Below are 57,075 nucleotides of genomic sequence, written 5' to 3'. Positions count from 1 at the left end.
GTCGGGGTGCGCGGTGTGGGAGGTCGACGCGGACTCCCCGACGTACGCCACCCGCGAGCAGCTCGCCGGGTTCGCCTGCCGCCGCCTCGACCTGGGCACCACGCGGCGCCGCGGCAGCGCGGGCAAGCGGGCCCTGGACATCACGGTGTCCGGGGCGCTGCTGCTGCTGGTCAGCCCGATGCTGCTGCTCTGCGCGGTGGTGCTGCGGCTGACCGACGGGCCCGGGGTGGTCTTCCGGCAGGAGCGCATCGGCAAGGACGGGCGCCCCTTCACCCTGCTGAAGTTCCGCACCCACCGTCCGGTCGACGAGCACGAGGCGGCCACCCGCTGGAGCGTCGCCGGCGAGGCGCGCATGTCGTGGTTCTGCCGCTTCCTGCGCCGCACCTCGCTGGACGAGCTGCTCCAGCTGTGGAACGTGCTGCGGGGCGACATGAGCCTGGTCGGACCGCGGCCCGAACGCCCGTATTTTGTAGGCAAGTTCAGCCAGACCTACCCCGGCTACGCGGCCCGCCACCGGATGCAGACCGGCATCACCGGGCTCGCCCAGATCCACGGGCTGCGCGGCGACACCTCCATCGAGGACCGGGCCCGCTTCGACAACGCCTACATCGACAACTGGTCGCTGTGGCAGGACATCTGCATCCTGCTGCGCACGGCGGCCGCCCTCGTCCGCCCGACGGGAAGCTGACCCGGTGGCCGGCCTCGCCCTCACCCCACCCCGGGCCCACCCCGTCCTCACCCCGGCCCTGCCCCTGGTGGCGGTCGTCGCCCTGCTCGCCCTGCCCCTTCGCGCCGACGGCGAGGGCGGCGCCGGCCCGGCCGACGCGCTGTCCGCACTGGTGGTGCTGTACTGCGCGATCCGGGTCGTACGGGACCGGCGGCGGCCCCTGTCCCGTACGGCCGCCGTGGTCCTCGGCCTGCCCGTGCTGGGGCTCGCGGTCGCGGCCATGGGCGCGGCCTCGCCGGGTGCGGGGCTCACCGGCATGGGCCGCTATCTCCAGGTCTTCGTCCTGGTCCCGGCGGCCGTCCTGCTGCTGCTCCGCGACCGGTCCGACTTCCGGCTGCTGGCCTGGTCGTTCGTCGCCCTCGCCGGGTGGCAGGGAGCCCTGGGAGTGCACCAGTACGTGACCGGCACCGGCGCCTCCTACCAGGGCGAGCCGGTCCGGGCAGTCGGCACCTTCGGGGCGCAGGACGTGATGGGGATGGCGACCGTGGTCTCCCTGGGCCTGGTGTGCGCGCTGGGTCTGGCGCTCGGCCGCACGCCGGTACGGCAGCGGATGATCGCCGCCGGCTGCGCCCTCGCCCTGCTCCTGCCGCTCGCCCTCTCCTTCAGCCGGGGCGCCTGGATCGCGACCGCGGTGGCCTGCGCGCTGCAGCTGGCGCTCGCCGGGCCGCGCCGGGCGCTGACGGTGGCCGCGGCGGTGACGGCGGTGGCCGTGATCCTGGTGGGCGGGTTCGGCCTCGGCTCGGCGATGCTGCAGCAGCGGATCAGCAGTATCACCCAGGTCACCGACGCCCCCGACCAGTCCGTCACCGACCGGTACACGATGTGGGCGGCCGCCGCCGGCATGTGGCGCGAACAGCCGCTGACCGGCGTCGGACTGAAGGGTTTCCCCGAGCACCGGGACGCGCACGCCTCCCTGGCGCTGTCCGCCGCGAGCGACACCGAGGGCGCGGGCACCGGGTTCCGCAAGCAGCCGCTGCTGTCCCCGCACAACATGTACCTCCTCGTCCTCGCCGAACAGGGCCTGATCGGCCTGCTCGCGCTCGCGGGCGGCTGGCTGGCGCTGCTGGTGTGCGCCCTGCGCAGGATCCGCGGGACGACCGCCCCAGACTGCGGGCTCGTCGCCTGCGGGCTGCTGGTATGGCTGCTGACCGACTTCGCGTACGCCGACATCGGCGGCCCCTCGACCGTGCTGACCGCGGTCTGCCTGGGCCTGGTGGCGTGGTGGGCACTGGCCCCGAGGACCGGGGAGGGCCCGGCACGATGACGGTGACGCCTCCACGGACCGGAGCCGACGGCCCGGCGACCCTGCCCCCGGCGCGCTCCGGGGAACCGGGGCCGGTGCGGGACGGCACCGGACTCGCCCCCGTCTCCGGGAAGTTCCTGGCCCGGGCCACCCTGCTCACCGCCGTGCTGTCCATCGCCGGCGCCCTGCTGGGGCTGGCCCGCGACCAGGCGCTGGCCCGGCTGTTCGGGGCGGGCACCGAGACGGACGCCTTCCTCGTCGCCTGGACGGTGCCGGAGTTCGCCTCGACCCTGCTGATCGAGGACGGCCTGGCCTTCGCCCTGGTCCCCGCGTTCAGCCTGGCGCTCGCCCGCCGCGCGCAGGGCGCCCCCGGCGACCCGGTCCGCTCGCTGGTCGCCGGCACGCTGCCGAAGCTGACGCTCACCCTGGTCGCCGCGGCGGGCCTGGTCGTCGCGACCGCCCCCTACCTGGTCGAGGCCCTCGCCCCCGGCCTGCCCGACGCCTCGCTCGCCGTCGACTGCACCCGCCTGACCGCGACCTGCGTGCTGAGCTTCGGGCTCGCCGGGTACTGCAGCGCGGCCCTGCGGGCGCACCGCCGCTTCCTGGCGCCGGCCGCGATCTACGTGGCGTACAACACCGGCATCATCACGGCGATGTTCGTCCTCGGCGGCCACTGGGGGGTGCGTTCGGCGGCCGTCGGGGTCGCGGTGGGCGGCGCCTTGATGGTCGTCATCCAACTGCCGTTCGTGCTGCGGCAGCTGCGGCGCAAGCCGGTCGCTCCGGAGGCGGCGCCCGCCGACGCGCAGGCGGTGTCGCTCGGGCTGGTCGCGTCGGTGCTGCTGTTCGCGCTGTGCCGTCAGTCCCAGGTGCTCATCGAGCGTTTCCTCGCCTCCACGCTGCCCGCCGGGTCCATCTCGCATCTGAACTACGCGCAGAAGGTGGCCCAGATCCCGATGACGCTCTCGCTGATGCTGTGCACGGTCACCTTCCCGGTGGTGGCGCGGGCGGTGGCCGAGGGCGACTTCGCGCGGGCCCGCGTCCGGGTGGAGCGCGATCTGGCGCTGGCCGCCTGCGTGGTGCTGCTCGGTGCCGCCACGGTCATCGCCTGCGCCCCGCAGATCGTCGAACTCCTCTTCCAGCGCGGCGCGTTCACCGCCCGGGACACGGCGGCGACGGCGGACGTCATGCGCGTGTACGCCCTCGGGCTGCTCGGCCAGACTTTGACCGGCGCCCTGATCCGCTCCTACTTCTCGGCGGGCCGCCCCAGTTGGTACCCGCTCGCGACGATGACCGTCGGCATCGCCGTCACCTGCTGCCTCGGCGCCTGGTCCGTGGACCCCTGGGGCGTGGCCGGGATCGCCGCCGCCAACGCCGCCGGCATCACCGTCACCGCCCTGCTGCTGCTCGCCGGAATGCGCCGGCGGGCCGTCCCGATCGGCACCCGGCGGGTGCTGGGCGAACTGAGCAGGCCGACAGCGGCCGCGGTGCTCGCCACCGCCGCCGGCGCCCTGGCCGCCGCCCGCTTCGACGCCGCCCTGCCCGCCCTGACCGCCGGGGCCACGACCGTGACCGGCGTGTTCCTCCTGACCGGCTGGGCCCTCGGCGCCCAAGGCCTCGCCCCTGTCCGCACCGTCACGCAAAGGCTCCGCCATGTCCGTCTCCGTTGACACCGGCCCCCGCCTCGGGCCCCGCCCAGGACCGGCCCCGTGGGTGGCCATGTACCACTCGGTGGGCGACTGCTCCGACGACCCCTACCGGATCACCGTCACCCCCGAGCGCCTCGGCGAACAGCTCGGCCGGCTGCGCCGCCGGGGCCTGCGGGGCGTGTCCGTGGCCGCCCTGCTCGCCGCCCGCGCCCGGGGCGAGGGGCACGGCCTGGTCGGGCTCACCTTCGACGACGGGTACGCCGACTTCGTCGACCACGCCCTGCCCGTGCTGCGCCGGCACGACTGCGGCGCCACCCTGTTCGTCCTGCCCGGCAGGCTCGGCGGCGACAACGCCTGGGACCCGCTCGGCCCGCGCAAGCCGCTGCTGACCGCCGACGGCATCCGGCACGCCGCCGAGGCCGGAGTGGAGATCGGCTCGCACGGCCTGACCCATGTCGACCTGACGCAGGCCGACGACGACCTGCTGCGCGCCGAGACCGCCGAGAGCAGAGCGGTGCTCTCGGAGCTGACCGGCGCTCCGGTCGACGGCTTCTGCTACCCGTACGGCACGGTCGACGCCCGCGCCGTCGAGGCGGTCCGGGCGGCCGGCTACACCTACGCCTGCGCCATCGATCCCGGCCCGCTCACCTCCCCGCACGCCCTCCCCCGCGTCCACGTCGGCCAGAACGACACCGCCGTACGCCTCTATCTCAAGCACCGTCTGCACCGGCTGCGCCGACGCCCCGTGGCGGGCCTGCGGTGAAGGCCCTGCACATCATCACCGGCCTCGGGGTGGGCGGCGCCGAGCAGCAACTGCGGTTGCTGCTGAGGCACTTGCCGGTCACGTGCGATGTCGTCACGCTCACCAACCCGGGCCCGGTCGCCGACGGCCTGGTCGCCGACGGCGTGCGCGTCGTCCACCTCGGCATGGCCGGCAACCGCGATCTCGCCGCCCTGCCCCGGCTGACCCGCCTGATCCGCACCGGCGGCTACGACCTGGTCCACACCCACCTCTACCGCGCCTGCCTCTACGGCCGGTTCGCCGCCCGCACGGCCGGCGTCAGGGCGGTCGTGGCCACCGAACACTCCCTCGGCGACTCGCAGATGGAGGGGCGGCGGCTCAGCCCGGGGGTGCGCGCCCTGTACCTGGCGGGCGAACGCCTCGGCCGCAAGACCGTCGCCGTGTCGCCGACCGTCGCCGACCGCCTCGAGCGCTGGGGCGTGCCCGCGCCCCGGATCGAGGTCGTCCCGAACGGCATCGACCTGGACCGCTTCCGCTTCGACCCGGCGCGGCGCGAGCGCACCCGCCGCCGTCTCGGGCTGCCCGAGGACGCGTACGTCATCGGCGGCATCGGCCGGCTCACCGCGGGCAAGCACTTCGGCACCCTGGTGCGAGCCCTCGCCCATCTCCCCGCGGATTGCTGGCTGCTGCTGGTCGGCGGCGGCCCCGAGGAGAGCGTCCTGCGCCGTACCGCGCACGAGGCCCGGGTCGCCGACCGGGTCCTGTTCACCGGCGAACGCCCCTACGTCCCCGACGGCTCCCCCGGCCCGGACCTGCCCTCCCTGACGGCCGCGATGGACGTCTTCGCCTCCCCCTCCCCGGAGGAGGCGTTCGGCCTGGCCGCCGTGGAGGCGCTGGCGAGCGGACTGCCCGTGCTCTACACCTCCTGCCCGGCGATCGAGGACCTCCCCGCCGAGGCCGCGCCGGCCGCCCGCCGGGTCCGGGGCGGTCCCGAGGAGTTCGCCCGGGCCCTCGTCGCGACGCGCGCCGAGGGCCCCCGGCCGCGCACCCCCGCCGAGGCCGCCCTGCACTACGGCATCACCCGCAGCGCCACCCGGCTGATGGACGTGTACCGCGCCGTCACCGCCCCGGCGCCCCCGTCACCCCAGGAGGTCAGTCCCGCATGACCGATACCCTCACCGGGCACCGCCGCCCGATCGCTCCCCTGGTCCGCGCCAAGGCCCTGCCGCCGTGGTCCCTGATCGTGGCCGGCGCCCTCGCCGGCGGCCTGCTCGGCGGCGCGTACGGCCTGGTCAGGACGCCGACCTACACGGCCACCAGCTATGTCGTCGCCGTCCCCGGCGAGAAGTCCGACCCGGTCTCCGCGCTCGGCTTCGCCCAGGCGTACGGCCGGGTCGCCACCCAGCTCGCGGTGCTCGGGGACGCCCAGGTGTGGGCGGGCGTCCCGGTGTCGACGCTGAAGGAGAGCGTGCGGACCGCGACCTCCCCGGACGCCCCGATGGTCGCCGTAACCGCCACCTCCGAGCGCGCCGACCTCGCCGCCGACATGGCCAACGCCGTCTCCCGCGCCCTGACCCGGCACGCGAACGACGTCGAGAAGTCCACCCACGTCGAGCTCCAGCAGTTCGCCCGCGCCACCGAGCCCACCGAGCCCTCCTCGGTGTCCGCCGGGGTGACCGGGCTGGTCGGCGCGAGCGGGGGCGGACTCCTCGGCGGCCTGGCGCTGCTGGTGCGGCCCCGGCGCGGCGGCGCGGACCCCGGGCGCCCCGCCGTACCGGGCCCGGCCCCCGCCGCCGACGTCCGCGGACAGCTGTGACGTACACGACCGAACTCGTCACCGACGAGGACACCTTCGCCGCCCTGTCCGCCGACTGGTCGCGGCTGTACGGCAGGTGCGCCACCGCGACCCCGTTCCAGAGCCACCCCTGGCTGCACTCCTGGTGGCTGTCCTACGGCTGTCCCGGCCGGCTCCGGGTGGTGCTGGTCCGCGACCGGGACGAGCTCGTCGCCGCCGCCCCGCTGATGCGGGTGCGCCGCCCGCTGCCCGCGCTGGTACCGCTCGGCGGCGCGATCTCCGACTACGGGGACGTGCTGCTGGACGACGAACGCGGCGAACCGGCGGTCGCCGCGCTCACCGACGGCCTGGCGGCAGCCGCCCGCACGGCCCTGATCGATCTGCGCGAGGTCCGCCCGGGCGCCGCGGCCGAGCGGCTCTACGACCACTGGCCGGGCCCGCGCAGCCGGGTGCCCGACTCCCTGTGCCTGGAACTGCCCGCAGCTCCGATGCCCGAGCTGATCACCCGGCTGCCCCTGGCGAAGACCCAGCAGCGCGCCCGCGCCAAGCTGCGCAGACTGGCCGCGCTCGGCATCCAGCGGCACGTCGTGGAACCGGCCGAGGTCGACAAGGCGCTGCGGCGGCTGCTGGAGCTGCACGAACTCCAGTGGCAGGGCCGCAAGGTGACGCCCGAGCACCTGCGCCCCCGCTTCCGGGACCATCTGGTGCGCGCGGTCGGCCCGATGGTGGCCGGCGGGGACGCGGTCGTCACCGAGTTCCGGCTGGACGACGACGTGGTCGCCGTCGATCTGACGCTGCTGTCGCCCAATCTGGCGGGCGGCTACCTGTACGGCGCCCATCCGTGTCTGCGGGAGCGCAAGGCGGACGTGGCGGTGATGTTGCTGGAGGCGTCCACCGAGTACGCGCGCGGCACGCTGAGCCTGCTGCGCGGCAATGAGCCGTACAAGCACCACTGGCGGCCCGAACCGGTCGAGAACCGGCGGCTGCTGCTGGCCCGGCGGCGCACCGCCCCGCTGCTGGCGGCGGCGCTGAGCTCGGTCGCCGCCCGGCGTCGGGGCAAGGAACTGGTGCGCCGCTGGAAGGAGCGCGACGGTGGCGGCAGGTCCTGACGGGCCCGCCGCCACCGGGGGCTCACCGGTTGCGCGAGAACCAGTCGAAGCGCAGGCACAGTTTCCCGCCGAGCCAGTACTCCACCCAGTCGCCCAACTCCAGCGGCGAGCAGTTCGGCGGGGTGACGGGCGGAGCGGTGGGCTCGCCCGGGGTCGGCTCCGGCGTGGGCTCGGGCGTGGGCTGCGGCACGTCCGTACGGCCGGACAGGACCGAGCGGTAGATCTCCGCCGACTCGGGGTTGGCCCGGCACTGCCACACACCGTGCGGGCAGTAGTCGGTCAGCGTGTTGTACAGCGGCTTGTGCTCGTCCATCCAGGCGAGCATCCGCCGCATGTACTCGGGATTGTCACCGTTGCGGAAGAGTCCCCATTCCGGATAGGAAATGGGCTTGCCGTGGGCTTTGGCGAAGTCCACGTGCGCCTGGAGACCGTAGGGCTCCTTCACCTGTTCGTCGAACGACATTCCGCGCGGCTGGTCGTACGCGTCCATTCCGATGATGTCGACCGTGTCGTCGCCCGGATAGCACTCCGTCCAGGGAACGGCGTCCCGGCCCCGGGTCGGGGTGAAATCGAACAGGAACTTCTGCCCCGGCACCGCACGCATGGTGGTGACGATCCTGTTCCAGTACTTCTTCCACGCCTCCGGGTCGGGGCCGCAGCGATGGGTGTACGTGATGCCGTTCATCTCCCAGCCGAGCACGATCACCGTGTCCGGGACCTTCAGCTCCACCAGCCGCTCGGCGAGGCGGCGGTAGTGGCGGTCGAAGGCGCCGGCCGCGCCCTCCCGCAGCAACTGCCGGACCTCGGTGTCGGAGACGCCCTCCTCGTTGCGCTCCTGCATGGGGACGTTGAGGACGAACATCCGGTCGTCCCGTTCCCGTCGCCAGTCGGCCCAGGCCTCCAGGAAGTTGGGGGCGCCCTCGATGTTGCTCCACCGGTCGCCGGGCAGGTACGTGTGACCGACCCGCAGGTCGGCCCCGTCCAGCCAGCGGCTGAGCTCGGCGATCCGGTCGACGCCCCGGGCGCTGTAGTCGAGGTAGGCGCCGAAGGCGGGGGTGTGCTGGGCCAGCGCCGCGGGTGCCGGGGTCGCCTGTGCGGTGGCCGTCGGTGCCGGAGCGGGAGGATCGGCGACCCGGCCCACCCCCGTGCCCGCGGCGAATCCCGTACCGGACGCCAGGGCTGCGGACGCGGCGACGACCACCGCGACACACGCCAGCCGCCGACGGGACCGGGCCGGTCGCTGCTGTGGGGCCATGCCTGCTCCTTTCTCCACACTCGCGGTATTTCCCATTACTGACACCCAGTCATATGAGCAGGCATTACGCCACCGTTGTTACGGCTTTCGAGTGCCCCGCTCGCCCGACCGAAGGAATTGAGTCCGTGTCGCTGTTCGACACCCGGATCCCCGCAGTACTGCTGCGGATCGACCGGAATCCCTTTCACCACGGAACGCTGGGCGCCATGCGCTCGCTGGGCCGGGCGGGCGTGGAGGTGCATGTGGTCGCCGACTGCGTGGCGTCCCCCGTACGCCGCTCCCGTTTCGTGACCCGCGTGCACCCGGCGCCTGCGCCCGGTGCGGCCCCGGCCGACATCGCGGGGGCGCTGCGCAGGGTGGCCGCCGGGATCGCGAGGCCGGCCGTGCTGATCCCGATGGACGACGCGGGCGCGGTGGCGGTGAGCCGGCTCGGCGCGGAGCTCTCCCCCGCGTATCTGCTGCCGCAGCAGCCCCGTTCACTGCCCGAGCGGGTCGCCGACAAGGCCGAGCTGGCCGGGATCTGCGCCGCGGCGGGCATCCCGCACCCCCGCACGCTCGTCCCGGCCAGCGCCTCGGAGGCCGCGGCGGACGCCTGGCGGCTGGGCCTGCCGGTGGTCGCGAAGTGGAGCCGCCCCTGGCTGCTGCCGCCCGGCAGCGGGCTGCGCAGCACGGCGGTCATCCGCTCGGCACAGCAGGCACGGGAGCTGTACGCGCGCACGGCGGAAGCGGGCAGCGAGCTGCTGCTCCAGGCGTTCCTGCCGCCGGGTCCGGACCTGGACTGGTTCTTCCACGGGTACGTCGACCGCGCGGGCGCCCTCCGGGCGGGCGGCACCGGGGCGAAGCACCTGTCCTGGCCGCGCGGCGCGGGGCTGACCGCGGTGGGCCGCTGGACTCCCGACCCCCAGGTGCGGGCGCTGGCGGCGGACTTGGTGGCGCACCTCGGCTACCGCGGCATCCTCGACCTCGACTTCCGCCGCTGCGCCACGACGGGCCAGTACCACCTGCTCGACTTCAACCCGCGCCCGGGCGCCCAGTTCCGTCTCTTCACGGACACCGCGGAACTGGACGTCGTACGAGCCCTGCATTTGGACCTGACCCACCGCCCGCTGCCGGAGGGGTCACCGCGTCCGGGGCGGATGTTCGTCGTGGAGAACTATGCGCCGTTGACGGCCCTGCGTCCGACGCGGCACGGCCGCGAGACGGCCTGGTACGCCCCGGACGACCGGGCGCCGGGCCGGGCGATGTGGACCCTGTGGACCAGGCACGTGTCGCGCCGCGTGCTGGACCGGCTGCGCCACCTGTGCCGGCGGTCAGGGCCGCCGGCCGAGGCGCGCGTGGTCCGGCAGGGGAAGGCGCCGGTCGTCGACGACGAGAAGGCGGGCAGTCACTGAGGTGCGGGGGGGGGGCACACACCACGGGTGCCGGACGTACTGGACGTCCGGCACCCGTGGTTCGTCTCACCGATGGGACGCGGCCCGTCCTCGACGGTACAGAACGGCCCCGCCCGCGATCAGAGCGGCACTGGCACCGGACGCGGCCAGCATGCCCTCACCGCTACCGGTCTCGGGCAGCATGGGCACCGGCCCGTCGTGACCCCCGCCGGGAGGTGGCGGCGGCGTGTGCTCACCGACCGGAGGCGGAGGGGTGTGCTCACCGCCAGGGGGCGGCGGGGGCGTGTGGTCACCACCGGGCGGCGGAGGGGTCTGTTCCCCACCGGGCGGCGGTGGCGTGTGACCACCATCCGGAGGCGTGTGCTCACCGCCCGGAGGCGTGTGTCCGCCGCCCGGGGGTGTCGTGGGCGGCTTCGGCGAGGGCGTGTCGCCGTACCCCCCCTCCCCGTCCCCGTGGTCCCCGTCCCCGTGGTCGCGGTCGTCGTGGTCGCGGTCGTCGTCGCCGTGGCCGTATCCGGAATCGTCGTACGGCTCCCCGTACGCACCGCGCTTCGTCGCGTCGTCCGCCGTGGCGCAGTCGTTGCCGAAGGACGGGTTGAGCGCGGCGACCACGTCGACGGTGTTGCCGCAGGCGTTGACCGGGAGCTCGACCGGCGCCGACACATCGTTGCCGGACGCCACGCCGGGCGAATCCTTGGCACCCCCGTCCGCGCTCGTGTCGGCGAGGGCGGGAGCACCGCACAGGGACAGAATGCTTGTCGCGGCGGCGGCCGCGACCATTCCCCTGCTCAGGGTCTGTCGCAATCTCGTTGTCTTCCTGCTTGAAGAAGTGAAGGAAAAAAAACCGGCCTCGGAACGGGGAGAAGGCGTCCGAGGCCGGCCGTGCCACAAGCGGAGTGGCTGGTGCGCTGCGTCGTCAGTCGTTGACGCAGGTGTTGCCGAACGTCGGGTTCAACAGGGCGATGACGTTCACGGAGTTGCCGCACACGTTGATCGGAACGTGCACGGGAATCTGGACCACATTGCCCGAGAGGACGCCGGGGGAGCCGATGGCCGCACCCTTGGCCTCCGCGTCGGCGAACGCCGGGGTGGCCATACCCATGGCCATGATGGCGCCCGCGACAACAGCAACGCTCTTCTTCATGAACTATCCCTTCTCAGCGGTCATGCCTCTTTGTCGGCCGAAGCCGAAGCGAGCGCAGCTGGAACGGCTCGCACCATGACCTGCAGCCTGCTAACGAGCAATTCACGGATGAGGAAGCCATGGAACGTGCGACACCGCGAAGTTCACTCGCATGCCTCGTTCCACGCCGCCGCCGCTCCGCCGGGAGAGTGACGAGCACACCGTCGCGTCGCCCGGAGGGTCCGTTCCCTGACGCGACCGGGCGGCCCGCAGAGAATTCAGCGGACCGCCCGGGCTGCGTGGGGCCACGGCTCAGTTCGACTCGCCGTTCGCCGACAGGACCGACAGGTCCTCCAGGATGTGCGAGAGCGCGCCATCGCGCTTGGCCTGCGTGGAGTTGTCGGTGCACTGCTGCGCCAGGTCGTCCGACAGGATCGGGACGTCCTGGATCGGCACGATGTTGATGACGGCGACGTTGATGTCCTCCAGCGCGGCGCACGGCTTGTTCAGCGTCCCGTCGACCAGCGAGAGCTGCGGGCTCATGTCGCCCTTGGTCGCCGAGTTGCCGAAGGACGAACTGGCACCGTTGCCGTTGGCCACGGCCGGGCCGGAGTCGTCACCGATGGCAAGCGCCTGGGGAGCCGCCGCCACCGACATACCAATGACAGAAGCGGCAGCCGCCGCGGCGACCATTGCCTTCTTGAGCACTTCGCGTTCCTTTCCTCGTAGCGACGCATGTCGTACGGCTTCATCAACCGAGCGCGTCGGGATTGGTTGCGGGGGTTCACCCGGTTGGCCCGCACGGAGTCGAAACGCGGTCCCCGCGGAGCGGCCCGGCAAACGTCCGCGGTGTGGGCCGACGGAGTGAACGGGAGAAACCAAGTCGCGCCAGATCAGTTGGATCAGAGCGCTCCGGTGCACACGTTTTCTCTGAAAGGACTGGCCAGTGATCAAGAAGGTTATTGCCACCGCGGCTCTCGCCGCTTCCGTCGTGGGTGTCTCCGCTGCCACGGCTCCGCAGGCGCTGGCGATCGGTGACGACAGCGGTCCGGTCACCTCGAACGGCAACGGGGCGATGCAGAGCTTCGGCAACTCGAGCACGTACGGCAACATGAGCCCGCAGATGGCGCTCATCCAGGGCTCCTTCAACAAGCCCTGCATCGCCCTGGAGGACATCAACGTCCCCATCGTCAACATCGTCTCGATCCAGGACCTCCCGATCCTGTCGGACGACATGAACCAGCAGTGTGCCGAGAACTCGACGCAGACCAAGCGGGACGGCGCGCTGGCGCACCTCCTGGAGGACGTGTCGATCCTGTCGGAGAACAGCGAGCGCTGACGCCGGTACGAGGGCGGGGCCACCGGTTGTCCGGTGGCCCCGCCCTTCAGTGTGTCCGGCGCTGCCGGCGGTGGGCGGTCGGTCAGTCCTCGGTTTCCAGGGGCAGGGCCCGGCGGATGGTCGCGGCGAGGTCCCGCACCGCCCGGTCCCCGGTGGTGTCCGCCAGCGTGCCGGCGTGCACGGCCAGTTCGCGCAGGGGCGGCGCGCCGGGCAGTGCGGGCCGGGGGTCGTCGCCGCGGCGGAGGGCGTCGGCGAAGTAGGCCGCGACGGCCGTGACCTGGAAGCGGGGGCTCGCGCTCCAGAGGTCGTCGTGGAGCGAGGCCCGCTCCAGCCGGCCGGACTCCTCGTGCGGGGCGCGGGTGTCGGGGTCTTGCCAGCGGACGGTGGCGGTGGCGAGGTGGCCGTCGGCGCCGGGCACGGTGCGGACCGCGTACACGGCGGTCACGGTGTGGCCGGGGCCGACCTCGCCGCCGTCCACCCGGTCGTCGCGGAAGTCGTCGTCGGCGACGCGGCGGTTGTCGTAGCCGACGAGGCGGAACTCGGCGACCGTCTGAGGGTCGAAGGCGACCTGGGCCTTGGCGTCGCGGGCGGTGAGGTCGATGTTCCTCGGCAGTTGTTCGCAGAACACCGTTCGGGCCTCGTCGGAGTCGGAGACGTACGCCGTGTGGCCGTCGCCCCGGTCGGCGAGGCGTTCCATCAGGGCGTCGCCGTAGTCGCTGCCGACGCCGACGCCGAAGAGGGTGATGCCGTGTTCGCGGCGGGCGCCCTCGATGCGTTCGAGGATGGTGTCGGGGTCGGTGTCGCCGTCGTTGGCGAGGGCGTCGGAGACGAGGACGACACGGTTGGTGGCGCCCTCGCGCAGGCCCTCGACGGCGGTCGCGTAACCGGTCTCGACGCCCGCGCCCAGGTCGGTGGAGTACATGGGCTCGAGATCGTCGATCGCGTCGTGGATCGCGTCCCGGTTGCCGCCGAGGCGGGTCATCGGCAGGACGGTCTCGGCCCGGTCGCTGAAGGTGACCAGGGCGACCGAGTCGTCGTCGCGGAGCCGGTCGGTCAGCACGCCGAGGGACTCCTGGGCCAGGTCCAGCCGGCCCGGTTCGGCCATCGAGCCGGAGATGTCCAGGACGAAGGTGAGGGCGGCGGGCGGTCGTTCACCCCGCTGTTCCGAGGGGCGGGTGGCCAGGCCGACCCGGACCAGCGACCAGTCCTCCCGGTCGGTGCGGGCTCCGTCGACGGTCACCGAGAAGCCGTTGCCGTCGGGGCGCGGGTAGTCCTGGCGGAAGCTGTTGACGAACTCCTCGGGGCGGATCGACGACGGGTCCGGCCGCCGGCCCTCGGCGAGGGTGCGGCGGGCGTAGCCGTAGGAGGCGGTGTCGACGTCGAGGGCGAAGGTGGAGAGGTGGTCGGGGGACGGGGCGATGTCCCGGGACGTGCCGTCGTCGTCCCGCTCGTCGTGCCCGCCGCTGTCGGGGGCCGGGGCCGGGTGGTAGTCGCCGTTCTTGTCCGTGCTGTCCGTCGCGTGGTCGCCGCTGCCCTGGCCGCAGCCCGTGAGCAGCAGGCCCGCCGTCGTGAGCGCCAGCACCGCGCCCCGCCACCGTCGTCGTGTGCCGTACCGTGCCATCGTCCGTGCCCCCTGGGTCCGTTGACGCCGACTTCTGTGACTGTGACGGGGCCCGGGGGCGGAACGTGCGGTACGGGGTGTTGCGGGTGGGTCTCGAAGTGGGCACGACAGGGGGGCTTCGAGACCGGTGGGTGATCCTCCGGTGACCTAGGACACCACGTCCTTGCGCGCGAAACCGCGGAAGGCCAGCGCGAACAGGACGACGGCGTACGTTACCGAGACGGCGGCGCCCTGGATCATGCCGGACCACTCCGGGGTGGGCTGGACGGCGTCCGCCCAGGCGAACTGCCAGTGCGCGGGCAGGAAGTGGCGCCAGTCGCCGAGGGCGGTCACCGCGTCCAGGACGTTGCCGACGATGGTTAGGCCCACCGCGCCGCCGACCGCGCCGAGCGGGGCGTCGGTCTTCGTGGACAGCCAGAACGCCAGCCCGGCGGTGACCAGTTGGGAGACGAAGAGGTACGCCACGACGACCACCAGGCGCTGGGCCGCGGTGCCCGCGTCGAGCGAGCCGCCGGTGGGGATGGCCAGCGGGCCCCAGCCGTAGGCGGCGGTGCCGACAGCCAGCGCGACCACCGGCAGCAGCACCATCGCGGCCAGGCTCAGGCCGAGCCCGACGACGAGCTTGGACCACAGCAGCCGGGCCCGCGGCACGGGCGCCGCGAGCAGATAGCGCAGGGAGGACCAGCCGGCCTCCGAGGCCACCGTGTCGCCGCAGAACAGGGCGACCGGGATGACCAGCAGGAAGCCGGCGGAGACGAAGAGGTTCACCGCGGCGAAGTTGGCGCCGGAGGCGGTGGCGGTGTCCATCAGGGTGATGCGGTCGCCGCCGCGGTCCGGTTCGCCGCCGATCGCGAAGGCGACCAGCAGCACGAACGGCAGCGCGGCCAGGATGGCGCCCATCACCAGGGTGCGGCGGCGCTTGAGCTGACGGGCCAGCTCCACGCGCAGCGGCAGGGTGCGGCGCGCCCGGTAACCGGAGGCGACCTCGGTGAGCGTGCTCATGCGGAACCTCCGATCAGGGTGAGGAAGGCGTCCTCCAGGCGGCGGTGCGGGCCCACCGACGCCACGGGCACGTCGAGGCGGACGAGTTCGGCGACCAGGCGGGAGGCGCTGCCGTCGGCGCCGAGGCGGACCAGGAGCCCGTCGTCGGTCCGTACGGCCGAGGCGACCCCTTCGAGCGCGGTCACCTTCTCCATGACCGGCTCCTCCACCGGCGTGGCGGTGCCCACCAGCAGGGTGTCGCCGGAGCCGACGATCTCGCCGACCGGGCCCGCCTGGACGAGCCGGCCGAGGTCCATGACCACGAGGTGGGTGCAGGTCTGCTCGACCTCCGCCAGCAGATGGCTGGAGACGATCACCGTGCGTCCGGCGGCCGCGTACCGGATCATCACCTCGCGCATCTCGCGGATCTGCGGCGGGTCGAGGCCGTTGGTCGGCTCGTCCAGGATCAGCAGGTCCGGCAGGCCGAGCATGGCCTGGGCGATGGCCAGGCGCTGGCGCATGCCCTGGGAGTAGGTGCGCACCGCGCGGGCCAGGGCGTCGCCGAGGCCGGCGATCTCCAGGGCCTCGTCCAGGTGGGCGTCCCCGGCGGGGCGGCCGGTGGCGGCCCAGTACAGCTCCAGGTTCTCCCGGCCCGACAGGTGCGGCAGGAAGCCCGCGCCCTCGACGAAGGCGCCGACCCTGGACAAAACCGGGGAGCCGGGGCGGATGGCGTGGCCGAAGACGCGGATCTCGCCGCCGTCCGGCCGGATCAGGCCCATCAGCATGCGCAGGGTCGTCGTCTTGCCGGCGCCGTTCGGGCCGAGCAGGCCGAGGACCTGGCCCTTGTCGACGCGGAAGGTGAGGTCGCGGACGCTGTAGCGGTCGCCGCCCGCGTACTTCTTGCTCAGGTCCGTGATCTGGAGCGGGACGTCGGCCAGTTCCGGGTCGGGGGCGGGTGCCGCGGTGCGGCGGCGGGCGGTCAGCAGCAGGGCCGCGGCGACCAGCGCACCGGCGAGCGGCAGCCACCACACCCACGTGGGCAGCGGGGCGGCGGCGGTGGTCACTGCGGGGGCCGTGGGCACGCTCAGGTCGCTCTTCAGGGCGACCCGGTAGGTCGCGGGGGCGGCCGGGGAGGCGTAGCCGAGGTCGGTGGAGGCGAGGACCAGGCGCAGCCGGTGGCCCCGGTCGATCTCGTGGTCGACGGCGGGGAGCGTGATCGTCACGTCCTTGCCGGACTTCGCGCCCTTCACGCGCACCGGTGCGACCAGCTGGGACGGCAGCACCTGCTGGGTGCCGTCGGCGCCGACGTCGTAGACCTTGGCGAAGAGGACGGCGTCCTCGCTGGTCGACTCGACGTGCACGGTGACCGTCGGGGAGCCGGTGATGCGCAGGTCGTCCCGGAGGGGGGCGGAGTCGAAGCGGGCGTACTGGCCGGGGAAGTCGAGGGAGACGCCGACGCCGAGGGAGGAGAGCTGGGCGAGGCCGCCGCCGCCCAGGCCCGGGAGGGCGGAGACGGCGGGCGGGTTGGCGCCGGCCGGGTTGGCGAAGCTCTGTTCGCGGCCGGTCAGGGCGACCTCCTCGCGGCCGCTGTCCAGACCGGGGTAGCGGTCCCCGCTCGCGCCACGCAACTGGGCCTGGCCGTCGGTGGAGTCGACGCCTCCGGTGCGGGTGACGCGGAAGGCGGGGCCGGTGTCGACGGCCTTGTCGTCCTTCAGGTACCGGTCGAACCAGACCCGGATGCGTGCCCGGAGCCGGTCGACCTCCTGGTCGCCGCCGTCATGGCCGCCCGCGATCCAGTCGACGTCGACGGGGGCGCCGTTGGCGCGGATCGCCCGGGCGGCGGCGTCGGCCTGGCCGAGCGGGAACAGGGAGTCCCTCTGGCCCTGCACCAGGAGCGTGGGGACGTCGATGCGGTCGGCGACGGCGGACGGGGAGCGCTGCTCCAGCAGTGCGCGCGCCCCGGCGTCCGGGGTGCCGGACTCGGCGACCCGCTCGTACATCCGGCACAGCCGGTCCTCGAACCGGTGACAGCCGCCGCCGGTGTTGACGAAGAGGCCGGCCCAGAGCTTCTTGAAGACGCCGTTCGGGAAGAGGGCGTCGGCGAGGTTCCAGTACGTCACCGCCGGCGCGATGGCGTCGACGCGGTCGTCGTACCCGGCGCCGAGGAGGCTGATCGCGCCGCCGTAGGAGGCGCCCGCCATGCCCACGCGCGGGTCGCCGGTCCGGTCGAGCCTGACCTGGGGCTGCTGCGCCAGCCAGTCGATCAGCCTGCTGACGTCGGCGACCTCGCCCTTCGGGTCGTTGAGCCCGATGGCGCCGGTGGACCTGCCGAAGCCGCGGGCCGACCAGGTCAGCACCGCGTACCCGTCGGCGGCCAGCTCCTCGGCCTGCTCGCGCATGTCGTCCTTGCTGCCGCCGAAGCCGTGGCCGAGCAGGACGGCGGGGCGCCGCTCGCCGCCGGGGGCGGTGAAGTACGAGGTGTCCAGGCGTACGTCGCCCGCGGACAGGAGCCGGTCGGCGCGGTGCACCGCGGGCCCCTCGTCCGAGGCGACGGCGGTCCAGGTGCCGGCGCCGGCGAGCACGACGACGGCGGCCCCGGCGGCCAGCAGACGCCGGGGCCGCCGGGACGGCCCTCGCAGTCGAAGATCCATGCGTCAACGGTACGGGGTCAACCTGTCGGGGAGTTGTCGACCGCAGGGTGAACCGGCCCACCTCCCACGGGCGTACGGCGGCCTCCCGCATACCGCGCCCGTGGTACGAGGACCGCTGTTCGAGGCGCCACCCGATCCACTGAAGCGGGGCGAAACGGTACGCCCTGGCGCCGGGCGCGGCAGACCCTAGAAGGTCCGCCCCCATGCGAACGGAGACGCCCTGTGCGCATCACCGACATCCAGCGCTGCGAGGTCCGGCCCGGCCGGCTCGTCGAGTGGACGCTCAGTCCGGCGACCGTCGAGAGAGCCTCGCGGCTGCCGGACGACACGCGCCCGCCGGCGTACATCCAGGAGTCGCACATCAGGACCGCCCGGACCGTGCGCGAGGACGGGCTGTTCGTCCCGACCTGGCTCGGCACGGCGTTCGACGTCCCGGGCCGGATCGATCTCGACGCCCTCCAGGACGCCCTGCGGACCTGGACGCTGCGCCACGAGACGCTGCGCAGCGGCTTCCGGCTGGCCGGTGACGAGCTGCGCCGGTTCACGCTCGGCTCCGAGGAGGTGGCGCTGCACCGCGAGGTGGTCGGTGACTTCACCGACGCGGCGGACCTGGTCCAGCACCTGCAGGACCGGTTCGACGCGGTGGCGGACGCGCTGCGCTGGCCGAACCTGATCTACGCGGCGGTGGTGCGGGACGACGCCACCAGTGTGTACCTGGCCTTCGACCACAGCAATGTCGACGCCTACTCCCTGCACCGCATCCCCGCCGAGCTGTACGAGCTGTACGCGGCGGCCCTCGCGGGCCGGGCCGAGGAGCAGCCGCCGGTGAGCAGTTACATCGACTTCTGCGAGCTCGAACGGGCGGACGCGGACCGGATCGACGAGAACCACGAGATCGTCGGCCGTTGGCGGGAGTTCATCAGGCGGTGCGACGGGCGGCTGCCGGGCTTCCCGGTCGATCTCGGGGTGGAGCCCGGGGGGCCGCTGCCCGGGCAGAAGCTGATGCGGGAGATGCTCGTCGGCCCGGAGGACGCCGCCGCGTTCGAGGCGTACTGCCGGCCCTGCGGCGGGAGCCTGGTGGGTCTGCTGGCGGCCACGGCGCTCATCGTCCGGGAGATCGGGGGGCAGTCCGTCTACCGCACGGTCGTGCCCTTCCACACGCGGGCGAAGTCGCGGTGGTCGGATTCCCTGGGGTGGTACGTCGGGGGTGCGCCGATCGAGGTGCCGCTGGTGCCGGAGCCGGACTTCGCGCAGGCCCTGCGGAGCGTGCGCGCGCAGTTGCAGGCGGCCCGGCCGCTGGCGCGGATGCCGCTCGCCCGGGTGCTGACCCTGCTGGGGGCCGACTTCCGGCCCACCTCGCCGGACCTGTACTCGATCGTGTCGTACCTCGACGCCCGGGGGATTCCGGGCGCCGGGGACTGGGCCGGGCGGTCGGCGTACGCGCTGATCAGGGTGTCGTACGGGGATCAGGTCTGTGTGTGGGTGAACCGGCTGCACGAGGGGCTCTGGCTCGCCAGCCGGTACCCGGACACGGACGTCGCGCACAAGAACATGCGGCTGTACGTGGAGCGGTTGCGGGACGTCGTGGTGTCAGTGGCCCGCGGGTGAGGGCTGGTCCCGCTCGTCGTGCGGGAGGGTCACCAGCCATCGTGTGGTCCGCCTCGGGCGCAGGTACAGCGCCCAGTACAGGGTGGCCACGGCCGTGATGCCGCCCGTCCACAGCAGGTACTCCGTCTCCTGCTGGGTGAGGATGTAGGCCAGGACGACGATCAGCAGGACCGGCATGGCGGGCCACAGGGGCATGCGCCAGGCGGGGCGGTGCCGGTGGGCGCCGCGGCGGGCCAGCAGAGCGGCCACCGCGACCAGCAGGTACATGCCGGTCACCGACACGCCGGTCACGCCGTACAGGGTGTCCAGGTCGACGAAGCACATGGCGGCGCCGGGGACGCCGACCGCCAGCGTGGCGACCCAGGGGGAGCCGAAGCGGCCGAGCTTGGCGAAGACGGCGTTGACCGGCTCGGGCCAGGCCTTGTCGCGGGCCGAGGCGAACAGGACGCGGGAGTTCTGGATGACCATGACGATGCCCGCGTTGATGATCGCGAGGGCCACGCAGAGGCTGACGAAGGTGCCGACCGCGGAGTTGGACCAGGCCTCGACCATGCCGCCGATGTCACCGCCGGTCAGCGTGGAGAGGTCGGAGGCGCCAAGGGTGATGCCGATGACCGGGACCAGGATGATCACGGCGGAGATGCCGAGGGTGGCCAGGACGGTACGGGCGACGTTGCGGCGCGGGTTCTCCAGTTCCTCGGAGAGGTAGACCGCGGTGGAGAAGCCCTGGGTGACGAAGAGGGCGATGGCGAGCCCGGAGACGATCAGCATTGCCGTCACGGTGTCGACGCCGCCGTCGGCGCCGGCCACCTGGAGCGAGACCAGGCTGTCCGGGCCGCGCTCGGCGTGCGCGAAGCCCAGCACGGCGACCACGGCCGCGGCCACCACCTCCAGGACCAGGAAGACGCCGGTGATCCAGGCGTTCGCGCGCAGGTCCAGCAGACCGGCGAGGGTGGCGAGCAGCATCACGCCGGCGCCCGCCATCGAGGGATCGAGGTCGACGATCGGGGCGAGATAGTCGGCCGTGCCCATCGCGATCACCGGGGGCACGATCATCACGACCAGCAGGGAGAGCACGAAGACCAGCCAGCCCGCGAGGCGTCCGGCCATCGTGGTGACCATCGCGTACTCGCCGCCGGCGCTGGGGATGAGGGTGCCCAGCTCGGAGTAGCAGAACGCGACGGCGATGCAGAGCAGGGAGCCGATCGCGATGGTGAGCGCGGTGGCGGTGCCGAGCGAGCCGAAGAGGTCGGGGACGACCACGAAGAGGGTGGAGGCGGGCGTCACACAGGAGATCGTGAGCAGAGTGCCGCCGACGACTCCGATCGAACGCTTCAGCTCCGGTGCGCGGGCCGGTACGTCATCGGGGACGAGGGACTTCTCCAGCGTGTCGGTCATGCGGCGGTTCCGATCGGCTCGTGCGGGGTGGTTTCGGGCGGGAGCGCTATCGCCTCCGGCGGCTTCGGTCGTACGTGGTTTTCCGTCCGCTCCCGGCGCTGCATGGAACACCGACGAAAACCAACACGTCAATGGTTGTTTACCTACGAAATCCGCAGCCGAAGGGCCCTCTAGATCGCGTATACAGCAGAAGAGGCAAGCCGTTCCGCTTATTGCGGCCGTACGGGAACCGCAACGTGAAGCTCGAAAAAACTGCCGACGTCCGGCATACGGACGTGTCGGTGAGGGCCGCTAGAGTCGTTTTGTCACACAGCGAAGACACAGCGATGGGGTGGGGACGGATGAAGCTGAGGCACACCACGGCCTGGGTGGGAGTCACGGCGGCGGCCCTGGTGGCGGTCACCGGGTGCGGGTCCGAGGCGGCGAAGGAGACCACGAAGAAGGCGGCCGAGACGGTCACCGGCGCGGACAAGATCATGGCGGCGCTGGCCCGCGCCACCGACCGCACCGAGCAGCTCGGTTCGGCGGAGGTGAGCATGTCGACCGACCTCGGCACGGGCAAGCCGATAGCCATGGAGGGCACCTACTCGTGGGGTGACGGCATGGCCTACGACGTCCAGATGGACACCGCGGCCGCCCAGATGCAGGAGCTCCAGGACGACCCGACGATCCAGGTCCTGCTCGTCGACGGCGTCTACTACTACGACGTCGACCCGCAGGCCTCCGGCCCGATCGCGGGCAAGGAGTGGATCAAGGTCGACTCCTCCGCGGTGTTCGGCGACAGCGGCAGCCAGGCCTACAAGGGCGGCGGCGACGCGGGCAACCCGACGGCGTCCATGAAGAGCCTGAAGTACGCGGGCGATGTCGAGGACCTCGGCGCCGAGACCGTGAACGGCCAGAGCACGACCCATTACCGGGCCGTGCTCGACGAGAACGACATGGGCAAGTTCAAGGACGCCTACAGCGGCGAGGACAGCATGCTGGGCGCCATGACCGGCGGCGCCACCACCATGGAGATGGACATCTGGGTCAACGACAAGGACCTGCCCGTCCGCATGGAGCAGGTGATGGGCTCCATGTCGATCTCCATGGACTTCGCCAAGTTCGGCGCCACCAAGGACATCGCCGCCCCGCCGGCCGCGCAGACCGCCGACCTGACCGAGGCGGTCAAGGAGCAGAACGGCCAGTGACACGACCGGGCCCGGGCACGTGAAGTGCCCGGGCCCGGCTGGTGCCGCTCAGTGGGTGCGCGGATCAGTGGTTGCGCGGGAAGCCCAGGTCGACGCCCGCCGGGGCCTCGGACGGGTCCGGCCAGCGGGTGGTGACGACCTTGCCGCGGGTGTAGAAGTGCGTGCCGTCGTTGCCGTAGATGTGGTGGTCCCCGAAGAGGGAGTCCTTCCAGCCGCCGAAGCTGTGGTAGCCGACGGGGACCGGGATCGGGACGTTCACGCCGACCATGCCGGCCTCGATCTCCAGCTGGAAGCGGCGGGCGGCGCCGCCGTCGCGGGTGAAGATCGCGGTGCCGTTGCCGAACGGCGAGCCGTTGATGAGGGCCACGCCCTCCTCGTAGGTGTCCACGCGCAGCACGCACAGCACCGGGCCGAAGATCTCGTCCTGGTACGCCTTCGCAGTGGTCGGCACCTTGTCGAGGAGCGAGATGCCGATCCAGTGGCCGTCCTCGTGGCCCTCGACCGTGTAGCCGGTGCCGTCCAGGACGACCTCGCAGCCCTCCGCCGCCGCGCCCTCGACGTAGGACGCCACCTTGTCGCGGTGGACCTTGGTGATCAGCGGGCCCATCTCGGAGGAGGGGTCGTTGCCGGGGCCGATCTTGATCTTCTCGGCGCGCTCGCGGATCTTCTCCACCAGTTCGTCGCCGATCGCGCCGACGGCCACGACCGCGGAGATCGCCATGCAGCGCTCGCCCGCCGAGCCGTAGGCCGCGGAGACGGCCGCGTCGGCCGCCGCGTCCAGGTCCGCGTCGGGGAGGACCAGCATGTGGTTCTTGGCGCCGCCGAGCGCCTGCACGCGCTTGCCGTTGGCCGAGGCGGTGGTGTGGATGTAGCGGGCGATCGGGGTCGAGCCGACGAAGGAGACGGCCTTGACGTCCGGGTGCTCCAGCAGGCGGTCCACGGCCACCTTGTCGCCGTGGACGACGTTGAAGACGCCGTCCGGCAGACCGGCCTCGGCGAGCAGCTCGGCGATCTTCATCGCGGCCGAGGGGTCCTTCTCCGACGGCTTCAGCACGAAGGTGTTGCCGCACGCGATGGCCAGCGGGAACATCCACATCGGGACCATCGCCGGGAAGTTGAACGGCGTGATGCCCGCGACCACGCCGAGCGGCTGGCGGATCGAAGCCACGTCCACGCGGCTGGCGACCTGCGTCGACAGCTCGCCCTTGAGCTGCACGTTGATCCCGCACGCCAGGTCGACGATCTCCAGGCCGCGCGCGACCTCGCCGAGGGCGTCGGAGTGCACCTTGCCGTGCTCGGCGGTGATCAGCTCGGCGATGGCGTCCCGGTTGGCGTCCAGCAGCGCCCGGAACTTGAACAGGATCGTGGTGCGCTGGGCCAGCGAGGACTGGCCCCAGGTCACGAAGGCCTCCTTCGCGGCCTGTACGGCGGCGTCGACCTCGTCGACCGAGGCGAACGCGACCTTCGTGGTGACCGCGCCGGTGGCCGGGTCGGTGACCGGCCCGTAGGTACCCGACGCGCCGTCGACGGACTTGCCGCCGATCCAGTGGTTGACGATCTTCGTCATGACCAAGAACTCCTTCACAGATGGCGGCGTCGGGTTGAGACGTGCCGGTCGTACTCGTCGCGGGCCTTGACCGCCGACGGTCGGGTCGCGGTCTCGGCCACAGGAACATCCCACCAGGCCTGCGCCTCGGGCGCGCCCGACACTGTGTCTGCCGTTTCGGTCTCCACGTAGACACATGTGGGCGTGTCGGCGGCCCGTGCCTCGGCGAGGGCCGCGCGCAGGTCCCGGACGGTCCGCGCGCGCAGGACGCGCATGCCGAGGCTGGCGGCGTTGGCGGCCAGGTCGACCGGGAGCGGGGCGCCGGTGTAGGTGCCGTCGTCCGCCCGGAAGCGGTAGGCGGTGCCGAACCGCTCGCCGCCCACCGACTCCGACAGGCCGCCGATGGACGCGTACCCGTGGTTCTGCACCAGCAGCACCTTGATGGCGATGCCCTCCTGCACGGCGGTGACGATCTCCGTCGGCATCATCAGGTAGGTGCCGTCGCCGACCAGCGCCCAGACGGTGCGCTCGGGGGCGGCGAGCTTCACGCCGATCGCGGCCGGGATCTCGTAGCCCATGCAGGAGTAGCCGTACTCCAGGTGGTACTGGTCGGCCGACCGGGACCGCCACAGTTTGTGCAGGTCACCGGGGAGCGAACCGGCCGCGTTGATGATCACGTCCGACTCGTCGACCACGGCGTCCAGCGCGCCGATGACCTGCGGCTGGCTCGGTCGTACGTCCGGCTCCGGGGCCGCGAAGCAGGCGTCCACGCGCTGCTCCCAGCGGGCCTTGCCCTCGGTGTACTCGGCGACGTACGACGGGTCGAGCCGGTGGCCGTGCATCTCCAGCCGCTCGGTCAGCTCCTCCAGGCCCGTGCGGGCGTCCGCGATCAGGGGCGTCCCGGAGAGCTTGTGGCCGTCATAGGGCGCGATGTTGAGGTTGAGGAAGCGGACGTCCGGGTTCTGGAAGAGGGTGCCGGAGGCCGTGGTGAAGTCGGTGTACCGGGTGCCGACGCCGATCACCAGGTCGGCGGTGCGGGCCAGCCGGTCGGCGGTCTCGGTGCCGGTGTGGCCGATGCCGCCGACGTCCTGGGGGTGGTCGTGGCGCAGGGAGCCCTTGCCGGCCTGGGTGGAGGCCACCGGGATGCCGGTGGCGGCCGCGAACTCGGCGAGGGCCTCCTCGGCGCGGCTGTGGTGGACCCCGCCGCCGGCCACGACGAGGGGCCGCCGTGCGGTGCGGATCGCGGTCACGGCCCCGGCCAGCTCGGCCGGGTCGGCGCCCGGCCGCCGTACCGCCCAGGTGCGCTCGGCGAAGAACTCCTCCGGCCAGTCGTAGGCCTCGGCCTGCACGTCCTGGGGCAGGGCGAGGGTGACGGCGCCGGTCTCGACCGGGTCGGTGAGCACCCGTACGGCCTGGAGGGCGGCCGGGATCAGGGCCTCGGGGCGGGTGACGCGGTCGAAGTACCGGGAGACCGGGCGCAGGCAGTCGTTGACGCTGAGGTCGCCCGCGTAGGGGACCTCCAGCTGCTGGAGGACCGGGTCGGCCGGGCGGGTGGCGAAGATGTCCCCGGGGAGCAGCAGGACGGGGAGGTGGTTGACGGTCGCGAGGGCGGCGCCGGTGACCAGGTTGGTCGCGCCGGGGCCGATCGACGTCGTCACCGCGTGCGTGGACAGCCGGTTCGACTGGCGGGCGTAGCCGACGGCCGCGTGCACCATGGACTGCTCGTTGCGGCCCTGGTGGTACGGCATGACATCGGCGTACTCGACGAGCGCCTGGCCGAGTCCGGCGACGTTGCCGTGGCCGAAGATGCCCCAGGTCGCGCCGATGAACCGGTGCCGGGCGCCGTCGCGTTCGGTGTACTGCGCGGCGAGGAAACGGACCAGCGCCTGGGCGACGGTCAGCCGGGTGGTCATCAGTACCCCTCCGTGTGGTCCGGGTGGAAGCAGATCCGCCACTCCCGGGTCTCCCCCGGGCCCGCCATGACGTTCAGGTAGTACATGTCGTGGCCGGGCTGGGCGATCGACGGGCCGTGCCAGCCGTCGGGAACGAGGACGACATCACCCGAGCGGACCTCGGCGAGCACGTCGGAGCCGCCCTCCCGGGAGGGGGACACGCGCTGGTAGCCGAAGCCGTGCGGGCCGTCGATCTCGAAGTAGTAGATCTCCTCCAGCTCCGACTCCTCGCCCGGCCGGTGCTCGTCGTGCTTGTGCGGCGGGTACGAGGACCAGTTGCCGCCGGGGGTGATCACTTCTACGGCGATGAGCTTGTCGCAGGCGAAGGCGTCGGCGGAGGCGAAGTTGCGTACGTGGCGCAGCCGGTTGCCGCTGCCACGCTGCTCCACGGGGACCTCCGGCGCGGGGCCGTAGCGGGCGGGGAGTCGTCGCTCGCACCTTGCTCCTGCCAAAGCAAAGCGGCCACCCGCGCCGGAGGCGATCTGGACCCGGGTGTCCCGGGGGGCGTACGCGAAGTCGGTGACCGACGCGAACACGCTTTCCCGGCCCAGGAGTTGGAACTCTTCCTGTTCTGTTTGCACGGTACATCCACCGCTGAGGGGGAGGACGATCCATTCGCTGTCCCCGGTGGTGAAGGTGTGCGTACCGGCGGGCGCGAGCTCGACGATCCGCAGGCTGGAGTGCGTCCAGCCGGCCCGGTCGGGGGTGATGTCGAGGACGTGGTCCGCGTCGGCGGTGGCGCCTTTGGGGATGTACAGCTCGTTTTTCGTCGGGTTCTTCGTCGGGCTTGTCCTCAGGTTTTTCGTCATGCGGCCCTCACAGCAGTCCTACGGCGGTGTCCACGGCGGCGGCCACGTCGCCGTCCGCCGGATACAGCAGCGAACGGCCGACCACCAGGCCGCGCACGGTGGGGAGTTGGAGGGCGCCGCGCCACTTCTCGTAGGCGGCGTCCTGGTCGTCCCCGATGTCGCCGCCGAGGAGCACGGCGGGCAGCGTCGAGGTCTCCATGACCTCGGCCATGTCGTCCGGGTTGTCGGTGACCGGGACCTTGAGCCAGGTGTACGCCGAACTGCCGCCCAGGCCCGAGGCGATGGCGATGGACCGGGTGACCGCGTCGGCGGAGAGATCGTTGCGGAGTATGCCGTCGGGGGTGCGACGGCTGATGAACGGCTCGACGAACAGCGGGAGGTGCCGGGCGGCCATCTCGTCGACGGCGCGGGCGGTGGACTCCAGGGTGTTCAGGGAGCCGGGGTCGTCGTAGTCGATGCGCAGGAGGAGTTTTCCGGCGTCGAAGTTGAGGCGGGCGATGTCCTCGGGGCGGTGGCCGGTGAAGCGGTCGTCGAGTTCGAAGGCGGCGCCCTGAAGTCCGCCGCGGTTCATCGAGCCCATGACGACGCGGTCGTCGAGGGCGCCGAGGAGGAGCAGGTCGTCGAGGATGTCGGCGGTGGCGAGGACTCCGTCGACGCCGGGTCTGCTGAGTGCGAGGCAGAGGCGGTCGAGGAGGTCGGCGCGGTTGGCCATGGCGTGCTTGCGGTCGCCGACGCTCAGGGCTCCGCGGGCGGGGTGGTCGGCGGCGACGATCATCAGGCGGTCGCGGGTGGGGGTGAGCAGGGGGCGTCGCCTGCGGCGGGCGGCGGCTTCGGCGATGGCCTCGGGGTGGCGGGTGCGGGTGCGGATCAGCTCCGCGATGTCGACGGTCACCGGGGGGCTCCGTCTCCGGTCTCGGTCTCGGCCTCGGCCTCGGCTTCGCCTTCGGCCGGTCGGTTCCCACCCGCACCACCCGTGCGGCTCTCGTCGTCGGGTGCGGGTGGCCCCTGTGGGGCGGGGTCGCCGTCGGCGGGTGCGGGGGGTCCTGATGGGGTGCGGGGGTCGTCGGCGGGGGCGGGGGGTCCTGGTGAGGTGCCATCGCCGCCGATGGGGGCGGGTGGTGCTGATGGGGTGCGGGCGCCGTCGGCGGGGGCGGGGCGCCCCTGCGGGGCGCTATCAGCGGCGATGGGTGCGGGGGGCCCTGGTGGGGCGAGATCGCCGTCGGTGCGTCCGGGTGGGGTGCGGGCGCCGTCGATGGGGGCGGGGGGTGCTGGTGGTGGCTCTTGTGGGGGGACCGAGCCTGTGGTCAGGGTCGTCCTCAGCTCCTCGGGGGTCGGCATTGCCGAGGAGCATTCCAGGCGGGAAGCCACGATGGCGCCGGCCGCGTTGGCGTGGCGCATCGTCGTCTCCAGGTCCCAGCCGCTGAGCAGGCCGTGGCAGAGGGAGCCGCCGAAGGCGTCGCCGGCGCCAAGGCCGTTGAGGACGGTCACCGGGAGCGGGGGGACCTCCGCCCGGTCGCCGTCGCGGTGCACGGCCAGCACGCCCTTGGGGCCCTGCTTGACCACGGCGAGTTCCACCCCGGCGTCGAGCAGCGCGCGGGCGGCGGCGTGCGGGTCCCGGACTCCGGTGGCGACCTCCACCTCGTCGAGGTTGCCGACGGCGACGGTGGCGTGCCGGAGCGCTTCGGCGTAGAAGGGGCGGGCCGCTTCGGGGTCGCTCCAGAACATGGGGCGCCAGTCGAGGTCGAACACCGTGATGCCGGACTTGGCGCGGTGGGCGAGCGCCGCGAGGGTCGCCGTACGGCTGGGCTCCTCGCTCAGTCCGGTGCCGGTCACCCAGAAGACCCGGGCGGCGCGGATGGCGTCGAGGTCGAGTTCATGGGCGTCGATCTCCAGGTCGGGCGCCTTGGGCTGCCGGTAGAAGTAGAGCGGGAAGTCGTCCGGCGGGAACACCTCGCAGAAGGTGACCGGGGTGGGCAGGCCCGGGACCGGGGTCACCCAGCGGTCGTCGACGCCGAAGCCCCGCAGGGCCTCGTGGAGATAGGTGCCGAAGGGGTCGTCGCCGGTGCGGGTGATGACGGCGGTGTTCCGGCCCAGCCGGGCCGCGGCGACCGCGACGTTCGTCGCCGAGCCGCCGAGGAACTTGCCGAAGGAGGTGACCTGCGGCAGAGGGACGCCCGTCTGCAACGGATAGAGGTCCACCCCGATCCGCCCCATGGTGATCAGGTCGTACGCCATCGCGTTCCCCTTCGTATCGGCTCTCCCGGCTTTCTAGCCCTGGCGACGGAGCCCTGTCAATGTTTTGTCCAGACATTCGGACCAGACGTGGCACCTGAGCGAGCGGCTCCCGCGGGTGTCGTTCTCGCCGTACGGCTGCCATGCTCGGTGCGTGCTTGTTCGGTCCGGGCACGGGCCCGGTGGATCCTGGGAAGTCGCCTTCGGCCGGCCCCACCCCCGGCTGCGGCCGGGACTGATCAGTTATCGCGGGTTCCGGCTCGGCTTCGAGCGGCCCCGGCGACGGCTGGAGACGCCGATCGGGGCGGCGACCGTGCTGTTCGGGTTCGGGGACCCGGTGCGGATCCTGCGCCCCGGGCGGACGCCCGACACGCTGGTGTCCCTGTTCGGCGGGCCCACGACCACCCCGGCCGTCGGCGAGCACAGCGGGCGGCTGGCCGGGATCGAGGTGCTGCTCACGCCGTGGGCCGCGTTCACCCTGTTCGGCACTCCGCAGCACGAACTCGCCGACCGCACGGTCGACCCAGACGAGCTGCCGCACGCCCTGGACATCGGCGTGGGCGAACTCGCCGACGCGCTCGCCTCGTTGCCGACCTGGCGGGGCCGGTTCGGGCTGCTGGACGAGGTGTTCACGCGCTGGTCCGCGGCCGGGGTGCCCAGTTCGGGGCGAGTGGTGCGGGCCTGGGCGGAGCTGGTGCGCACGGGCGGCGCGATGCCGGTGCCGCGGCTCGCGGAGGAGGTCGGCTGGAGTGCGCGGCACCTGGAGAGCCGGTTCCGGGAGCAGATCGGGCTCGGCCCGAAGGCCGCGGCCCGGGTGCTGCGCCTGCAGCGGGCCCGGCGCCTGCTGGCGGCCGGACGCGCCGCCGCCGAGACCGCGGCCCTGTGCGGGTTCTACGACCAGGCCCACCTGAGCGGTGAGTTCAAGACGATGACGGGGTGCACGCCCCGTCAGTTCACGGCCGCCCGGCGGTCGTCGGCCCCGACCGCGGAGGGGTCTGCGGTCGCGGACCGGCTGGCGGGCGAGGCCACCAGTCTTGTGCTCGCGTCCGGCGGCAGTTCGGTTTTTTCCAATACCTGACGGGATCTCCACCGGCACGCTGTGCCCCTGACCTCGCGCGGACGACGAGCCGAGGTCGGCGGGGGAAACGGCGGGCCGGACCCGACGCAGCGGGTGCGGCCCGCCCTGCCGTCCCCGTACATTCCTGCCGTCCCCGCACATTCCGCCGCGGCCGTCAACGCGCCGCGCCCATGCGCCCGAGTGCGCCTTTGCGTCACCTGTGTCACAAACGCCCCCCTTGTGTCACACATGTCGCACCTACGCGGGCCTTGCGTCACACCCGGCGCACAGCCCCTGCCCTGCGGTCACCGAGCGTCGTTCACCGGGCACAGGCTTTGTGATCACCAGCGCAGCGCCCGGTCCCCCCGACGGCCGTTCCGGCCGCCGCCGCGGCGCGCGCGGGGAGGTGCACGTCATGACCGACCGACGGCTCTGGTCGTACAAGGAGATCGCGGCGCACATCCGGGTGCAGCCCGACACCGTGCGGTCCTACCGCAAGCACGGGCTGCTGCCCCCGCCCGACCATGTGGAGGGCGGCAAGCCCTACTGGTACGCCGACACCGTCCGGGCGTGGGTCGCCTCCCGCCCGGGCAACCGCGGCCGACGATCCGACTGACGCCCCGGTGCCCCGCCTCCGTGCGGGGCACTCCCACGCCCGGTGCCTCAGCTCCAGGGCTCGATGACCGTCACCCCCGGCCCCGGTGCCGTGCCCATCGCCGCCAGCGCGGCCGGGGTCTCGTCCAGGGTGATGGCGGAGGTGACCAGGAGGTCGGGGCGCAGCACGCCGGACCGGACGAGCTCCAGCATCGGCGGGTAGGTGTGCGCGGCCATGCCGTGACTGCCAAGGAGTTCCAGCTCCCAGCCGATGGCGCGGGCCATCGGGACGGGGGTGGTGCCGTCGGCCGAGGGCAGCAGGCCCACCTGGAGGTGCCGGCCGCGCCGGCGCAGGCCGTTCACCGAGGCGGCGCAGGTGACGGGCGAGCCCAGGGCGTCGAGGGAGAGATGGGCACCGCCACCGGTCAGTTCCCGGACCGCCTCGGCGGTGTCCGGGGTGCTCGCCGCGTCCACGCAGTGCGCGGCCCCGAACTTCCTTGCCAGGGCCAGCGCCTGGGGCGAGACGTCCACGGCGACGACCCGCGCGCCCGACGCGGCCGCGATCATCACCGCGGACAGGCCCACCCCGCCGCAGCCGTGCACCGCCACCCACTCCCCCGCGGCGACCCGGCCCTGCCGCACCACCGCCCGGAACGCGGTGGCGAACCGGCAGCCGAGCGAGGCCGCGGTGGCGTACGACAGGCCGTCCGGTATCGCGACCAGGTTCACCTCGGCGTGGTCCAGCGCGACGTACTGGGCGAAGGAGCCCCAGTGGGTGAAGCCGGGCTGGGTCTGCCGCTCGCACACCTGCTGGTCGCCCGCCGCGCAGGCCGGGCAGCTTCCGCAGGCGCAGACGAAGGGGACGGTGACCCGGTCGCCGGGGCGCCAGCCGCTCACCCCGGGGCCCACCGCCTCGACCACACCGGCGAGTTCATGGCCGGGGACGTGCGGCAGCGTGATGTCGGGGTCGTGGCCCTGCCAGCCGTGCCAGTCGCTGCGGCACAGGCCGGTGGCCTCGACCCGGACCACGACTCCGTGGTCGGCGGGGCGGGGGTCGGGCAGGTCGCGTACCTCGGCGGGTTCGCCGTACTGCTCGAAGACGACGGCTCGCATGGGGCTCCTTTCCTCCCCGGCGAAGACTAGGTCCTGCCGTTTCGATCACCAGGACTCCGGCTCCCTGGCCGCGTCCCGCGGCGCCGCACGCTCGCCCCGCAGCCGCAGTCCGGCCAGCGGGAACACCAGTACCGACACCATGGCCGCGCCGACCAGCGCCGCCGCCTCGTCGGTGCGCAGGGTGCCGGCGTCCACGCCGATCGTGGTGATGGCCACGACCAGCGGCAGGGCGGTGGCGGCGAACAGGGTCAGGGCGCCCCGGTCGCGGCGGCCGAGGTCACGCGGGGCGAGGGCGTACACCGGCAGCCCCCGGACGGCGAGGAAGAGCAGCAGGAACAGCGGCAGGAGCAGCAGGGCGCGGCCGCCGGACAGCAGGGAGTCCAGGTCGAACTCGATGCCGGTGACCACGTAGAACACCGGCACCAGGAAGCCGAAGCCCATCGCCTCGACCTTCTCCATGACCGGTTCCGCGCTCTCGGGTGCCGAGCCGTGCAGCACCAGCCGCGCGATCACCCCGGCGGCGAAGGCGCCGAGCAGGGTGTCCAGGCCCAGCGCCTGGGAGACGCCGAGCATGACCGCGAGCAGCAGGACCACCAGGCGTACGGCGAACTGGCCGCTGGTGTGCAGCGTCACCTCGACCACCCGGGAGAACCACGGCGGCCGGGGCCGCGTCGCCCACCACACGGCGACCGCCGTCAGCAGCGCGAACGCGGCCAGCACCACCGCCGAGCGGCCCGGCGAACGGCCGCTCAGCAGCAGGGCGATGGCGATGATCGGCCCGAACTCCCCGACCGCGCCGAACGTCAGCATCACCGAGCCGAACCGGGAGCGCAGGTCACCCGCGTCGCGCAGCATCGGCAGGACGGTGCCGAGGGCGGTGCTGGTGAGCGCCGTACCGATGTACACGCCCCGGTCGAAGTCGAAGCCGGACAGCAGGGTGGCCAGGCCCAGACCCAGCGCCAGGGAGATCAGCCAGGCGCGCACCGACCGGCGCAGGGTGGTGCCGCGGACCTTGTCGAACTCGATCTCGTAGCCCGCGAGGAAGATCAGCATCGCCAGGCCCAGGTCGGCGAGGACGTCGATGACCTCACCCTCCCCCGCCCAGCCGAGCACGTCCGGGCCGACCAGGATGCCCAGTGCGATCTCGAAGATGACGAGCGGGACGGGCAGCCGGCGGCCGACCCCGTGGGCGAGCAGCGGCGCCAGCACCGCGATGGACATGATGAGGATGAGCGTCCCGGCCTGCGACATAGGGGGTACCTACCATAAGGAGTGGACAAATCCCCCCAAGCCGCGGGATTCTTCCGGGGCCCGGTCCCGCGCGGGCGCCCGCGCCCGGCCGCTGCGCCCCGTCTTGGAGTAATACCCCGCCGGGGTATACGGTGGTGATACGGGGACCCCTCGTGGTACCCGTCAGCCCCACATGCCTCGACGAGGAGAACAACATGAGCGTCAGCGCCGTCTACAAGGTCAGCGGGATGAGCTGCGGACACTGCGAGGGCGCCGTCTCCGGCGAGATCTCCGAGCTTCCCGGCGTCAGCTCCGTGAAGGCCGTGGCCTCCACCGGCGAGGTGACCGTCGTCTCCGCGGAGGCGCTGCGCGAGGAGGATGTGCGCGCGGCCGTGGACGAGGCCGGTTTTGAACTCGTCGGCGCCGTCTGAGCGGTCCGGAGTCCGGCCATGTCCACCGTCACCCAGGCCCCCGCAGCCCCCACCTCCGAGGTCGAGCTGCTCATCGGCGGCATGACCTGCGCCTCGTGCGCCGCCCGGGTCGAGAAGAAGCTCAACCGGATGGACGGGGTCACCGCCAGCGTCAACTACGCCACCGAGAAGGCGAAGGTCAGGTACCCGGCGGGGGTCGAGGTGGCCGATCTGATCGCCACGGTGGTCAAGACGGGGTACACCGCCGAGGAGCCCGCCCCGCCCGAGCCCGCCGCGCCGGAGCAGGCGGCCGAGGACGACCCCGAACTCGCGGCCGCCCGGCAGCGCTTCACCGTCTCCGCGCTGCTCGCCGCGCCCGTCGTGCTGCTGTCGATGGTCCCGGCGCTGCAGTTCGACAACTGGCAGTGGCTCGCGCTCACCCTCGCCGCGCCGGCCGTCGTCTGGGGCGGGCTGCCCTTCCACCGCGCCGCCTGGACCAACGCCCGGCACGGCGCCGCCACCATGGACACCCTGGTCTCGCTCGGGACGCTGGCCGCCTTCGGGTGGTCGCTGTGGGCGCTGTTCCTCGGGGACGCCGGGATGCCCGGGATGCGGGACGAGTTCCGGCTCACCGTCGGCGGGATGGACGGCGCCTCGACGATCTACCTCGAAGTGGCCTCCGGAGTGGTCGCCTTCATCCTGCTCGGCCGCTATCTGGAGGCCCGCGCCAAGCGGAGCGCGGGAGCCGCGCTCCGGGCGCTGATGGACCTCGGCGCCAAGGACGTGGCCGTCCTCAGGGACGGGCGGGAGCGGCGGATCCCGGTGGCCGAACTGGCCGTCGGCGACCGGTTCGTCGTACGGCCCGGGGAGAAGATCGCCACCGACGGCACCGTCGTCGAGGGGGTCTCGGCGGTGGACGCCTCGATGCTGACCGGGGAGTCGGTGCCGGTCGACGTGACGGCCGGCTCCGCCGTGACCGGCGCGACCGTCAACGTGAGCGGGCGGCTCGTCGTCGAGGCCACCGAGGTCGGCGCCGGCACCCGGCTCGCGCGGATGGCGCGGCTGGTGGAGGCGGCGCAGAGCGGCAAGGCCGAGGTGCAGCGGCTCGCGGACCGGATCTCCGCGGTCTTCGTGCCGGTGGTGCTGGCCATCGCCGTCGCCACCTTCGGGGGGTGGCTCGGTGCCACCGGTGACACCGTCGACGCGTTCACCGCGGCCGTCGCCGTCCTGATCATCGCCTGCCCCTGCGCGCTGGGGCTCGCGACCCCGACCGCGCTGATGGTCGGCACCGGGCGCGGGGCCCAGCTCGGCATCCTGATCAAGGGGCCGGAGGTGCTGGAGTCGACCCGCCGCGTCGACACGGTCGTCCTCGACAAGACCGGCACGGTGACGACGGGACGGATGACCCTGCACGAGGTGTACGTCGCCGAGGGCACCGACGAGACGCAGGTGCTGCGGCTGGCGGGCGCCCTGGAGCACGCCTCCGAGCACCCCGTCGCCCGGGCGGTCGCCGCGGGGGCCGAGGAGCGGGCCGGGGCGCTGCCGGTGGCCGAGCACTTCGAGAACGTGCCCGGGCGGGGCGTACGCGGGCGCGTGGAGGGCCATGAGGTCGCCGTGGGGCGGCTGTTCGCGTCGCTTCCCGGGGAGTTGGCCCGGGCCCGGGACGAGGCCGAGAGGGATGGGCGTACGGCCGTCGTCGTCGGCTGGGACGGGGCCGCGCGTGCGGTCCTCGCGGTCGCCGACACGGTCAAGGAGACCAGCGCCGAGGCCGTGCGCGAGCTGCGCGCGCTCGGGCTCACGCCGGTGCTGCTGACCGGGGACAACCGGGCGGTCGCGGAGGCGGTGGCGCGCAGCGTCGGGATCGAGCAGGTGATCGCCGAGGTGCTGCCCGAGGAGAAGGTCGCGGCGGTACGGCGGTTGCAGGGCGAGGGGCGGACGGTCGCCATGGTCGGCGACGGCGTCAATGACGCGGCCGCGCTCGCCACCGCCGATCTGGGGCTGGCGCTGGGTACGGGGACGGACGCGGCGATCGAGGCCGGGGATCTGACGCTGGTGCGGGGGGATCTGCGGGTGGCGGCGGACGCGATCCGGCTGTCCCGGCGGACGCTCACCACGATCAAGGGCAACCTCGTGTGGGCGTTCGGCTACAACGTGGCCGCGCTGCCGCTGGCCGCGGCGGGGCTGCTGAACCCGATGATCGCGGGCGCGGCGATGGCGTTCTCGTCGGTCTTCGTGGTGACGAACAGCCTGCGGCTGCGCACTTTCCGGTAGGGGCGCCTCTGGAGTCCTGCGCGAGCCTCACATAAGCTCTTCACAAGGCTCGCGCAGCATCCTTACGCTTGGACCCGTTCGGTGGATCGGGGCTCTTGCGTATCTAACGGACATTTGCAAGAGACGCAGATCACAGTGACGCGAACGTAACCATCGAAGGGGTTCGAAGGTCTAAGTTGGCGATGTCAGGAAGCGTCTTGGGGGGCGTGGACTGGCGTCTGGGGATGTCTTGGGGGACTTCCTCAGAGATGCGTTGCCGGGGCACGCACACCGGGGAGCTTTGAGCGGCCCTCCCGGGTGCGTTGTCCCGGCAGACCGCACACCGAGTAGTACGGCGGACTCCGCCCGTTCTGCTCAACGCAGTACCGAACAACAGCGATTCAGGCGCTGTCCTCACAGACGCCCGGCCGGATCCCGTGGGGGGAATCCGCACCGGGACATGGGAAGGCGCCCTGGACGTCGGCCCGTGGGGGGACCGGCGCCAGGGCGCCTTCTTCTTGGTATTACGGCCGGAACACCTACGGCGTTCACCGCGCAGAGCAACAACACCGGGTCGACCCCCGGCAGGGCAACACCGGGACGGAACGAACCACGCCCGTGCAGGGCGCCGCCGTGACGGCGCCCCCGACCGGCAGGTGTCAGCGCTCCTCGACCGGGACGAAGTCCCGCTCCACCACGCCCGTGCCGTGCTCACCCGGGAGACAACCCCCGGACCCCCGGCAGGGCGACAAGACCCGCAACCGCGCCACGAAGCGAACAGCACCATGGCGGCGCCACCGTAGCGGCGCCACCGACCGGCAGGTGTCAGCGCTCCTCGACCGGGACGAAGTCCCGCTCCACGACGCCCGTGCCGTGCTCACCCGGGGACAACCCCCGGACCCCCGGCAGGGCGACAAGACCGGCAACCGCGCCACGAAGCGAACAGCACCATGGCGGCGCCACCGAAGCGGCGCCCCCGACCGGCAGGTGTCAGCGCTCCTCGACCGGGACGAAGTCCCGCTCCACGACGCCCGTGTAGATCTGGCGCGGGCGGCCGATGCGGGAGCCCGGCTCCTTGATCATCTCGTGCCACTGGGCGATCCAGCCCGGGAGGCGGCCGAGGGCGAACAGGACCGTGAACATCTCGGTCGGGAAGCCCATGGCCCGGTAGATCAGGCCGGTGTAGAAGTCGACGTTCGGGTAGAGGCTGCGCGAGACGAAGTAGTCGTCGGAGAGCGCGTGCTCCTCCAGCTTGAGCGCGATGTCCAGCAGCTCGTCGGACTTGCCGAGGGCCGAGAGGACGTCGTGCGCGGCAGCCTTGATGATCTTGGCGCGCGGGTCGAAGTTCTTGTAGACCCGGTGGCCGAAGCCCATCAGCCGGACGCCGTCCTCCTTGTTCTTCACCTTGCGGATGAAGGAGTCGACGTCACCGCCGGAGGCCTGGATGCCCTCCAGCATCTCCAGCACGGACTGGTTGGCGCCACCGTGCAGCGGGCCCCACAGGGCGCTGATGCCGGCCGAGATCGAGGCGAACATGTTCGCCTGCGAGGAGCCCACCAGACGGACCGTGGAGGTCGAGCAGTTCTGCTCGTGGTCCGCGTGCAGGATCAGCAGCTTGTCGAGGGCGGCGACGACGACGGGGTCGAGCTCGAACTCCTGCGCGGGGACCGAGAAGGTCATCCGCAGGAAGTTCTCGACGTAGCCCAGGTCGTTGCGCGGGTAGACGAAGGGGTGGCCGATCGACTTCTTGTACGCGTAGGCCGCGATCGTCGGAAGCTTGGCGAGCAGCCTGATCGTGGAGAGGTTGCGCTGCTTCTCGTCGAAGGGATTGTGGCTGTCCTGGTAGAAGGTCGACAGCGCGGAGACGACCGACGACAGCATCGCCATCGGGTGGGCGTCGCGGGGGAAGCCCCGGTAGAAGTTCTTGACGTCCTCGTGCAGCAGGGTGTGCTGGGTGATGTCGTTCTTGAACGTGCTCAGCTCGTCGACGGTGGGCAGCTCACCGTTGATCAGCAGGTAGGCGACCTCCAGGAACGTGGAGCGCTCGGCCAGCTGCTCGATCGGGTAGCCGCGGTACCGGAGGATGCCCTGCTCGCCGTCGAGGTAGGTGATGGCGGATTTATAAGCGGCCGTGTTGCCGTAGCCGCTGTCCAGGGTCACCAGACCGGTCTGGGCGCGGAGCTTGCCGATGTCGAAGCCCTTGTCGCCGACGGTGCTGTCGATCACCGGGTAGGTGTACTCGCCGTCGCCGTACCGCAGTACTACAGAGTTGTCGCTCACGTCTTCCCTCACCGACGTTGTGCCTCTTCTTCGAGGTTGCCCTGACTGTCTCTACCATCCCCCATTTGGCGCATGAGAGTGCACTCGGGGTCGACCATTGGGCTTATTGGCGGCACTCAGTGCCGCCAACTTGCTCATCCTGCCCCTCCGCACCGGCATCCGGAAGAGCTGTGTGACGTTTACGACTCGTTTGATCGATCAAATTTCACTCACCTCTCCCCGGAGCGCGCTGAGAGCCTGGCACTCACCGCTCCAGTGCGCGTGGTGCGAGCCTGAAGTCCAGCGCCGTGCAGCGCCGTCCGGCCGAGACCGTGCGCACCGCCTGCCCGATGGCCTTGCGCGAGCCGACGAGCACGACCAGCTTCTTGGCCCGGGTGACGGCGGTGTAGAGCAGATTGCGCTGGAGCATCATCCACGCGCTCGTGGTGACCGGGATCACCACCGCCGGGTACTCGCTGCCCTGGGAGCGGTGGATCGTCACCGCGTACGCGTGCGCCAACTCGTCCAGCTCGTCGAACTCGTACGACACCTCCTCGTCCTCGTCCGTCCGCACCGTCAGGCGCTGGTCGACCGGGTCGAGCGAGGTGACCACACCCACGGTGCCGTTGAAGACGCCGTTCGCGCCCTTGTCGTAATTGTTGCGAATCTGGGTGACCTTGTCGCCGACCCGGAAGACCCGGCCGCCGAACCGCTTCTCCGGCAGGTCGGGGCGGCCGGGGGTGATGGCCTGCTGGAGCAGGCCGTTGAGGGTGCCGGCGCCGGCGGGGCCGCGGTGCATGGGGGCGAGCACCTGGATGTCCCGGCGCGGGTCGAGCCCGAATTTGGCCGGAATCCGGCGGGCCGCCACGTCCACGGTAAGCCGGCCGACTTCCTCGGTGTCGTCCTCGACGAAGAGGAAGAAGTCCTTCAGGCCGTCGGTGAGGGGGTGCTGCCCGGAGTTGATGCGGTGCGCGTTGGTGACCACCCCGGACTGCTGGGCCTGGCGGAAGACCCGGGTGAGGCGGACGGCGGGGACCGGGCCGCCGTCGGCGAGCAGGTCCCGCAGGACCTCCCCCGCCCCGACGCTGGGCAGCTGGTCCACGTCCCCGACGAACAGCAGATGAGCACCCGGCGCGACCGCCTTGACCAGCTTGTTGGCGAGCAGCAGGTCCAGCATGGACGCCTCGTCGACCACCACCAGGTCGGCGTCGAGCGGGCGGTCCCGGTCGTAGGCCGCGTCCCCGCCGGGCTTCAGCTCCAGCAGCCGGTGCACGGTGGAGGCCTCGGCGCCGGTGAGCTCGGCCAGGCGTTTGGCGGCACGCCCCGTGGGGGCGGCGAGGACGACCTTCGCCTTCTTGGCGCGGGCCAGCTCCACGACCGACCGGACGGTGAACGACTTGCCGCAGCCCGGCCCGCCGGTCAGCACGGCGACCTTCTCGGTCAGCGCCAGCTTGACGGCGGCCTCCTGCTCGGGCGCGAGCTCGGCGCCCGTACGGCCCTTCAGCCAGGCCAGCGCCTTGTCCCAGGCCACGTCCCGGAAGCCGGGCATGCGGTCGGCGTCGGTGCGCAGCAGGCGCAGCAGCTGTCCGGCGAGGGAGAGCTCGGCGCGGTGGAAGGGGACGAGGTAGACGGCGGTGACGGGGTCGCCGCCGTCCGGTGCGGGCACCTTCTCCCGTACGACGCCGGGCTCCTCCCCCGATTCCTCGTCCGGTGCCGCCAGCTCCGCGAGGCACTCGATGACCAGACCGGTGTCGACCTGCAGCAGCTTCACCGCGTCGGCGATCAGCCGCTCCTCGGGGAGATAGCAGTGCCCCTGGTCACTGGACTGGGACAGGGCGTACTGCAGGCCCGCCTTGACCCGCTCGGGGCTGTCGTGCGGGATGCCGACGGACTGGGCGATCTTGTCGGCGGTGAGGAAGCCGATGCCCCAGACGTCGGCGGCGAGCCGGTAGGGGTGGTTCTTCACCACCGAGATGGAGGCGTCGCCGTACTTCTTGTAGATGCGCACCGCGATGGAGGTGGAGACCTCGACGGTCTGGAGGAAGAGCATGACCTCCTTGATCGCCTTCTGTTCCTCCCAGGCGTCGGCGATCTTCTTGGTCCGCTTGGGGCCGAGGCCGGGGACCTCGATGAGCCGCTTGGGCTCCTCCTCGATGATCCTCAGGGTGTCCAGGCCGAAGTGCTGGGTGATGCGGTCGGCGAAGACCGGGCCGATGCCCTTGACCAGCCCCGATCCCAGATAGCGGCGGATGCCCTGGACGGTGGCCGGCAGCACGGTGGTGTAGTTGTCGACGGTGAACTGCTTGCCGTACTGGGGATGGCTGCCCCAACGGCCCTCCATCCGCAGGGACTCGCCGACCTGGGCGCCGAGCAGCGCGCCGACGACCGTGAGGAGGTCGCCGCCGCCGCGGCCGGTGTCGACCCGGGCGACCGTGTAGCCGTTCTCCTCGTTGGCGTACGTGATGCGTTCGAGCACGCCTTCTACCACCGCCGGACTGGACATGATCCGACGCTACCGTCCGGCACTGACAGCTCAGCCGGACTGTGCCTTCACATGGTCGAGGACCTTGCGGAACTCCTCGGTCGGGGAGAACTCCACGAACTCGCAGTCCTCCAGGGCGACCGGGACGTGCCCGGGGCCCCAGTAGTAGGCCTGGCCCTCCTCGTAGACCTCCTCGCCGAGCGGGGTGACCATCCGCAGCCGGCCCTTCAGCACCAGGCCCCAGTGCGGGCACTGGCAGGCGTCGCCGGGCAGGCCCTTCATCGCCGGGCCCATGTCCGTGCCCTCGGGCAGGCGCACATAGCCGACGGACATGCCGCCGCCGATCGGTTCGGTGCGCAGTTCCACGCCACCGCCTTCCAGGAAGACGGGCACCTCGTCGCGTGTCGTCGCCGTCATGGTTCCTCCGCTCCGGGCCGCGGGCCCTTGAGGAGAACGACCCCGCAGTTCCAGCGTGGCACCGGCGCGGCCCGGGTGCCCTTCCGGGCGCCGCGGAGTTCGGCAGAATCGCCCGGGCGGACAGCCGTAACGGACGGACACGGGAGACATTTCATGGACGCCTACGACCTCCTGGTCGTCGGATCCGCCAACGCCGACCTGGTGATCGGCGTGGAGCGGCGGCCCGGTGCCGGTGAGACGGTGCTCGGCTCCGATCTCGCCGTCCACCCGGGCGGCAAGGGCGCGAACCAGGCGGTGGCGGCGGCCCGGCTCGGGGCGCGTACGGCCCTGCTGGCCCGGGTCGGCGACGACGCGCACGGCCGGCTGCTGCTCGACTCGCAGCGGCGGGCCGGGGTGGACACGGCGGGCGTGCTGGTCGGCGGCGCGCCGACCGGGGTCGCTCTGATCACCGTGGACCCGTCCGGGGACAACAGCATCGTGGTCTCGCCGGGTGCCAACGCCCGTCTGACGCCCGAGGACGTACGGGCCGCCGCGCGCCTGATCCGGGCCTCGCGGGTGGTCTCCGCGCAGTTGGAGATCCCGTTGGAGACGGTCGAGGAGGTCGTACGGAATCTCGCGGCGGGCAGCCGGTTCGTGCTGAACCCCTCGCCGCCGCGGCCACTGCCGCCGGAGGTGCTCGCCGCGTGCGATCCGCTGATCGTCAACGAGCACGAGGCGAAGGTGATCCTCGGGGACGCCCGTGCCGGGGAGCAGCCCGAGGACTGGGCGCGGCTCCTGCTGGCGAAGGGACCCCGTTCGGTGGTCGTGACGCTGGGGGCGCGGGGGGCGCTGGTGGCGTCCGCCGAGGGCGTGGCACGGGTGCCGTCCGTGCGGGTGGCGGCCGTGGACACCACCGGCGCCGGGGACGCCTTCACGGCGGCGCTGGCCTACCGGCTCGGCTCGGGCGCCGGGCCGGTGCGGGCGGCGGCCTACGCGGCCCGGGTGGGCGCGGTGGCGGTCACCCGGGAGGGCGCGCAGGCGTCCTTTCCGACGGCGGCGGAGGTCGAGGCCCTGGGAGAGGGCGCGCGCGAGGAGTGAGCCGTACATGCTTCGAGGGGGCCCGGTCCGTCGACCTGGCCCCCTCGCGCTCTCCCCCTCCGTGTCAGAACCCCCCGCGATCCCCCCAGATCCCCCTCCAAGAAGTTCCGACACCCAGTACGACCCACGTCCCCTGGAAAGGGTTGTACGGCTTTCCGAGAATTTATTCGGCCCTCGGCGCGAGCGGTGGGGCGGCGTGCCGGTGGCGTCACCGGGTACCCGTCGGCACAAGGCGTCGACAGAGGGCAGGCGGGTACGGCGATGAGCGACGAACCCGGACTGCTGCGGCCCGAAGTGCCCGTCGCACTCGCGCCGTTGCAGCGGTTCCCCCATCTGCTGCGGTGCCGGGCCACCGGTCTGACCGGGCCGGAGTTCGCGCGGGCGCAGCGGGTCACGGTGGCGTGGGCGGTGCTGCCGCCGGCCGTGACCCTGATCGGACTGCTGATGCCGGCCGTGCGGACGGCGGCACTGGGCGGTGCGGCCCTGCTGGGGCTGCTGGTGCTGACGAGAGCAGTTTTGCTGATGGTCTTCGAGCGCCGTCAGCAGCGGTACGAGCCGCGCTGGCTTGCCGAGCGGACCGCCGCCCTGCGCCGCCACGAGTTCCCGGTGCTGCGCTGCTCCGTCCGCTACGACGAGACGCCGGGCCTGGCCCGGGTGTACGACCTGACGAACGGCGACCAGGTGGGGCGGCTGCTGGACCGGCGGGCCCGGGAGCGGGCCGCGGGCACGCATGCGCGGGCCACCCTGGAGTTCGTCTGTGCGACGCGGGAGCGGGTGTCGGCGGTCGCCGAGGTGCGCCGGGAGCTGGCCGAGCTGGAGCTGCTGACGGTACGGCCGGACGGCGCGCCCGCCCGGGTCAGCTTCCCGCAGGCGCGCTATCTGCCACTCCCGGAACCCGGACGCCGACCGGCACGGCGGGCTTACTGGGCACTGTCCGGGCCGGTTCTGGTGGTGGCGGCAGGTGTTGGGGAGCGGGCGGGGGCGGCGGGGCCGGCGGTCTCGGCTAGGTGAGGGTGCGGCAGGGCGTCGCGGGAGCTGACGGTACGGCCGGACGGTGCGGGTGGCCGCCTGCGCTGGGCCTACCGGAAGCTGTCCGGGCCGGTTCTGGTGGTCGTCGCCGGGGACGGGGAGCGGGACGGGGCGGTGGTTTCGGATAGGTGGCGGTGGAGGAGGGCGTGGCGGAACTCGTAGTAGCCGTTGACCTGCCGCAGCACCCCGCGCTCCCGGGCGTCCTCGGCGAACCGGATGAGCCGGCGCGGGGTGTGTCCGCGGAGCGCGAGCCACACGCGTGAGGGCAGGAAGCGGCCCCACGCGCTGGAACCGAGCGCCATCATGCCGAGGCCGACGGAGCTGAGCAGCGCCCCGGAGACCGCGCCCAGCAACGCCTCGGCCGCCCGGGGCAGTTCGTCGATGAGGGTGACGTCGTCCAGTTGCGGGGTCCGGTGACCCTCCTTGAGCGCCGCGCCGAGGTAGGCCCCGGTCAGCGCGCCCGGGACGGCGCCGGTGAGCCAGGCGTACCGGATGGCGACGCGGTCGGAGCGCAGCAGGCCGACCGGGGTCACCGCCTCCAGGGGATCGCTCGGCTCGCTGAAGTAGCGGGCGGCGGCGAAGGTGAGGGCGCTGAGCAGCCCGCCGATCGCGATGTGCACGGGGCGCTCGTAGAGGAAGGCGACGATCACCGCGCAGGCCGCGCCGCCCATCACCCCGAACCCCAGGACGCGTTGCAGGGCGTGGCGGCTGGGCGGCCGTACCGAACGCAGCCGGGGCTTGGCGCGGCGCGGGTCGTCCTGCGGGACCAGCTCCACGACGAGCGCGCCGATCACGGCGGCGCCGAGGCCGATCCACAGGCCGAGCCAGGGGCGTTCGAAGAGGGCGAAGAGGAGGGCGGCGGCGGCCGAGCAGGCGAGCGCGGCGTTGGCCAGGGCCACGGTGAGGAACAGTCCGCGCGGCACCGAGCGGTGCAGCTGCCACCAGGCGAACCGGTGGGTGCCCGGTTCGGCCTGCCGGGCCAGGAAGCCGAGCCAGCGCCGGGCGTCCTCGACGTCGAAGGGGCCCGGGAGGCGCCGGTAGGTCTCGGTGACGAAGTTGTTCAGCAGGTACCGCTTGATCCGCTCCTCGGCCCCGGAGTCGTCGGCGGCCAGCAGGTCCGCGGGGAGCGAGCCGCCGAGCGCCACGGCCAGCGACAGCATGAACGGTGTCTCCAGCGCCCGCGCCACGGGCCCGTCCGGGCGCGCGCCGAGCGTGGCCAGCAGCGGCCCCCGTTCCGCGCCCCCGGCGCGCTCCAGCACTCCCCCGGCCTCGTCGGCGCGCAGCGGCTGAAGGCGTACGAACAGCGTGTCGCGCAGCACCCGTGCCGGTTCCAGGTCCGCGAACTCGGCGGCCCGGCAGGTCAGGACGTAGGAGCGGCCGACCAGGTCGGTCTGGACGGCGTGCAGGGCGGCGGCGCGGTCGGACGCCTCGTCCAGGCCGTCGAGGACGGGCAGTACGTGGAAGCCCAGGAGTTCCTCGGCGATCTTGCGGTCCTTGGTCCGCTCGCCGACGGTCGGGTAGTGCAGGGCGAGTTCGTCCGTCATCCAGTCGGTCAGCGAACGGGTGCGGTCCCAGGAGGAGAGCTGGAAGAGGACCGGGACGACGTCGGGCTGGGCGGGTTCCAGGGTGAGCAGGACGCACAGGGCGGTCTTGCCGGCGCCGGGCTCGCCCGTGACCACCAGCCGGGACAGGTGCCCGGCGCGGGCGTGCCGGACGAAGGCGCCGGTCAGCTCGTCGAGCACGCCCTCCTCGCCGAGTTCGGCGGACAGCTGGGAGGCGCGTTCGGAGCCGGGTTCGCGCCGCCAGCGCACGGCCATCCGGCGCTCCTCGTACAGCTCGCGGTAACGGCTCTCCCGCAGCCACTGCCTGGTCACCTTGCGGGCCAGCGCGGACGCGGCCTCCTCGGCGGTGACGTCGGGCCGGCGGCCGCTGCGCAGCGCGTCGAGGGCGAGCCCGGCGACGGGCAGCACGACGCCGACGAAGGCGAACCACAGCTCGATGGGTTCCGGGCCGCCGTCCCGCAGCCCGAACCCCACCACCACGACGGTGGCCACCACGATGACGGCCAGCACGGCGTGGACGGCGAGGGTGTGCCGGTCGCGGTTCATGGCGGCGGCTCCGCCCCGGCCGCCGGCAGGGCGTCCTCGCCCCGGGACAGGAACGCCAGGACGGCCGAGCGGCGGGCGGGCCGCCGGGCCAGCCGCCCCAGCGCCGGGAGCCTGCGGCTCACCCAGGCCTGGAGCAGCAGGAAGTACAGCATCCCGCAGTACGGCCGGGCGGCCGGGCCGCCGTGGACGGCCGCCAGCCGGGGCCGGATGGCCCGCAGGCGCCGGGCGATGCCGGGCAGGGTGAGCGCGCCGCACGACACCAGGGTGGTGACGCCGTGCTCCCGGTCGAACTGGACGTCCAGGTAGTCGTCGAGCGACTGGAGGATCTCGCCGAGGTCCATGACCAGGTTCCGCTCGGCCGGTCCGAGCCGGGGCTTGACCAGGCCGCACAGGATCAGATGGGCGGCGGCGCCCTTGCCTCGGGTGATCTTCTCCAGGACGTCGAGGGGCACGCCGGGTTCGCGCTGGCGGCGGGAGAGGACCTGGTACTCGTGCAGCGAGACCAGTGCCATGAACACGGACGCGTCGGGCCGGTGGGCGAGGTTCCGCTCGATCGCGTACACCAGCCGCCCGAGCAGTAGCTCCGCCGGGGTGCCCGGGACGAAGGGGCGGTTGCCCAGGAGTTCGCCGAGCCGGTCGCCGACGGCCGGGTCACGGTCGGCGTCCCCGTCGATGAGGTCGTCGTAGAGCCGGGTGACGGCACCGGCGAGGACGGCCACGTCGGGTTGCAGCCGGTGCCCGGTCAGCCGGGCGTAACCGAGCATGGCCAGGCCGAACTTCACGCTCATGACGCGCAACGAGTTGTCGACACGGGCGCGTTCGCGCGGATCGGGCAGGCTCTCGGCGACGAGCGGCGCGACGACCCGCTCGTAGCTCCGCACGAGCACCGGTAACGAGCGGTACGCGGCCCGCGCCGCCGACGGCAGCCCTGCGGCCATTCCCAGGCTCCGCACCAGAGCCCCGACCTCAGCGACCGTCTGCCGCATCCCCGCTCCCGCCCCCAAGGGCTCCGAGCGTCCCATAACGGTGCGCAGGTGGTAAAGCGGTTCGGCCACACCCGGCAGGGGCGGGTCAGGCCCGCCCGCGGGACCCCTCCGGCACGCTCGATCCCTCTCGCCTTCTCGCCAAGTCCTGCCGGAAAGGATCGCTCCGCCGCTGAGCTCGCCGCCAGTGTTTCAGCCGTGGCCGAATCCGGTGGGGGGTCGTGGTCATGGAGGCCGAACTCGAGTTACCCAACGGGGACTTGGCGCGTCTGCGGTTCGCCGTCTCGCCGCTGTGGGAGGTCGCGACGAGCTTCCGGCTGCTCCGCGCGGGGCGCCCGCACCCGGCGCATCGCCCGTGGGTCGAACAGGTACGTCCGCGGGTGGCGGCGGCGGGTCTGGAACGGCTCGCCGAGCTGGTACCGGCCGACGGCTATGTCCCCGATTTCCTCAACCCGGCGCCGCCCGGCCCGGACCCGGCCCTCGCCGAGGAGCTGGCCGCCGTACGGTCGGCTCCGGTGGAGCGGATACGCCGGACGCTGGGTGCTCTACGCGCGCACCGCGACGGCCGACGCGCTGCTCACCCAGAAGATGAGATTCGCCTGAGACAGGTGATCAGGGCGGCGGAAGCGCGGGGCCTGCCCACCGGGCGAGCTCCCCGCGCCCGCGTGTGCTAACCCGTGTGCGCCACGAAGCGCGCCGCGGTCTCCGCCAGCACCTCCCGGCCGTCCCGCGCCCACAGTCCGTCGTTGAAGAGCTCCACCTCGATGGCGCCGGTGTAGCCGGCGGCCTCCACGTACCCCTGCCACTCCCGCATGTCGACCGAGCCGTCGCCGATCTGCCCGCGGCCGGTGAGCACGCCCTCGGGCAGCGGCGTGGTCCAGTCGGCGAGCTGGAAGGTGTGGATCCGCCCGCCCGCGCCCGCCCGGGCGATCTGCGCGGGCGCGTCGTCGTCCCACCAGATGTGGTACGTGTCCACCGTGACGCCGACCTGGTGGGCGGGGAAGCGTTCGGCGAGGTCCAGGGCCTGGGCGAGGGTGGAGACCACGCAGCGGTCGGCGGCGTACATCGGGTGCAGCGGTTCGATGGCCAGCCGTACCCCGTGGTCCTCGGCGTACGGGCCCAGGACCGCCAGCGCGTCGGCGATCCGCTCCCGCGCGCCGCGCAGGTCCTTCGAGCCCGCCGGGAGACCGCCCGAGACCAGGACGAGGGTGTCCGTGCCCAGGGTGGCCGCCTCCTCGACGGCCCGCCGGTTGTCGTCCAGCGCCCTGGCCCGCTCCGGCGCGTCGATCGCGGTGAGGAACCCGCCGCGGCACAGGGTGGTGACCGTCAGCCCCGCGTCCCGGACCGCCTTGGCCGTCGCCTCCAGGCCGTACGCCTGGACGGGCTCCCGCCACAGGCCGACGTTGACGACGCCCAACTGTCCGCACGTCTCGACCAGTTCCGGCATCGACAGCTGCTTGACCGTCATCTGGTTGATGGAGAAACGCGCCAGGTCCGTCACTGGTTCACCCCGTACGTCGACAACAGGTTCCGCATCCGTTCCTCGGCACGTTCCGGGTCCGGGAACAGGCCCAGGCCGTCGGCGAGTTCGTAGGCGCGGGCGAGGTGCGGGAGCGAGCGGGCCGACTGCAGGCCGCCGACCATCGTGAAGTGAGCCTGGTGGCCCGCGAGCCAGGCCAGGAAAACCACGCCGGTCTTGTAGAAGCGGGTCGGCGGCTGGAAGAGGTGGCGGGACAGCTCGACGGTCGGGTCGAGGAGTTCCCGGAAGCCCTTGGCATCCCCCGTGTCCAGCACCCGGACCGCCTCCGCCGCCAGCGGGCCCAGCGGATCGAAGATGCCGAGCAGGGCGTGGCTGAAGCCCTTCTCGTCCCCGGCGATCAGCTCCGGGTAGTTGAAGTCGTCGCCGGTGTAGCAGCGCACGCCGTGCGGGAGCCGCCGGCGCAGGTCGATCTCGCGCTGCGCGTCCAGCAGGGAGACCTTGATGCCGTCGACCTTGTCGGGGTGGGCGGCGATGACCTCCAGGAAGGTGTCGGTGGCCGCGTCCAGGTCCGCGGAGCCCCAGTAGCCCTCCAGCGCCGGGTCGAACATGGGGCCGAGCCAGTGCAGGATCACGGGTTCTGCGGACTGGCGCAGGAGATGGCCGTAGACCTCCAGGTAGTCCTCGGGGCCGCGGGCGGCGGCCGCCAGCGCCCGGGACGCCATGAGGATCGTCTGCGCGCCTGACTCCTCGACCACGGCGAGCTGTTCCTCGTAGGCGGCGCGGACCTCTTCGAGGGTGCCCGCGGCGAGCTGGTCGGTGCCGACCCCGCAGGCGATGCGTCCGCCGGCCGCGCGGGCCTCGGCCGCGCTGCGCCGGATCAGCTCCGCCGCGCCCGCCCAGTCCAGGCCCATCCCGCGCTGCGCGGTGTCCATGGCCTCGGCGACACCGAGCCCGTGGGACCACAGATGCCGGCGGAAGGCGAGCGTGGCGTCCCAGTCGACGGCGGCCGGCGAGTCGGGGCTGACGTCGGCGAACGGATCGGCGACGACATGGGCCGCGGAGAACACCGTACGAGAGGTGAAGGCCGCGCCCGGGGTGACGGCGACGGGCTCCCGCCGGGGCTCGTACGTCCTCAAGGACCCGTGGGAGTCCGGGAGTCGGATGGTCACAGCGCGATCTCCGGTACGTCGAGGCGGCGGCCCTCGGCCGACGACTTCAGGCCCAGCTCGGCGAGCTGGACGCCGCGGGCGCCGGCCAGGAGGTCCCAGTGGTAGGGGGCGTCGGCGTAGACGTGCCGCAGGAAGAGCTCCCACTGCGCCTTGAAGCCGTTGTCGAACTCGGCGTTGTCCGGCACCTCCTGCCACTGGTCGCGGAAGACCTCGGTGGCCGGGATGTCGGGGTTCCAGACGGGCTTGGGGGTGGCCGAGCGGTGCTGTGCGCGGCAGGTGCGCAGCCCCGCGACCGCCGAGCCCTCCGTGCCGTCGACCTGGAACTCCACCAGTTCGTCGCGGTTGACCCGCACCGCCCAGGAGGAGTTGATCTGGGCGACGGCACCGCCGTCGAGCTCGAAGATGCCGTAGGCGGCGTCGTCGGCGGTGGCGTCGTAGGGCTTGCCGTTCTCGTCCCAGCGCTGCGGGATGTGGGTGGCGGTGAGCGCCTGGACGGACTTCACCCGGCCGAACAGCTCGTGCAGCACGTACTCCCAGTGCGGGAACATGTCGACGACGATGCCGCCGCCGTCCTCCGCGCGGTAGTTCCAGGAGGGGCGCTGGGCGGACTGCCAGTCGCCCTCGAAGACCCAGTAGCCGAACTCGCCGCGCACGGACAGGATCCGGCCGAAGAAGCCGCCGTCGATGAGGCGCTTGAGCTTGAGCAGGCCCGGGAGGAAGAGCTTGTCCTGGACCACGCCGTGCTTGATGCCCTTCGCGCGGGCCAGCCGGGCCAGTTCCAGGGCGCCCTCGAGACCGGTGGCGGTGGGCTTCTCGGTGTAGATGTGCTTGCCCGCGGCGATCGCCTTCCTGATCGCCTCCTCACGGGCGGAGGTGACCTGGGCGTCGAAGTAGATGTCCACGGCCGGGTCGGCGAGGACCGCGTCGAGGTCCGTGGAGATGTGCTCCAGGCCGTGGCGGTCGGCCAGCGTCCTGAGCGCGTGCTCGCGGCGGCCCACCAGGACCGGCTCCGGCCACAGCACGGTGCCGTCGCCGAGGTCGAGGCCGCCCTGTTCGCGCAGGGCGAGGACGGAGCGGACGAGGTGCTGGCGGTAGCCCATACGCCCGGTCACGCCGTTCATGGCGATACGCACCGTTTTGCGTGTCACGTCATTCCCTTCGTCCGCTGACGCCCCACCGGCGCAGCAAGCGCTTTCTATATGGACTGAAGCTAGCCTCTGACCAGTGGTCTGTACAAGACCGTGATGGGGATGAGTCGTTCGAGGGGCGAACCAACCGGGTGCCCGGCCGTATGGTCTGGTCGGCGGCCCCGGAACCGTATGCGCCGGGGGCCTGTCTAGGAGCACGTACGACGTACGAGGCGGTACGAGAGATGCGCGACCGGAGGACGACGAGATGACGGTGACCCTGGCGGACGTGGCGGCCCGCGCGCAGGTCTCCCCCGCGACGGTGTCGCGCGTGCTGAACGGGAACTACCCCGTCGCCGCGTCCACCCGGGAGCGGGTGCTGCGCGCCGTGGACGAGCTGGACTACGTGCTGAACGGTCCGGCGAGCGCGCTGGCCGCCGCCACGTCCGACCTGGTCGGCATCCTCGTCAACGACATCGCCGACCCCTTCTTCGGGATCATGGCGAGCGCGATCCAGGCGGAGATCGGCGGCCCCGGCGGGCGCGCCGGCGGCGAGCGGCTGGCCGTGGTCTGCAACACCGGGGGCTCACCGGAGCGCGAACTGACCTATCTGACCCTGCTCCAGCGGCAGCGGGCGGCGGCCGTGGTGCTGACCGGCGGGGCCGTGGAGAACGCCCCCCACGTGGCGGCGGTCTCGACCAAGCTGCGCAAGCTGGCGGAGGCGGGCACCCGGGTGGTGCTGTGCGGGCGGCCGCCGGCGCCGGACACCGGGGCGATCGCGCTGACCTTCGAGAACCGCGGGGGCGGCCGGGAACTCACCGAGCATCTGATCGGCCTCGGCCACCGCCGCCTCGGTTACATCGCGGGCCCCGAGGAGCGCACCACGACCCGGCACCGCCTGGAGGGACACCGGGCCGCGCTGGAGGCGCACGGCATCGAGGACGACCCCCGCCGGACCGTCCACGGCCGCTACGACCGCCGCTCCGGTTACGAGGCCACGCTGGAGCTCCTGCGCCGCGACCCGACCCTGACGGCGGTGGTCGCCGCGAACGACTCCGTCGCGCTCGGCGCCTGCGCGGCCGTGCGGGAGTCGGGGCTGCGGATCCCGGAGGACGTCTCCGTCGCCGGCTTCGACGACCTGCCGTTCAGCATCGACGCGGTGCCCTCCCTGACGACGGTGCGCCTGCCGCTGTCGGAGGCGGGGGCGCGGGCCGGGCGGATCGCGATGGGCCGCGAGGAGGAGCCGCCCGGGGGCATCGCCACGATCAGGGGCGAACTGATGGTCCGGGGGTCGACGGGGGTGCCGCGGAACTGAGGTCGGGGGGCTTCGGGCGTGCCACGGAACTGAGGTCGGTGATCAGCTATCGAATGGCCGGTTCCGCTGCCTGCAGTGCGCGGGACAGATCATTCAGGGGAGGGGTCACAGGATGGCGTTCCGTACATTTCTCAGTGCGCTCGGGATCAACGCGCCGCAGGTGGAGACTGTGCTGGACCGGGAGGCGGTGCGGCCCGGGGAGAAGCTGACCGTTGTGGTCACCCTGCGCGGCGGCGCCGACGTGCTCGTCGAGCGGCTGAAACTGGACGTCGTCGGACGGTTCGAGGACAGCGAGCCGGACGAGACCGGGTGGGCGAACCCGGGGGTGATCCTCAGCTGGACCGAGGAGGGGCCGTTCGCCCTCGCCGCGGGCAAGGAACGCGTCAGGGACGTCGACTTCGAGCTGCCCTGGGAGATGCCGCTGACCCATGTCCTCGGCGGGCGCAGGCTCAAGGGCGCCCGGGTGGCCGTGCGGACGGAGCTGGCGATCGACAACTCCGTGGACCGGGGTGACTTCGACGAGTTCTCCGTGCACGCCCTCGCGCCGCAGGACGTCGTCCTCCAGGCCTACGCCGACCTCGGGTTCCGCTTCGACGAGGCCGAGCTGAAGAAGGGCACGCCCGGCTCGGCGGTGGCCTCACGGGTCGGCTTCTCGCAGGAGATCGAGCTGTGGTTCCCCGCCGAGTACGGGTCGATCGGCGGGCTCGAGATCGCCTTCAACGCCCGTGAGGACTCGCTGGACCTGCTGACCGGCGGCTCCGGCAGGCTCACCTTCTCCTACGACGACCTCGACCCGGGGCAGGTGCGGGCCCGGCTCGACGCCCACTACCGGGAGCGGTTCCTGCCCGCCTGGTCGGAGATCCCGGCCGGGGCGATGCCTTCCGGGGTCCGCCCCGGCGAGGGGTAGCCGGGAGGGCGCGGGGGTTTTAGTCTCGACCCGTAGACATCTCTGACTGAGTCAGAGATCCGCGTTCAGACATCTGCGTCGCGCAGGGGAGAGCGGGCCGAGCATGACCGTCCAGGACATCCGCGCCTTCAACCGCTTCTACACGAACGTCATCGGCGCCCTCGACCACCGCCGCCATCTGCACGCCCCGTACACCCTCACCGAGGCCCGCGTGCTGTACGAGCTCGCGCACTCCCCGCGGACCGACGCCGCCGACCTGCGCGGCGAACTGTCCCTGGACTCGGGGTACCTGAGCCGCATCCTGACCCGGTTCGAGCAGGACGGTCTGGTCGAGCGGGCACCCTCCGCGCAGGATCCCCGGCGCCGCCGGATCACGCTCACCGCCCAGGGGCGGGAGACCGCCGCCCTGCTCGCCGAGCGGTCGGACCAGGCCGTCGGTTCGCTGCTGTCGGCGGTGCCGGCCGCCGACCGGGCCCGGCTCGCCGAGGCGATGCGCACGATCCGCGAGATCCTCTCCGCGGGCCGCCCGCCGCGCGGCGAGGACATCGTGCTGCGCGAACCGGTCGCGGGCGACCTCGGCTGGATCGTGCAGCGCAACGCCGCGCTGTACGCAGCGGAGTTCGGCTGGAACACCGACTACGAGGGGCTGGTCGCGCGGATCGTCGCGGACTTCGCCGAGGACCACGACCCGCACCTGGAGCGGGTGTGGATCGCCGAGCTGGACGGGCGTCCGGTCGGGTGCGTGATGTGCGTACGGGACGAGGCGCCGGCCACCGCCCGGCTCCGCCTGCTCCTGGTCGAACCGGACGCCCGCGGCCTCGGTGCCGGGGACCGGCTGATCGGCGCGGTCGTCGACTTCGCGCGCGGGGTCGGCTACCGGGACCTGGTGCTGTGGACCAACGACGTCCTCGCCGCCGCCCGCCGCCTCTATCAGCGCCACGGCTTCGTCCTGACGGCGGAAAAACCCCACCGCTCCTTCGGCAAGGACCTCACGGGCCAGGACTGGCGCCTGAACCTGACGGACGCCCAGCAGTGACGGCGCGACCCGCACCGCTGACTGGTGCCCGCGCTGACCGGCGGTCGGGGTGGCGCGTAGAGTCGCGAGCATGAAGCTGGCGTTCTCCACTCTCGGTGTCCCCGGTCTTCCGCTCGCCGATGTGCTGCGGCTCGCGTCCGCGCACGGTTATCACGGCGTCGAGTTGCGCGCGCATCCCGAGGAACCGGTGCATCCCGGGCTCGGGCCCGAGGAGCGCGTCGCGGCGGCGGCCGCGTGCAAGGCGGCCGGCATCGAGGTCGTCGGCATCGCCGGGTACGTCCGGGTGGCCGCCCCCGGCCCCGACGAACCGGTGATCCAGGAGCTGTACGGCCTGCTCGACCTCGCCCGCGACCTGGGCTCCGGTTTCGTCCGCGTCTTCCCCGGCGCCGAGGAGTCGCAGAGCGCCGAGGACGCCGACGCGACGGCCGCCCGCAGGCTCGGCACCGCCGCCGAGTACGCCGCCGACGTCGGCGTACGGATCCTGCTGGAGACGCACGACTCGCACCGCACCGGCGCCGACGCCATCCGGGTGCTGGGCCTGGTCGGGCACCGGCACGCGGGTGCGCTGTGGGACGTGATGCACACCTGGCTGGGCGGCGAGCAGCCCGCGGAGTCGTACGCCGCGCTCGCCCCGCATCTCGGCTACGTCCAGGTCAAGGACATCGCGTCCGCCGAGGACCTCACCCCGCTGCCGCTGGGCGCCGGGGTGCTGCCGCTGGCCGAGTGCGTCGAGGTGCTCTCCCGGCACGGCTGGGACGGCTGGCTGTGCTGGGAGTACGAGAAGCGCTGGTACGAGGGGGCGGCACCGCTCGAGGACCTGCTCGGCGCCGGGCACGACCACCTGGCCCGGCTGCTCAACGACTCCGCGTAATTCGTTGGCCGGGGGCGCGAGCCTCCGGTTAGCGTCCCGGGCATGACCCCGCCCGCGCAGCCGCGCTCCGCCATGCCCTCATGAGCCTCGCCCGTACCCTCCTCGACGTACGGCCCCTGCGCACCTCCCCCGTCTTCCGGCGGCTGCTGATCGGACGCACGGCGTCCGTCCTGGGCAGCTTCATGACCGTGGTGACGGTGATGTTCCAGGTGTGGGACATGACGCACAGCGCGATGTGGAGCGGAGCGGTGGGGCTCGCGCAGGCGCTGCCGCTGGTGGTCGTCGGGCTGTTCGCCGGGTCCTGGGCGGACCGCGGGGACCGGCGCCGGATCTTCCTGGTCGCGACCGTGGGGCAGGCGGTGTGCTCGCTGCTGCTGGCGGTGCAGGGCTTCACCGGGAACGTGCCGGTGCCGGGCATCCTGGCCCTGGTCGCGGCCGGTTCCTGCTTCGGCGCGGTCGGCGGACCGGCGGCGGGTGTGTTCGTGCCGAGGCTGCTGCCCGAGGACCAGGTGGCGGCGGGCCTCGCCCTCAACCAGGTCACCGCCCAGGCGATGATGCTGCTCGGCCCGGCGCTCGGCGGGCTGTTCCTGGGCTGGTTCGGCATCGGCGTCTGCTACCTGATCGACGCCCTCAGCTTCGGCCTGTCCTTCTACGGCGCCTTCGGCCTGCCCGGGCTGCCGCCCGAGGGCGAGCCGTCGCGGGCGGGGCTGCACGGCGTGCTGGACGGACTGCGTTTCCTGGGCGGCCACCGGGTGGTGCGCGGGGCGCTGATCACCGACCTCGCGGCGACCGTGCTGGCGATGCCGATGAGCCTGTTCCCACTGATCAATGAGGAGCGCTTCGGCGGCAGTCCGCGCACCCTGGGCCTGTTCCTGTCCGCCGTCGCCGTCGGCGGGGTGACCGCCACGGCCCTGTCCGGCCGGCTGACCCGGCTGGCCCGGCCCGGCGCGGTCATGCTCTGCGGGGCCGCGGTCTGGGGCGCGGCGCTCGCTCTGTTCGGGTTGACCAGCAGCGCCTGGGCGGGGCTCGGGCTGCTGGTGGTGGCGGGGGCGGCGGACTCCGTGTCGGTCCTGTCCCGGACGACGATCGTGCAGACCCGTACGCCGGACGCCCTGCTGGGCCGGGTGACGGCGGCCGAGCAGATAGTGGGCCAGGCGGGACCGCACCTGGGCAACCTGCGCGGCGGCCTTGTCGCCGGCTGGTCCTCCGGAGCGACCGCCCTGATCACCGGCGGCGTCCTCTGCGTCCTGGCCGTGGCCTACGTCGCCACGAGCACCCCGGAACTACGGGCGGGCGGCAAACGGGGGTGAGCGAGGCCCTGTTAGCCACCCACGGGCACCGCCCTGGCGCCGGTGTCTTCATGGCCGTACCGGAAGAACCGCTCAGCGCGGCTCGGACAGGCGTTTCTCCAAATGGGCGCGGCGCCGGGGCCATTCCTCGGCCGTGATCGAGTAGATCGCGGAGTCGCGCAGCCGGCCTTCCTCGCCCGGGGCCCAGGAGCGGGACCAGTTGCGCAGGACGCCCTCGAAGCGGGCGCCGGTGCGCTCGATCGCGGCGCGTGAACGGCTGTTGCGGGCGTCGGTCTTGAGGTCGACGCGGGACACCTCCCACTCCTCGAAGGCGTGCCGGAACAGCAGGAGTTTCGCCTCGGTGTTCACGCCGGTGCACTGCGCGGAGGCGGCGAGCCAGGTGAAGCCGACCTCGATGGCGTCCAGGTGGTCCGGGGAGCGCCAGGAGCGCGGCTCCCAGTAGGAGGTGGCGCCGACCACGCGTCCGGTCTCCTGGGAGATCTGGGCGTAGGGCGCGAGCATCCCGGTGGCGGCGCGGGCGAGTTGGGCGTCGATGTAGGCGTCGGTCTCGGCGGCCGTGGGCACCCAGGTGAACGCGTACGAGTCGCGGTTCTCCTCGGCCGCCGCGGCCAGGCCGGGCGCATGCCGTCTCTCCAGCGGCTCCAGGCGCACCAGCGCGCCCTCCAGAACCGGCCCTGCCAGCTCGAAACTCACCCGTCGCCCCTCACAGCCGCGCGCGCAGCGCCCCGAACTCCTCGTGGAAACCGGGGAAAGTCTTGCGTACGCAGCCGGGGTCGTCGAACGAAATACCCGGCACACGCAGGCCGGTGACCGCGAAGGACATGACGATGCGGTGGTCGCCGTAGGTCGTGATCCCGGCGCCTTCCACGGCTCCCGGGTGGATCTCGATCCAGTCGGGCCCCGTCTCCACGCGGACGCCCAGCCGGCGGAGGTTCTCCGCGCAGGCGTCCAGGCGGTCGCACTCCTTCACCCGGGTGTTGGCGACGTCCTCGATGCGCACCGGGCCCGAGGCGAAGGGGGCGATGGCGGCGAGGGTGGGCATGGTGTCGGAGATGTCCCGCATGTTGACGGTGAGGCCGCGCAGTTCGCCCGTGCCGCGGACCGTGGTGCGGTCGGCGCCGATCCGCACGTCCGCGCCCATCCGGCGCAGCACCTCGACGAAGCCCAGGTCGCCCTGGAGCGCGCCCCGGCCCAGGCCCGGCACGGTCACCTCGCCGCCGGTGAGGGCCGCGGCGGCGAAGAAGTAGCTGGCGGTGGAGGCGTCCGGTTCGATGGCGTAGGTGGTGGCCAGGTAGCCGCCCGGCGGGACCACGAAGTCTGAGCCCTCGCGGGTCACTTCCACCCCGAAGGCCCGCATCATCGCGAGGGTGATCTCGACGTACGGCACCGAGACCAGGTCGGTGACATGGATGCGCAGGCCCTGCTCGGTGAGCGGGCCGAGCAGCAGCAGGGCGGTGAGGTACTGGGAGGACTGACCGGCGTCCAGCGTGACCTCGCCGCCGACCACGCCTTTCGCCGCGACGGTCAGGGGGTGGTGGCCCTCGCGCCCCTCGTGGCGCAGGTCCACGCCCAGGTCGCGCAGGGCGCGGGTGAGCGGCAGCAGCGGGCGGCGGCGCATCTGCTCGGAGGCGTCGAAGCGGTAGGTGCCGTGGCCGGCGGCGGCCAGCGTCGGCAGGAAGCGGGCGGTCGTGGCGCCGTCCCGGCAGTAGACGTCCGCCTCGGCGGCCGCGGGGCCCTGCGGGCGGCCGTCCACCTGCCAGCTGTCGGGGGTCCGTCCGACCCGGTAGCCGAGGCTCACCAGCCCCTCGGCGAAGCCCTCGGTGTCGTCCGACCGCAGCGGCCGTACGAGGGTGGTGACTCCGTCGGCCGCCGCCGCCAGGAAGAGGGCGCGCGCGGTGATGGACTTGGAACCGGGAATGTCGACAACTGGCATGCCGCCATGATCGCCCGCCACGACCCCCCGGCGCCCACAAGTCCAGGAGATGGACCCCGACTCGTCAGTCACCGGCCATGTCTTCGGCAACGGAACGAACACCTCCGGTGGGGGCGGGGAAAAGAACACCTCCGGTGCGGGCGGGGATACGTCACTGACCGCGGCCTGCACCTCCCGTGGGGGCACACTCGGACACCGCCTGCGCCTCCCGGAGGGCGGGTGAGGGGTACGCCGTCAGCCCTCGCTTGCGCCCCGGGTGAGGGGTACGCCGTCAGCCCTCGCCTGCGCCCCGGGTGAGGGGCATGTCATCGGCTGCGGCCTGCGCCCCGGCCGGGGGCACGTGGTCGGACGACGCCAGCGCCTCTGGCGGCAGGGGTGAGGGGCACCTCGTCAACCGCCGCCTACACCCCCAGCGGGGACACGTCGTCGGCTGCCGCCTGCGCCCCGGCCGGGGGCACGTGATCGGACGACGCCAGCGCCTCTGGCGGCAGGGGTGAGGGGCACCTCGTCAACCGCCGCCTACACCCCCAGCGGGGACACGTCGTCGGCTGCCGCCTGCG

General features: G+C 72.8%; 47 protein-coding genes and 1 pseudogene (1 of these 48 only partly in view). 23 read left to right on the top strand and 25 right to left on the bottom strand.

Translation table 11 applies throughout. From position 1 onward, the window contains the following. The 7 genes in view from ACWD11_RS11340 to ACWD11_RS11310 are tightly spaced (at most 4 nt apart) and all read left to right on the top strand, a layout consistent with a single transcriptional unit that may run on beyond the window. Nucleotides 1-688, top strand: the 3' end of a protein-coding gene (locus ACWD11_RS11340) for a sugar transferase (protein ID WP_451282612.1). 740 nt of this gene lie to the left of the window's left edge; only the last 688 of its 1,428 coding nucleotides appear in the window; its start codon lies beyond the left edge, outside the window; its stop codon occupies nt 686-688. 4 nt (nt 689-692) lie between these two features. Next, the gene (locus ACWD11_RS11335; protein WP_451282610.1) at nt 693-1,991 is read left to right on the top strand and encodes an O-antigen ligase family protein; all 1,299 of its coding nucleotides are present in this window, start codon (nt 693-695) and stop codon (nt 1,989-1,991) included. Then, a complete protein-coding gene (gene murJ, locus ACWD11_RS11330; RefSeq protein WP_451282608.1) occupies nt 1,988-3,637 on the top strand; it encodes a murein biosynthesis integral membrane protein MurJ in 1,650 nt (549 codons plus the stop codon). The genes ACWD11_RS11335 and murJ overlap by 4 nt, the downstream gene beginning before the upstream one ends. After that, the gene (locus tag ACWD11_RS11325) at nt 3,621-4,379 is read left to right on the top strand and encodes a polysaccharide deacetylase family protein (protein WP_389415931.1); all 759 of its coding nucleotides are present in this window, start codon (nt 3,621-3,623) and stop codon (nt 4,377-4,379) included. Before murJ ends, ACWD11_RS11325 begins: the two co-directional genes overlap by 17 nt. Then, nucleotides 4,376-5,524, top strand: a complete 1,149-nt coding sequence (locus ACWD11_RS11320; protein ID WP_451282606.1) for a glycosyltransferase — start codon at nt 4,376-4,378, stop codon at nt 5,522-5,524. The genes ACWD11_RS11325 and ACWD11_RS11320 overlap by 4 nt, the downstream gene beginning before the upstream one ends. After that, nucleotides 5,521-6,174, top strand: coding sequence for a YveK family protein (locus tag ACWD11_RS11315; RefSeq protein ID WP_389415929.1), 654 nt, complete (start codon nt 5,521-5,523; stop codon nt 6,172-6,174). Before ACWD11_RS11320 ends, ACWD11_RS11315 begins: the two co-directional genes overlap by 4 nt. Next, nucleotides 6,171-7,262: a GNAT family N-acetyltransferase gene (locus tag ACWD11_RS11310; protein WP_451282604.1), complete on the top strand. Its 1,092-nt coding sequence runs from the start codon at nt 6,171-6,173 to the stop codon at nt 7,260-7,262. Before ACWD11_RS11315 ends, ACWD11_RS11310 begins: the two co-directional genes overlap by 4 nt. Nucleotides 7,263-7,284: 22 nt before the next feature. Here the strand turns inward: ACWD11_RS11310 and ACWD11_RS11305 are convergent, their stop codons facing one another. After that, nucleotides 7,285-8,517 (bottom strand): glycoside hydrolase family 26 protein, encoded by a 1,233-nt coding sequence (locus ACWD11_RS11305; RefSeq protein WP_451282602.1) that lies wholly within the window; start codon nt 8,515-8,517, stop codon nt 7,285-7,287. Nucleotides 8,518-8,642: 125 nt separating this feature from the next. Here ACWD11_RS11305 and ACWD11_RS11300 point away from each other — a divergent pair, with 125 nt between their 5' ends. After that, nucleotides 8,643-9,908 (top strand): carboxylate--amine ligase, encoded by a 1,266-nt coding sequence (locus ACWD11_RS11300; RefSeq protein ID WP_451282600.1) that lies wholly within the window; start codon nt 8,643-8,645, stop codon nt 9,906-9,908. A gap of 66 nt (nt 9,909-9,974) precedes the next feature. On the opposite strand, the gene ACWD11_RS11295 is transcribed toward ACWD11_RS11300, so the two are convergent. The 3 genes from ACWD11_RS11295 to rdlA form a co-directional block, all read right to left on the bottom strand. After that, nucleotides 9,975-10,688 (bottom strand): chaplin, encoded by a 714-nt coding sequence (locus tag ACWD11_RS11295; protein WP_451282750.1) that lies wholly within the window; start codon nt 10,686-10,688, stop codon nt 9,975-9,977. A gap of 136 nt (nt 10,689-10,824) precedes the next feature. After that, complete coding sequence (locus ACWD11_RS11290) at nt 10,825-11,052, bottom strand: chaplin (RefSeq protein WP_389415925.1); 228 nt, start codon at nt 11,050-11,052, stop codon at nt 10,825-10,827. A gap of 291 nt (nt 11,053-11,343) precedes the next feature. Continuing rightward, complete coding sequence (gene rdlA, locus ACWD11_RS11285) at nt 11,344-11,739, bottom strand: rodlin RdlA (protein WP_389415924.1); 396 nt, start codon at nt 11,737-11,739, stop codon at nt 11,344-11,346. A 238-nt stretch (nt 11,740-11,977) separates the two neighbouring features. On the opposite strand from rdlA, the gene ACWD11_RS11280 reads away from it, so the two are divergent. Continuing rightward, entirely contained in the window at nt 11,978-12,370 is a 393-nt protein-coding gene (locus ACWD11_RS11280; protein ID WP_389415923.1) for a rodlin, read from the top strand. Between the two features lie 82 nt (nt 12,371-12,452). Here ACWD11_RS11280 and ACWD11_RS11275 read toward each other — a convergent pair whose 3' ends face one another. From ACWD11_RS11275 to ACWD11_RS11265, 3 genes are all read right to left on the bottom strand, one after another. After that, nucleotides 12,453-13,991, bottom strand: coding sequence for a vWA domain-containing protein (locus ACWD11_RS11275; RefSeq protein WP_389415922.1), 1,539 nt, complete (start codon nt 13,989-13,991; stop codon nt 12,453-12,455). 147 nt (nt 13,992-14,138) lie between these two features. Next, on the bottom strand, nt 14,139-14,993 hold the full coding sequence (locus tag ACWD11_RS11270; protein WP_389415921.1) for an ABC transporter permease: 855 nt from the start codon (nt 14,991-14,993) through the stop codon (nt 14,139-14,141). After that, on the bottom strand, nt 14,990-17,623 hold the full coding sequence (locus ACWD11_RS11265; RefSeq protein WP_451282597.1) for an alpha/beta fold hydrolase: 2,634 nt from the start codon (nt 17,621-17,623) through the stop codon (nt 14,990-14,992). Before ACWD11_RS11265 ends, ACWD11_RS11270 begins: the two co-directional genes overlap by 4 nt. Before the next feature lie 222 nt (nt 17,624-17,845). Here ACWD11_RS11265 and ACWD11_RS11260 point away from each other — a divergent pair, with 222 nt between their 5' ends. Continuing rightward, nucleotides 17,846-19,231 (top strand): condensation domain-containing protein, encoded by a 1,386-nt coding sequence (locus ACWD11_RS11260; RefSeq protein ID WP_389415919.1) that lies wholly within the window; start codon nt 17,846-17,848, stop codon nt 19,229-19,231. On the opposite strand, the gene ACWD11_RS11255 is transcribed toward ACWD11_RS11260, so the two are convergent. Further along, a complete protein-coding gene (locus ACWD11_RS11255) occupies nt 19,214-20,629 on the bottom strand; it encodes an APC family permease (RefSeq protein ID WP_451282595.1) in 1,416 nt (471 codons plus the stop codon). The two genes, ACWD11_RS11260 and ACWD11_RS11255, sit on opposite strands and share 18 nt — an antisense overlap. 341 nt (nt 20,630-20,970) lie before the next feature. On the opposite strand from ACWD11_RS11255, the gene ACWD11_RS11250 reads away from it, so the two are divergent. After that, on the top strand, nt 20,971-21,819 hold the full coding sequence (locus ACWD11_RS11250) for a hypothetical protein (RefSeq protein WP_451282593.1): 849 nt from the start codon (nt 20,971-20,973) through the stop codon (nt 21,817-21,819). 64 nt (nt 21,820-21,883) lie between these two features. Here ACWD11_RS11250 and mmsA read toward each other — a convergent pair whose 3' ends face one another. The 5 genes and pseudogenes from mmsA to iolC form a co-directional block, all read right to left on the bottom strand. Beyond that, nucleotides 21,884-23,386, bottom strand: coding sequence for a CoA-acylating methylmalonate-semialdehyde dehydrogenase (mmsA, locus tag ACWD11_RS11245; protein WP_389415916.1), 1,503 nt, complete (start codon nt 23,384-23,386; stop codon nt 21,884-21,886). 14 nt (nt 23,387-23,400) lie between these two features. Continuing rightward, nucleotides 23,401-25,278: a 3D-(3,5/4)-trihydroxycyclohexane-1,2-dione acylhydrolase (decyclizing) gene (gene iolD / locus ACWD11_RS11240; RefSeq protein ID WP_451282592.1), complete on the bottom strand. Its 1,878-nt coding sequence runs from the start codon at nt 25,276-25,278 to the stop codon at nt 23,401-23,403. Then, complete coding sequence (gene iolB / locus ACWD11_RS11235) at nt 25,278-26,126, bottom strand: 5-deoxy-glucuronate isomerase (protein WP_389415914.1); 849 nt, start codon at nt 26,124-26,126, stop codon at nt 25,278-25,280. Before iolB ends, iolD begins: the two co-directional genes overlap by 1 nt. Nucleotides 26,127-26,133: 7 nt before the next feature. Then, nucleotides 26,134-27,018 (bottom strand): Cgl0159 family (beta/alpha)8-fold protein, encoded by an 885-nt coding sequence (locus tag ACWD11_RS11230; protein WP_389415913.1) that lies wholly within the window; start codon nt 27,016-27,018, stop codon nt 26,134-26,136. 398 nt (nt 27,019-27,416) lie between these two features. Then, a pseudogene (iolC, locus tag ACWD11_RS11225) lies at nt 27,417-28,361 on the bottom strand (5-dehydro-2-deoxygluconokinase); the annotation flags it as partial. A 151-nt stretch (nt 28,362-28,512) separates the two neighbouring features. Here iolC and ACWD11_RS11220 point away from each other — a divergent pair. Continuing rightward, complete coding sequence (locus ACWD11_RS11220; protein ID WP_389415912.1) at nt 28,513-29,436, top strand: helix-turn-helix domain-containing protein; 924 nt, start codon at nt 28,513-28,515, stop codon at nt 29,434-29,436. A 394-nt stretch (nt 29,437-29,830) separates the two neighbouring features. Next, entirely contained in the window at nt 29,831-30,031 is a 201-nt protein-coding gene (locus tag ACWD11_RS11215; protein WP_389415911.1) for a helix-turn-helix transcriptional regulator, read from the top strand. 47 nt (nt 30,032-30,078) lie between these two features. On the opposite strand, the gene ACWD11_RS11210 is transcribed toward ACWD11_RS11215, so the two are convergent. Together ACWD11_RS11210 and ACWD11_RS11205 are read right to left on the bottom strand one after the other, a co-directional pair. Further along, nucleotides 30,079-31,122 carry a zinc-dependent alcohol dehydrogenase family protein gene (locus tag ACWD11_RS11210; protein WP_451282589.1) on the bottom strand — a complete coding sequence of 348 codons (1,044 nt, stop codon included), beginning with the start codon at nt 31,120-31,122 and terminating at the stop codon, nt 30,079-30,081. A gap of 45 nt (nt 31,123-31,167) precedes the next feature. Then, a complete protein-coding gene (locus ACWD11_RS11205; protein WP_451282588.1) occupies nt 31,168-32,373 on the bottom strand; it encodes a cation:proton antiporter in 1,206 nt (401 codons plus the stop codon). 194 nt (nt 32,374-32,567) lie between these two features. On the opposite strand from ACWD11_RS11205, the gene ACWD11_RS11200 reads away from it, so the two are divergent. Next, complete coding sequence (locus tag ACWD11_RS11200) at nt 32,568-32,783, top strand: heavy-metal-associated domain-containing protein (protein ID WP_389415908.1); 216 nt, start codon at nt 32,568-32,570, stop codon at nt 32,781-32,783. An 18-nt stretch (nt 32,784-32,801) separates the two neighbouring features. Further along, on the top strand, nt 32,802-35,033 hold the full coding sequence (locus ACWD11_RS11195; RefSeq protein ID WP_451282585.1) for a heavy metal translocating P-type ATPase: 2,232 nt from the start codon (nt 32,802-32,804) through the stop codon (nt 35,031-35,033). 969 nt (nt 35,034-36,002) lie between these two features. On the opposite strand, the gene ACWD11_RS11190 is transcribed toward ACWD11_RS11195, so the two are convergent. The 3 genes from ACWD11_RS11190 to ACWD11_RS11180 form a co-directional block, all read right to left on the bottom strand. Further along, the gene (locus ACWD11_RS11190) at nt 36,003-37,292 is read right to left on the bottom strand and encodes a citrate synthase (protein WP_250078220.1); all 1,290 of its coding nucleotides are present in this window, start codon (nt 37,290-37,292) and stop codon (nt 36,003-36,005) included. Between the two features lie 244 nt (nt 37,293-37,536). Continuing rightward, nucleotides 37,537-39,774, bottom strand: a complete 2,238-nt coding sequence (gene recD2 / locus ACWD11_RS11185; RefSeq protein WP_389415906.1) for an SF1B family DNA helicase RecD2 — start codon at nt 39,772-39,774, stop codon at nt 37,537-37,539. A gap of 30 nt (nt 39,775-39,804) precedes the next feature. Beyond that, on the bottom strand, nt 39,805-40,170 hold the full coding sequence (locus tag ACWD11_RS11180) for a hypothetical protein (RefSeq protein WP_451282583.1): 366 nt from the start codon (nt 40,168-40,170) through the stop codon (nt 39,805-39,807). A gap of 153 nt (nt 40,171-40,323) precedes the next feature. Here ACWD11_RS11180 and ACWD11_RS11175 point away from each other — a divergent pair, with 153 nt between their 5' ends. Together ACWD11_RS11175 and ACWD11_RS11170 are read left to right on the top strand one after the other, a co-directional pair. Then, the gene (locus ACWD11_RS11175; protein WP_389415904.1) at nt 40,324-41,247 is read left to right on the top strand and encodes a ribokinase; all 924 of its coding nucleotides are present in this window, start codon (nt 40,324-40,326) and stop codon (nt 41,245-41,247) included. Between the two features lie 261 nt (nt 41,248-41,508). Beyond that, nucleotides 41,509-42,258 (top strand): hypothetical protein, encoded by a 750-nt coding sequence (locus ACWD11_RS11170; RefSeq protein WP_451282581.1) that lies wholly within the window; start codon nt 41,509-41,511, stop codon nt 42,256-42,258. 68 nt (nt 42,259-42,326) lie between these two features. Here the strand turns inward: ACWD11_RS11170 and ACWD11_RS11165 are convergent, their stop codons facing one another. Together ACWD11_RS11165 and ACWD11_RS11160 are read right to left on the bottom strand one after the other, a co-directional pair. Beyond that, on the bottom strand, nt 42,327-44,384 hold the full coding sequence (locus ACWD11_RS11165; RefSeq protein ID WP_451282579.1) for a hypothetical protein: 2,058 nt from the start codon (nt 44,382-44,384) through the stop codon (nt 42,327-42,329). Continuing rightward, nucleotides 44,381-45,322 (bottom strand): class 1 isoprenoid biosynthesis enzyme, encoded by a 942-nt coding sequence (locus ACWD11_RS11160; protein ID WP_389415901.1) that lies wholly within the window; start codon nt 45,320-45,322, stop codon nt 44,381-44,383. Before ACWD11_RS11160 ends, ACWD11_RS11165 begins: the two co-directional genes overlap by 4 nt. Before the next feature lie 305 nt (nt 45,323-45,627). On the opposite strand from ACWD11_RS11160, the gene ACWD11_RS11155 reads away from it, so the two are divergent. After that, complete coding sequence (locus ACWD11_RS11155; RefSeq protein ID WP_451282577.1) at nt 45,628-46,041, top strand: DUF5937 family protein; 414 nt, start codon at nt 45,628-45,630, stop codon at nt 46,039-46,041. On the opposite strand, the gene ACWD11_RS11150 is transcribed toward ACWD11_RS11155, so the two are convergent. From ACWD11_RS11150 to ACWD11_RS11140, 3 genes are read right to left on the bottom strand one after another with little or no spacing between them, the layout of a single operon-like run. After that, entirely contained in the window at nt 46,038-46,868 is an 831-nt protein-coding gene (locus tag ACWD11_RS11150; protein ID WP_451282575.1) for a sugar phosphate isomerase/epimerase family protein, read from the bottom strand. The genes ACWD11_RS11155 and ACWD11_RS11150 overlap by 4 nt on opposite strands. Next, complete coding sequence (locus ACWD11_RS11145) at nt 46,865-48,016, bottom strand: dihydrodipicolinate synthase family protein (RefSeq protein ID WP_451282573.1); 1,152 nt, start codon at nt 48,014-48,016, stop codon at nt 46,865-46,867. The genes ACWD11_RS11150 and ACWD11_RS11145 overlap by 4 nt, the downstream gene beginning before the upstream one ends. After that, the gene (locus tag ACWD11_RS11140) at nt 48,013-49,164 is read right to left on the bottom strand and encodes a Gfo/Idh/MocA family protein (RefSeq protein ID WP_389415897.1); all 1,152 of its coding nucleotides are present in this window, start codon (nt 49,162-49,164) and stop codon (nt 48,013-48,015) included. The genes ACWD11_RS11145 and ACWD11_RS11140 overlap by 4 nt, the downstream gene beginning before the upstream one ends. A gap of 247 nt (nt 49,165-49,411) precedes the next feature. On the opposite strand from ACWD11_RS11140, the gene ACWD11_RS11135 reads away from it, so the two are divergent. The 5 genes from ACWD11_RS11135 (at nt 49,412) to ACWD11_RS11115 (ending at nt 54,582) form a co-directional block, all read left to right on the top strand. Beyond that, nucleotides 49,412-50,458, top strand: coding sequence for a LacI family DNA-binding transcriptional regulator (locus ACWD11_RS11135; RefSeq protein WP_389415896.1), 1,047 nt, complete (start codon nt 49,412-49,414; stop codon nt 50,456-50,458). Nucleotides 50,459-50,570: 112 nt separating this feature from the next. Further along, nucleotides 50,571-51,365 carry a sporulation protein gene (locus tag ACWD11_RS11130; RefSeq protein ID WP_451282571.1) on the top strand — a complete coding sequence of 265 codons (795 nt, stop codon included), beginning with the start codon at nt 50,571-50,573 and terminating at the stop codon, nt 51,363-51,365. 103 nt (nt 51,366-51,468) lie between these two features. Then, entirely contained in the window at nt 51,469-52,401 is a 933-nt protein-coding gene (locus ACWD11_RS11125; protein ID WP_451282569.1) for a bifunctional helix-turn-helix transcriptional regulator/GNAT family N-acetyltransferase, read from the top strand. Nucleotides 52,402-52,471: 70 nt separating this feature from the next. Then, on the top strand, nt 52,472-53,272 hold the full coding sequence (locus ACWD11_RS11120; protein ID WP_451282567.1) for a sugar phosphate isomerase/epimerase family protein: 801 nt from the start codon (nt 52,472-52,474) through the stop codon (nt 53,270-53,272). Between the two features lie 80 nt (nt 53,273-53,352). Continuing rightward, nucleotides 53,353-54,582 carry an MFS transporter gene (locus ACWD11_RS11115; RefSeq protein ID WP_389415892.1) on the top strand — a complete coding sequence of 410 codons (1,230 nt, stop codon included), beginning with the start codon at nt 53,353-53,355 and terminating at the stop codon, nt 54,580-54,582. Nucleotides 54,583-54,654: 72 nt separating this feature from the next. Here ACWD11_RS11115 and ACWD11_RS11110 read toward each other — a convergent pair whose 3' ends face one another. Both ACWD11_RS11110 and aroA read right to left on the bottom strand, forming a co-directional pair. Further along, entirely contained in the window at nt 54,655-55,275 is a 621-nt protein-coding gene (locus ACWD11_RS11110; protein WP_389415891.1) for a GNAT family N-acetyltransferase, read from the bottom strand. A gap of 10 nt (nt 55,276-55,285) precedes the next feature. Then, nucleotides 55,286-56,515 carry a 3-phosphoshikimate 1-carboxyvinyltransferase gene (gene aroA / locus ACWD11_RS11105; RefSeq protein WP_451282564.1) on the bottom strand — a complete coding sequence of 410 codons (1,230 nt, stop codon included), beginning with the start codon at nt 56,513-56,515 and terminating at the stop codon, nt 55,286-55,288. Nucleotides 56,516-57,075: the final 560 nt, after the last annotated feature.

Source organism: Streptomyces sp. NPDC002776 (genome assembly GCF_053592195.1).
The sequence above is the reverse complement of the archived record's forward strand: the minus strand, read 5'-3'. Positions and strand labels throughout refer to the sequence as shown.

What these genes read in the sequence shown, in the direction of transcription:
- ACWD11_RS11255 (WP_451282595.1), bottom strand. Translation starts at nt 20,629, where the DNA reads ATGACCGACACGCTGGAGAAGTCCCTCGTCCCCGATGACGTACCGGCC.
- ACWD11_RS11160 (WP_389415901.1), bottom strand. Translation starts at nt 45,322, where the DNA reads ATGGCCGCAGGGCTGCCGTCGGCGGCGCGGGCCGCGTACCGCTCGTTA.
- mmsA (WP_389415916.1), bottom strand. Translation starts at nt 23,386, where the DNA reads ATGACGAAGATCGTCAACCACTGGATCGGCGGCAAGTCCGTCGACGGC.
- ACWD11_RS11215 (WP_389415911.1), top strand. Translation starts at nt 29,831, where the DNA reads ATGACCGACCGACGGCTCTGGTCGTACAAGGAGATCGCGGCGCACATC.
- recD2 (WP_389415906.1), bottom strand. Translation starts at nt 39,774, where the DNA reads ATGTCCAGTCCGGCGGTGGTAGAAGGCGTGCTCGAACGCATCACGTAC.
- ACWD11_RS11305 (WP_451282602.1), bottom strand. Translation starts at nt 8,517, where the DNA reads ATGGCCCCACAGCAGCGACCGGCCCGGTCCCGTCGGCGGCTGGCGTGT.
- ACWD11_RS11120 (WP_451282567.1), top strand. Translation starts at nt 52,472, where the DNA reads ATGAAGCTGGCGTTCTCCACTCTCGGTGTCCCCGGTCTTCCGCTCGCC.
- ACWD11_RS11135 (WP_389415896.1), top strand. Translation starts at nt 49,412, where the DNA reads ATGACGGTGACCCTGGCGGACGTGGCGGCCCGCGCGCAGGTCTCCCCC.
- ACWD11_RS11295 (WP_451282750.1), bottom strand. Translation starts at nt 10,688, where the DNA reads ATGGTCGCGGCCGCCGCCGCGACAAGCATTCTGTCCCTGTGCGGTGCT.
- iolB (WP_389415914.1), bottom strand. Translation starts at nt 26,126, where the DNA reads ATGACGAAAAACCTGAGGACAAGCCCGACGAAGAACCCGACGAAAAAC.
- ACWD11_RS11180 (WP_451282583.1), bottom strand. Translation starts at nt 40,170, where the DNA reads ATGACGGCGACGACACGCGACGAGGTGCCCGTCTTCCTGGAAGGCGGT.
- ACWD11_RS11125 (WP_451282569.1), top strand. Translation starts at nt 51,469, where the DNA reads ATGACCGTCCAGGACATCCGCGCCTTCAACCGCTTCTACACGAACGTC.
- ACWD11_RS11170 (WP_451282581.1), top strand. Translation starts at nt 41,509, where the DNA reads ATGAGCGACGAACCCGGACTGCTGCGGCCCGAAGTGCCCGTCGCACTC.
- ACWD11_RS11115 (WP_389415892.1), top strand. Translation starts at nt 53,353, where the DNA reads ATGAGCCTCGCCCGTACCCTCCTCGACGTACGGCCCCTGCGCACCTCC.
- ACWD11_RS11250 (WP_451282593.1), top strand. Translation starts at nt 20,971, where the DNA reads ATGAAGCTGAGGCACACCACGGCCTGGGTGGGAGTCACGGCGGCGGCC.
- ACWD11_RS11205 (WP_451282588.1), bottom strand. Translation starts at nt 32,373, where the DNA reads ATGTCGCAGGCCGGGACGCTCATCCTCATCATGTCCATCGCGGTGCTG.
- ACWD11_RS11265 (WP_451282597.1), bottom strand. Translation starts at nt 17,623, where the DNA reads ATGGATCTTCGACTGCGAGGGCCGTCCCGGCGGCCCCGGCGTCTGCTG.
- aroA (WP_451282564.1), bottom strand. Translation starts at nt 56,515, where the DNA reads ATGCCAGTTGTCGACATTCCCGGTTCCAAGTCCATCACCGCGCGCGCC.
- ACWD11_RS11175 (WP_389415904.1), top strand. Translation starts at nt 40,324, where the DNA reads ATGGACGCCTACGACCTCCTGGTCGTCGGATCCGCCAACGCCGACCTG.
- ACWD11_RS11325 (WP_389415931.1), top strand. Translation starts at nt 3,621, where the DNA reads ATGTCCGTCTCCGTTGACACCGGCCCCCGCCTCGGGCCCCGCCCAGGA.
- iolD (WP_451282592.1), bottom strand. Translation starts at nt 25,278, where the DNA reads ATGACCACCCGGCTGACCGTCGCCCAGGCGCTGGTCCGTTTCCTCGCC.
- ACWD11_RS11165 (WP_451282579.1), bottom strand. Translation starts at nt 44,384, where the DNA reads ATGAACCGCGACCGGCACACCCTCGCCGTCCACGCCGTGCTGGCCGTC.
- murJ (WP_451282608.1), top strand. Translation starts at nt 1,988, where the DNA reads ATGACGGTGACGCCTCCACGGACCGGAGCCGACGGCCCGGCGACCCTG.
- ACWD11_RS11275 (WP_389415922.1), bottom strand. Translation starts at nt 13,991, where the DNA reads ATGGCACGGTACGGCACACGACGACGGTGGCGGGGCGCGGTGCTGGCG.
- ACWD11_RS11195 (WP_451282585.1), top strand. Translation starts at nt 32,802, where the DNA reads ATGTCCACCGTCACCCAGGCCCCCGCAGCCCCCACCTCCGAGGTCGAG.
- ACWD11_RS11290 (WP_389415925.1), bottom strand. Translation starts at nt 11,052, where the DNA reads ATGAAGAAGAGCGTTGCTGTTGTCGCGGGCGCCATCATGGCCATGGGT.
- ACWD11_RS11270 (WP_389415921.1), bottom strand. Translation starts at nt 14,993, where the DNA reads ATGAGCACGCTCACCGAGGTCGCCTCCGGTTACCGGGCGCGCCGCACC.
- ACWD11_RS11130 (WP_451282571.1), top strand. Translation starts at nt 50,571, where the DNA reads ATGGCGTTCCGTACATTTCTCAGTGCGCTCGGGATCAACGCGCCGCAG.
- ACWD11_RS11200 (WP_389415908.1), top strand. Translation starts at nt 32,568, where the DNA reads ATGAGCGTCAGCGCCGTCTACAAGGTCAGCGGGATGAGCTGCGGACAC.
- ACWD11_RS11210 (WP_451282589.1), bottom strand. Translation starts at nt 31,122, where the DNA reads ATGCGAGCCGTCGTCTTCGAGCAGTACGGCGAACCCGCCGAGGTACGC.
- ACWD11_RS11315 (WP_389415929.1), top strand. Translation starts at nt 5,521, where the DNA reads ATGACCGATACCCTCACCGGGCACCGCCGCCCGATCGCTCCCCTGGTC.